This window comes from Bradyrhizobium sp. Ghvi, from assembly GCF_900115265.1.
Lineage (GTDB): Bacteria > Pseudomonadota > Alphaproteobacteria > Rhizobiales > Xanthobacteraceae > Bradyrhizobium.
Genome location: NZ_FOVU01000002.1, coordinates 223,820 through 280,150, shown reverse-complemented (window position 1 = coordinate 280,150; position 56,331 = coordinate 223,820). Strand labels below are relative to the sequence as shown.

Below are 56,331 nucleotides of genomic sequence, written 5' to 3'. Positions count from 1 at the left end.
GACCTCAACCCTTACGGCACGCAGGACGCGCTGGGCGGCACGAAATACTGGGGCGCGTCGCTGGAATTGCAGATGCCGTTCTGGTTCCTGCCGAAGGAAGTGGGTCTGAAGGGCGCGGTCTATGCCGACGCCGGCGGTCTGTATGACTATCGGGGCCCGACGACCTGGGCGCTGACCGGCGAAACCACGACGACTAAGAACTCGAACTGTATCCCGTCGACCGTCAATCCGAGCTCCACCGGAACCTGTACCGGCCTCGTCTACGACGACAGCAAGGTGATCCGCTCGTCGGTCGGTGTCGGTCTGATCTGGGCCTCGCCGTTCGGTCCGCTGCGCTTCGACTACGCAGTGCCGCTCACCAAGGGCAAGTATGACCGCGTGCAGGAATTCCGGTTCGGTGGCGGTACCTCGTTCTAATTCGATCAGCAGGGCATGATCCGGCCGCCCGGGAGTTCCTTCTAGGAATTCCTTGGGGCCGGTCGCCAAAAAGATCGTGCTCAACCCATGAGATAAGGCATGATGCGGCTTGGCCGCTTCATGCCGAAGCCGGACCGCGACGGGGTGGAATGGCGCAGCCGACCTTCTTCAAAAGACCGCCTGAAACAACGCTGGCTGACATCGCCGCGCTGACCAAGGCGCAACTGGCCGACCCCAGCAAGGGCGGTCATGTCATCACGGGCCTCGCTTCGCTCGACGAAGCCGGCCCGATGCATTTGGCGTTCTTCGACAACCTCAAATATGCCGATGAGCTGAAAGCGACCAAGGCCGGCGCCTGCCTGGTCAGCCCCCGCTTCGAGGCCCAGGTGCCGGCGCATGTGGCGGTGCTGCGGGCGGCGCAGCCGTTCCGTGCCTTCGTCGGGCTCGCGCGGGAATGGCACGCCGATGCGCTACGCCCACAATCCTGGTTCGGCAATGACGGCATCGCGCCGTCGGCCATCATCGACCCCTCGGCGCGGTTGGAGGACGACGTGATCGTCGAGCCGCTGACGGTCATCGGCCCTGACGTCGAGATCGGCAGCGGCACCGTGATCGGCGCTGGCGTGGTCCTTGGTCCCGGCGTCAAGATCGGCCGGGACTGCAACGTCGGCGCCCGCAGCGCCATCCAGTGTGCGCTGATCGGAAACAACGTGCTGATCCATCCCGGTTGCTCGATCGGCCAGGACGGCTACGGCTTCATCTTCTTCGGTCCCGAGGGCCATCTGAAGGTGCCCCAGACTGGGCGCGTGCTGATCCAGAACAATGTGGAAGTCGGCGCCGGCACCACCATCGACCGCGGCTCCTTGCGCGACACCGTGATCGGAGAGGGCACCAAAATCGATAACCAGGTCCAGATCGGCCACAATGTGACGATTGGCCGGAACTGCCTGCTGGCGGCCCAGATCGGGCTCGCGGGCAGCCTGACCATCGGCGACAACGTGGCGCTGGGGGCGAAGGTTGGCATCAACAATCACCTCAAGATCGGCGACGGGGCCCAGGTGACCGCGATGAGCGGCGTCAAGGACGACATCCCGCCAAACGGACGGTGGGGCGGTTTTTTTGCCAAGCCGACCAAACAATGGTTCAAGGAAATCATCGCGGTGGAGCGCCTGGTGCGCGACAGCAAGGCCGATCCGAAGGACGAGGGACGGGAATGACGGCGGAATCACCTGTAAAATTCGAGCTGGTGGATATCAATGCGATCCTCCAGACGCTGCCGCACCGCTTTCCGATGCTGCTGATCGACCGGGTGATCAACATCCGGGCCGATTACAGCGGCATTGGTATCAAGAACGTCACCTTCAACGAGCCGGCCTTCCAGGGCCATTTCCCGGAACGTCCGGTCTATCCTGGCGTCATGATGATCGAGGCGATGGCGCAAACCGCCGGTGTGATCGGCATCAAGTCGGTCGAGGGCACCGAGAAGCCGCGGGCGGTGTATTTCCTCACCATCGACAAGTGCAAGTTCCGCAAACCCGTGCTTCCCGGCGATACCATCGAGTATCACATGCGCTCGCTCGGCCGCCGCAAGGCCATGTGGTGGTTTCACGGTGACGCCAAGGTCAACGGCCAGGTCGTCGCCGAAGCCGATGTCGGGGCGATGCTGACGGACTGAGGGACGCGAATGGCGAGTAGCGAGTGGGGAATGGCGAAGCAGGCACTTCCATTCGCCACTCCCTACTCGCTATTCGCCTCGGTCTGAAACACGCCGAGATCATACGTCACTGGACAGATCGGGCGCAGTCGCCTAACCAGCGGAAAACCGAGCAAGTTCAACACATAGTCAGACCTTGTTGATAAGTAAGATCGCTTGATGAGTAAGATCGACCCCACCGCGCGGGTGGAAGACGGCGCCGTGATCGGCGAGGGTACCGAGATCGGGCCCTTTTGTATCATCGGTCGCAACGTCCGGATCGGGGCCAATTGCAAGCTGATCGGCCAGGTCACCATCATCGGCCACACCACGGTCGGCGACGGCTGCGTGATCTCGCCATTCGTGGTGCTCGGCGGCGCCCCGCAGGATCTGAGCTACAAGGGCGAGCCGACCACGCTCGAGATCGGCTCCGGCAACATCATCCGCGAAGGCGCGACCATGAATGTCGGCACAGTCAAGGGCGGCGGGAAGACGCGCGTCGGCAACGACGGCTATTTCATGAACAACAGCCATGTCGGCCATGACTGCATCGTCGGCAACAACGCGATCTTCGCGACCTCGGCGACGCTCGGCGGCCATTGCGAGATCGGCGAGGCCGTCTATATCGGCGGGCTGTCCGCCGTGCACCAGTTCACCCGCATCGGTTCCTATGTGATGGTCGGCGGCCTCTCGGGCGTGCGCGACGACATCATCCCGTATGGGCTCGCCAACGGCCAGTATGCGGTGCTGGAGAGCCTCAACCTGATCGGCATGAAGCGGCGCAAGTTCACCAAGCAGCGGCTCGCCACCGTGCGCGGCTTCTACCAGAAGCTCTTCCATGGCGCCGGCACGTTCGCCGAACGGCTGGAGGCGGTGCGGCCGCTTGCAAGCGAAGATCCCGCGATCGCCGAAATCCTCGGCTTCATCGGCAAGGGCAAGCGGCCGCTTTGTCTTCCCACCATCGAGAAGTGATGCTGCGATGGCCGCGGACATGACATCGGCGGCTCCTGCGATTTCATCACCGATCGGCGTGGTCGCGGGCGGCGGCGCCATGCCGTTCGCAGTTGCCGAGTCGCTTGCCGCGCGCGGGATCACGCCGGTGTTGTTCCCGCTGCGAGGCGCCTGCGATCCGCTGCAGGTCGAAAAATTCCGCCATCGCTGGATCTCGGTCGGCCAGCTCGGCCGCGCCATGCGGCTGTTCCGCGAGGAGGGCTGCCGCGACCTGATCTTCATCGGCACCTTGGTGCGACCCTCGCTTACCGAGATCCGCTTCGACATCAAGACGCTGCGGCTGCTCGGCAATGTCGTCCGCGCCTTTCGTGGCGGCGATGATCATCTGCTGTCCGGCGTCGGACGGCTCCTCGAGCAGGATGGCTTTCGCATGGTCGGAATCAAGGACGTCGCGCCCGACCTGCTGATGCCGGAAGGCTGCATCACTCGCGCCTGGCCTGCCGACAAGGCCAAGGGCGACATCGAACGCGGGCGCGCGGTGCTCGCCGCGCTCGGGCCGTTCGACATCGGTCAGGCCGCGGTGGTGATCGACGGCCATGTTGTGGCGGTCGAGGATATCGAGGGCACCGATGCGCTGCTGGCGCGGGTCGCGCGGCTGCGCGAGGAGGGCCGCATCCGCGCCGCCACGGGACGGGGCGTGCTGGTGAAGGCGCCCAAGAGCGGCCAGGACCTGCGCTTCGACTTGCCGACGATCGGCCCGCGCACGATCGAGGGCGCCGCCAAGGCCGGCCTTGCCGGCGTTGCTGTCGTCGCCGGCAACACCATCGCCGCCGAGCCGCAGGCAATGATCGCGCTCGCCGACGCCAAATATCTCTTCGTCGTCGGTTTGCCCGCATGATGCAGATGCGCGATCCCATCAGGAAGATCTTTCTGCTCGCCACCGAGGAATCCGGCGACCGGCTCGGCTCGGCGCTGATGAAGGTGCTGCGCCAGCGCCTTGGCGACGGCGTGCAGTTCGTAGGCGTCGGCGGCCGCACCATGGCGCGCGAGGGGCTCGAGACGCTGTTTCCGATCGAGGAGCTGTCGATCGTCGGCTTCGCGGGGGTGCTGCAGCAGCTGCCGAAGATCCTGCGGCTGCTCCGCGAGACCGCGGACGCCGTGACGGATGCCGCACCGGATGCGCTCGTCATCATCGACAGCCCCGACTTCACCCATCGCGTCGCCCGCCGCGTCCGCGCGAAGAATCCTGATATCCCCATTATCGACTACGTCTCGCCCTCGGTCTGGGCCTGGCGGCCGGGCCGGGCGCGCGCCATGCTCGGCTATGTCGATCACGTGCTCGGTCTGCTGCCGTTCGAACCGGAGGAATATCGCAAGCTGAAAGGGCCGCCTTGCAGCTATGTCGGCCATCCCCTGATCGAACAATTGTCCTCGCTGCGACCTGATGCGGACGAACAAAAGCGCCGCGACAGCGAGCCGCCGGTTCTGCTGGTGCTGCCGGGCAGTCGTCGCAGCGAGATCCGGCATCATCTCGGGCTGTTCGGCGCGGCGCTCGGACGATTGCGAGCGCAGGGCGTCGCATTCGAATTGATGCTGCCGACCATGCCGCATCTGGAGGCCACCGTCCGCGAGGGCGTAGCGAGCTGGCCGGTCAAGCCGCAGATCGTGGTTGGCGAAGCCGAGAAGCGCGCCGCCTTCCGGATCGCGCGCGCGGCGCTGGCGAAGTCCGGCACCGTGACGCTGGAGCTGGCCCTGTCGGGCGTCCCGATGGTGACTGCCTATCGCGTCGGGGCGATGGAGGCCTTCATCCTTCGCCGCGCGATCCAGGTGTCCTCGGTGATCCTTGCCAATCTCGTGATCGGCAAGGACGTGATCCCTGAATTTTTGCAGGAGGACTGCACGCCGGAGAAGCTCGCCGGCGCGCTGTCCGAGGTGCTGGCGGACACGCCGATGCGCCGGCAGCAGGTCGAAGCCTTCGCGCAGCTCGACACCATCATGTCGACCGGCAACAAATCGCCGAGCGTGCTTGCCGCCGACATCGTGCTGGCGACGATGCGGAAGCAACGCGCGAGCTAGGCCAGGCCGCCGTCCACCCTGAAGCACTGGCACGTGATGCGCTGGCTCGCATCTGAGGCGAGGTACAGCGCCATGTCAGCAATATCCTCCGGCGTCACCGCATCGGGAATGGCCTGGCGGCTGCGCATTTCGGCAATCTGCCGCTCGTCCGGATACCACAGCTTTCGCTGGCGCTCGGTGATCACCATCCCCGGTGCAATCGCGTTGACGCGAATGCGGTCTGCACCGAACTTGCGCCCCAGCGAGTTGGTGAAGCCGACGATCGCTGCCTTGGCCGCGGCGTAGACCGGCAGGGCCGGCGCGCCGCGCATCCAGGCCACCGAGGACATGTTGATGATCGAGCCGCCGCCGCGCGCCTGCATCTGCGGCACCACGGCTTGCGCCGCAAAGAAGACGTGCTTGAGATTGACGCCGATCGTCCAGTCGAAGTCCGCAGGCGTCACGTCCGCAAGCACCTGACGCTGGTCATTGGCGGCATTGTTGACGAGGACCGCGGCGTCACCGAGTGATCCCCGCACCTTTGCCAGCGCGGCTCGCAGGGCGTCGATGTCCAGGAGATCGCAGGGCACGAACAGCGGTGCGGCACCGGAAGCTTTCGCCACCTCCTGCGCCAGTGCTTCGCCGGCCTGCGTGTCGATATCGAGGAAGGCGACGCGCGACCCCTGGGCGGCGAAGGCGCGGACGAAGGCGGCACCGATGCCGCTGGCGCCTCCGGTGATCAGCACCACGCGGTCCGCGAGGCCGGCATAGCTTGTCTTGGTCATGCGATCAGTCGCTCCGTCTCGGGGTCGAACAGGCAAATTCGGCGGGTATCGAGTGCGAAGGAGGCGGTAGCACCCGGCGCGGGCCGGATGTCCGGCGAGATCCGCGCCTGCGCCGGCTCGCCGCCAAGTCGCAACAGGACGATGGTCTCCGCGCCCGTAGGCTCGACCAGCTCGACCGGCGCGGTGACGATGACCGGCGCGCCCATGGCGCCCGAGAACACGCGGTCCCCCTCGGCGATGCATTCCGGCCTGATCCCGAGCACCACCTCGCGGCCGATATAGGGCGCGGCCGCCTCATAGCCTTGCAGGCGGAGGCGGACCTCGTCCGGCCGGCCTGCGCCGATCACCACCACAGGTCCGCTGCTGTCGGCCTCGAGCCGGGCCGGCATCGTGTTCATCGGCGGCGAGCCCATGAAGCGGGCGACGAACAGATTGGCCGGATAGCGGTAGACCGTATCAGGATCGGCGAACTGTTGCACCACGCCGCGATGCATCACGGCGATGCGGGTCGCCATCGTCATCGCCTCGATCTGATCGTGGGTGACGTAGATGATGGTGGCACCAATGCGCTGGTGTAGCCGCTTGATCTCCATCCGCATCTCGACGCGCAGTTTGGCGTCGAGATTGGAGAGCGGCTCATCGAACAGGAAGAGCAGCGGATCGCGCACCAGCGCCCGCCCCATCGCGACACGCTGGCGCTGACCGCCAGACAGTTGTGAGGGCTTGCGGGCGAGCAGCGGCTCGATCTGGAGCAGTTTGGCGACATTCGCCACCGCCTTGTCCTGCTCCAGCCTTGGGACGCCGCGGCATTCCATGCCGAAGGTGATGTTCTGGCGCACCGTCATCGAGGGATAGAGCGCATAGGACTGGAACACCATGGCGATGTCGCGGTCCTTGGGCGGGACGTCATTGACGATCCGGCCGCCGATCTCGACCGTGCCGTCGCTCGCGCGATCGAGCCCGGCGACGATGTTGAGCAGCGTGGACTTGCCGCAGCCGGACGGTCCGACCAGCACGGTGAACTCGCCGCTCTCGATGTCGAGGTCGATGCCCTTGAGCACCTCCAGATTGGCATAGCGCTTGGACAGCGCGCGAATGCTCAGGGCTGTCATGAAAGATCCATCATTTCACAGCCCCGGCAGTGAGGCCGCGTACAAAATACCTGCCGCCAAAGAGATAGATCAGCAGTGTGGGCAGTGCCGCGATGATCACCGCAGCACTCTGTACGCCGTGATGCGGGATATCGGCGACCGCGGCAGACAGCGCGATGAGCGCGGCCGTCACGGGCTGCTGCTGGCCGGTCGTGAAGGTCACGCCATAGAGGAATTCGTTCCAGATATGCGTGAACTGCCAGATCACGGTGACGATCAGGATCGGCGAGGAAAGCGGCAGGATGATGCGCCAGAAAATGCGAAAGAACCCGGCGCCATCAACGCGTGCGGCCCGGATCAATTCGTGGGGAATGGCGATATAGTAGTTTCGGCAGAACAGAACAGTGAAGGAGAGGCCCTGGATCGTGTGGATCAGCACGAGACCCGTCAACGTGTTGATCAGCCCGATGTCCCTCAGCACGATGGTCCAGGGCAAGAGACGCATCTGCTGGGGCAGAAAAAGGCCAAGGGTGACGATGCCGTAGACCCAAACATCGCCGCGAAAACGCCAGAGCGACACGGCATAACCGGCGACAGCACCGAGCAGGGTCGAGAAGATCGTCGCCGGGATGGTGATGAGCGCCGAGTTCAACATGTAGGGCCGAATACCGGCGCAGGTCTCCGCGACGCAGAAGCCGCTCCAGGCGAGGGCGTAATTGCCCCAGGCCAGGTGCTGCGGCCAGCCGATCATCGAACTCTGCGCGATCTCCTCATCGGTCCGGAGCGAGTTGAGCACGACGACAACCAGCGGGGCGAGGTAGGCGGCCGCGAACAATGTCACGACGAGATAGATCAGAGCCCGGCTTGGGGCGAAGCCTTGGTCACGCATGCGCAGACTGCCGTCGCCGGAGATAACGCCATGCTGCATAGGGCAGCAGCACCGCAAGAAGGATGAGCAACATCAGCACCGCCGCCGCCGCGCCCCGGCCGAGCTGACTGCGCTGGAACATCAGATCGTAGACGACGAGGGCCGGCAGCTGCGTCGCGATCCCTGGCCCGCCATTGGTGAGTGCGCGGACCAGGTCGAATGCCGAGATCGCGAACTGCAACTGGACAACGACGACTGTGATGGTGATCGGCCAAAGCGTCGGCAGAACGACGCGCCAATAGGTTCTGACAGGTCCGGCGCCGTCGATCTGCGCGGCCTTGATGATGTCGGCGTCGACGGAGCGAAGACCGGCCAAGAACAGGGCCATGGCGAAGCCCGAAGATTGCCAGATTGCTGCAATCACGATCGTCCAGATCGCCATGTCGCGGTCGACCAGCCAATCGAACTTGAAAGTTATCCAGCCGAGATCGTGGACGAGCTTCTCGATTCCGATGCCGGGATTGAGCAACCAGCTCCAAACCGTGCCCGTCACGACGAACGACACCGCCAGCGGATAAAGAAAGATGGTTCGCAGCACGTTCTCGCCGCGAATGCGCTGATCGAGCAGGATCGCGAGCAGGAGGCCGGTGACCAGGCTGAACAGCACGAAAGCGGTGCCGAACAGCAGCAGATTGTCGAAGGCGATCTGCCAGTTCCGCGACGCGAGGACCGCAGTGTAGTTGCGCAGGCCCACCCAGCCCGTAACCGGAACAAGGGTGGAGGGCGTAAACGAAATCCAGATCGTCCAGATCGAAAACGTAATGAGGTGCGCTGCTGATAACAGCAGCGGCACCCAGATCATTAGAAACTCGGGCAGCCGGCGCAACATCTCGGAGGTCGCCGACTGGCCCGGCCGTGTTGCAGTCGAGACGACGTCGGTCAACGCGCGCCCTCGACGGCGTCGGCGAGGCGGCTGACCGCCTGCTCCGGCTTGATCGATTTGTTCTTCACATACTCGGTGATGACGTCGATCATCGCAGCCGTGAGGCCGTTTTCCTGGGCCATATTGTGCGCGAGGCTCAGGACGGCCTGATTGTTGCCCACGGCATTCTTCAGTGCGGCCGCCGTCGTCCGTTGACCATCCGACCAGCCCTCGCCGGACAGATCGACATCGGTACGCACGGGGATCGATCCCGTGATCTGCGAGTACATGGTCTGGATCGTCGGATCCATCACGAGCTGCGCCATCAACATCTGGCCGGCCTGGAGGTCGGCTTCCTTGCGCTGCCAGAAGATGAAGGCATCGGCATTCAACAGGAACACCGGCTTGCCATTGTCGCTGGGACCCGGAACGATGACGTAGTCGTCGAATTTGAAACCGGCGTTTTTCAACACGCCCTGCGCCCAGCCGCCCATGATCAACATGCCCATGTCGCCGTCGACGAAGCGCTTCAGATTGGTGGCATAGGGCTGTGCGCCAACATTGGGGTCACACCAGTCGGCGATCTTGCGCGTCTGCGCGAAGGCTGCCTTGATCTCCGGTCCTTCCAGGGCCTTCTTGTCGAGATTCATGATGGCTGCGCGATATGCCGTCGGGCTGATGCCGGCGAAGGAGGCCTCGAATTTTTGCCCGTCATCGGGACGGGTGCCGCCGTTGGCGAGGGGATAAGTCATTCCGGCCGACTTCATCTTCTCGGCGAGGGCATTGAAGTCGGCCCAGGTGACCGGCGGCTTATCGGCCTTGGCTTTGTCCATCGCGCGTTTGGAGAGAAATAGCATGTTGGTGCTGTAGATCTGCAACGGCAGCGCGATCCACTTGCCCGCCGGCTTGTGCAATTTTGCAAGATCCGGCGCGACGACTTTCTCGTAACCGGCAGCCGCGACCGCGGCGTCGAGATCGACCGTCGGGGCAATCTTCGACCAGGCCGCAATCTCGGGGCCCTTGAGTTGCGAGCAGGCCGGCGGATCGCCGGCGATGATCTGAGCGCGCAGCTTGTTCATCATCTCGGTGGTGAAGCCGGGAACGGGCGAGTGCTGCCAGACGCCGCCCTTCTCCTCGAACTTCTTGCCGAGCGCGGTGATCGCCGCGCCGTCGCTGCCTGCGGACCATTGCGAGATTACGGTCAGGCGTGGCTTGACCGCGCCTTGCGCGCGGGCAAAGGCCGGTAGCGCGAGCGCGGCAGCAGATCCAGCGAGCAGACGGCGCCTTGTTGTCGTGATCGGCATGGCAAGTTCCTCCCGGTGTGAAAGTTTTGGCGCAAGCGCAGCATTCAGGCCATTTCAGGCGGCCTCCGTCGATGCGGCAGGCATGCCGCCGCTTCTGGCCAGGCAGAACGCGGCGAAGGCGAGCGCTGCCTGCGGATCGTTGCCATTCGAGGGCGGCACGAAGGCGAGGGACACCTGCGCCGATTTGCGGCCACCCAGAAGACACGCATCGATCCCGTCGATGACGGCCCTTCGGTCGTTTTCCGCTAGAAGCGAGGGCCAGCCGCTGATGACGACGCCACGGCAAGGCTTCACGTTCAGCGTGTTGCCGATGGCGAGGCCAAGCCTGAACAGCCGCTGACGCAATTCCCGGCGCACCCGCGATGTGAGGGGGATCGTGGTCACCCATTCACTGCCGAGCTGGACCAGCTCGGCTTCGGTGGTGCACAGAAGCTCGGCCAATGCCGGCAACGACGTATAGGCTTCGACGCAGCCGTGGTGACCGCAGCGGCAACGCGGGCCGCCGGGCTCGAACACCATATGGCCGAGCTCAACCGGCTGCAGAGCATCGCCCTCGCTTGGATCATCCATCCAGGTTCCCGCGACGCCCTGGCCGACAAAGACGAACAGATGTGCGTCGCTGAAGGGATAGTTGTCCGTGCGACAACGATGGAAAGTGGCGTGGGCAACCACTGAATTGGTGAAAGCGACAGGGACTTCCGGGAACAATTCGGCGAACATCTCGCCGATCCGTTCGACGTCACAGGGAATGATCGGGTTGCCTGATACGCTCAGCCGCCCCAAGCCCGGAATGGTGACACCGATCTGTGCGAGCCGGATGCGCCGCTGCCGCGTTGACTCGCGCAGCAAGGTCGACGCTTCGCGAAACACCCGGCCAACCGACTCGGGTGTCGGCTGTTTCGGTAACGGCACGCGCTCGCTGTAGTGCAGTTCTCCCGCCAGGCCGCCGACACCGACGCTGAGGTGCTGGCTGGTCAGCTCGAGGCCCGCAAGCGCGATGGCGCCATCAAGCGAGACGAGGCCCGTCGGACCGCCGACGTAAGGCGCAGGGCGCCTGATTTCCTCGATCAGGCCTTCGGCTTTCAGGTCAAACAGGATGCGCGACAGGCTTGCTTCAGACAGGCGCACGGCTTTTGCCAGCGGCGGGCGGAACGAGCCGCCGGACTGAAGCAAATGCGTCAAAATGGCAGCGCGCGTCTGCCGCCGACTTCTCGGCTGCTCCGGCATTTCCATCCCTGTTTTCATTCTTACTTAGTGTAAGAATTTGCGCGCGGAGCGTCTTGCCTGTCAAGCGTCTGCGGACATGATGCGTCGACTTGTTGTTGTGCGTGGCAGCAAGGCCAGACAGCGTAACACCGCGTCAGGACAGGCGCGTGACGTCGACGAGGATCCGCTTGCGATTGTTCGGGTCGACCAGGACGGGCAACTCGCATCCAGTGGCGGTACGATGTTTGCGGCGGCTTGAGCTGCTGAATGACATGCGCGTGACCGCTTCCCAGCCCGTTCCGCCGTCGGGATCGCTCACGCGGACCGTGATGTCCCATGTTCCGCCCGGTGCACTGCTCGGCCCTGCCTCGGACGCGGTCAGGACCGTCGCGGTGGTCGGGACCAGACCGAGGGCTGCGGCACCGCCCGCGAGCGCGATCTCCGTCTGCTGGGGTGTGAGGCCGTTGACCAGCGACGACGATGCTGCGGCGTGCTCCACCTCGCGCCAGACTAACGGCCGGCGGTCGCCGGCGCCTGCCTCCTGCTCGCCGCGCAATTGCGCCGCAAGCTTTTCGGCGGCTTCCGGCCCGGTCGATACCAAGTCCCACTCGATCCTGAAACGCGTGGGATCAGCGAGGTCCACGGTCACGGGAAGCATCATCCCTGGGTGCGGCCATTTCCGTTTGGGCACGTCATGCCCGCTGTACTGCACGGCCGTCGCGGCGAGACGTTCGGCGGTGATGACCCCATCAATCTCGCACCGAGGGTAGAGAACCATCTCGCCGCCCGCATCAGGGAAGGGCGAGCAGGCCACGACCTCCAGCCATCCATCCACCGGGTTCGTGATCCGCATCCGCCGCCCCGTGCTCTACTTATTCGTCTTCGTATCTCGGCAAACAAAAACGGCGCCATCGTGAGATGGCGCCGTCTTCAGAGCCGTTTTGGCCAAAGCCTTACTTGCGATCCTTGATCGCGACGTAGTCGCGGCGGGGGACGCCGGTGTAGAGCTGGCGCGGACGGCCGATCTTCTGCTGCGGGTCCTCGATCATCTCGCTCCACTGGCTGATCCACCCGACGGTGCGGGCGACCGCGAACAGCACGGTGAACATGGAGACCGGGAAGCCCATCGCCTTCAGCGTGATGCCCGAATAGAAGTCGACGTTCGGGTAGAGCTTGCGGTCGATGAAATACTGATCGCTGAGCGCGATCTTCTCGAGCTCCAGCGCCACCTTCAGCATCGGATCGTCGCCATGGCCCATTTCCTTGAGCACGGCGTGACACATCTTCTGCATGATCTTGGCGCGCGGATCGTAGTTCTTGTAGACGCGGTGGCCGAAGCCCATCAGGCGGACTTCAGAGTTCTTGTCCTTCACCTTGGCGATGAACTCGGGGATCTTGTCGACCGTGCCGATCTGATAGAGCATGTTCAGCGCGGCCTCGTTGGCGCCGCCATGTGCCGGGCCCCAGAGGCAGGCGATGCCGGCCGCGATGCACGCGAACGGGTTGGCGCCCGAGGAGCCGGCAATGCGCACGGTCGAGGTCGAGGCGTTCTGCTCGTGGTCGGCGTGCAGGATGAAGATCTTCTCCAGCGCGTCGGCCAGGACCGGGCTGACCTTGTAGTCCTCGCAAGGAACCGCAAAGCACATGTTGAGGAAGTTCTCGGCGAAGCCGAGCGAGTTCTTCGGATACACGAAAGGCTGGCCGACGGTGTACTTGTAGGCCATCGCGGCCAGCGTCGGGATCTTCGCGATCATGCGCATGGAGGCGATCATGCGCTGCTTCGGATCGTTGATGTCGGTGGAGTCGTGATAGAACGCGGCGAGTGCGCCGACAGCGGCCACCATGATCGCCATCGGATGGGCGTCGCGGCGGAAGCCCTGGAAGAACCGGGCCATCTGCTCGTGCACCATCGTGTGATGGGTCACGCGGTAATCGAAATCCTTCTTCTGCGCGGCGGTCGGCAGATTCCCGTAGAGCAGGAGATAGCAGGTCTCCAGGAAGTCGCCGTGCTCGGCGAGCTGCTCGATCGGATAGCCGCGGTATTCGAGCACGCCCGCGTCACCATCGATATAGGTGATCTTCGATTGGCAGCTCGCGGTCGAGGTGAAGCCGGGATCGTAGGTGAACAGGCCGGACTGGCCGTAGAGCTTGCCGATATCGACGACATCGGGCCCGACGCTGCCGCTGAGGATCGGGAGATCGTAATTCTTGTTTCCGACCGTTAGCGTCGCGGTCTTTGGGCTGTCTTTTGCGTCCATCAGAGGTCCCCGATGTATGGTGAAACGGGCCGGAGCCGGAGTCCCCCAAGGCAGAAGATGGGGCAGGCCGGATGTTCCAGAATGTACGGCAAGATGGGTATATTATTGCTGTGTGCGCTGCAAGATGGCCACTCGCATAGCCTACTTACGTCGTAGCCTGATCCTTGAGCCGGCCCAGGCTTTCCTGGCGTCCCAGCACGTCCAAAACCTCAAATATACCAGGTGACGTCGTGCGTCCTGTCAGTGCCGCTCGCAAAGGCTGGGCGACCGCGCCGAGCTTGAGGCTATTTTCCTCGGCAAAAGCGCGTAGCGCGGCTTCCGTCGAGGCGCTGCTCCAGCTCTCGACATTCTCCAGCGCGGAATGCAGTTGGCCGATCAGCTTGCGGTTCTCGGGCGTCAGCAGCGCTGCCGCCTTGGGATCGAGTTGCAGCGGGCGGTCGGCGAAAATGAAATAGGCGCCGTCGATCAGCTCGAGCAGTGTCTTGGCGCGCTCTTTCAGGGCCGGCATGGCCTTGAGAAGCTGGGCCCGGGTGTTGTCGTTTAACTTGGCCTTAATCTCGTCGCGGGCGGGCACGACATGATCCAGCACGTCCTCGAACATTTTCACGAGCGATTGATCGTCGGCGTGGCGGATGTAATGGCCGTTGAGGTTTTCCAGCTTGGCAAAATCGAACCGGGCGGCGGCGCGGCCGACGCTGGCAAGGTCGAATGCGGCGATCATCTCCTCGGTCGAGAATATCTCCTGGTCGCCATGGCTCCAGCCGAGGCGGACGAGGTAGTTGCGTAGCGCAGACGGGAGGTATCCCATGGCGCGGTAGGCATCGACGCCGAGCGCGCCATGCCGCTTGGAGAGCTTCGAGCCATCAGGGCCGTGGATCAGGGGAATGTGGGACATGCTCGGCAACGCCCAGCCCATCGCATCATAGATCTGCTTCTGGCGGGCGGCGTTGATCAGATGGTCGTCACCGCGGATGACGTGGGTGACGCCCATATCGTGGTCGTCCACGACCACGGCGAGCATGTAGGTCGGATTGCCGTCACCACGCAAAAGCACGAGATCGTCGAGGTTCTCGTTCTGCCAGACCACGCGCCCCTGCACCTGGTCCTCGATCACGGTTTCGCCGGTCTGCGGCGCGCGCAGGCGGATGGTCGGCTTGACGTCGGGTGGAGCCGTCGCCGGATCGCGGTCGCGCCACATGCCGTCGTAGAGACGGGTGCGGCCCTCCGCGCGCGCCTTCTCGCGCATGGCAGCGAGCTCGTCTGCCGTGGCGTAGCAGCGGTACGCCTTGCCGTCGGCAAGCAGCTGCTCGGCCACCTCGCGGTGGCGCGCGGCGCGGCTGAACTGGTAGATGACCTCGCCATCCCAGCCGAGCTCCAGCCACCTCAAGCCGTCGAGAATGGCGCCGATCGCGGCCTCGGTGGAGCGCTCACGGTCGGTGTCCTCGATCCGCAGCAGCATCTTGCCGCCGTGCTTCTTCGCATAGAGCCAGTTGAACAGCGCCGTGCGGGCGCCTCCGATATGGAGGAAGCCGGTCGGAGAGGGCGCGAAGCGCGTGACGATTTGTGTGGTCATTCGATAGCGAGCAAGAGGGGTAAAGCTGTGGGGCGACCGTGTATCATAGGGATGGGAGATTTTGCCAATGCTAATCCAGGTCGTTCATAGCCATCCCGTTACCGACAGCTACAATCATGCGCTGTTCCAAACCATCGTCGAGACGCTCGGGCGCCGGCATGAGGTCATCGCGACCGATCTTTACCGCGAGGGCTTTTCCCCCGCGATGACCGCAGCGGAGAGGCGCAGCTATTATCAGAGCCCCTACGCGGACGAAGCGGTGGCAGACCTCGTCAAGCAATTGCGGCACGCCGACGGCATCATCTTCTGCTTTCCGCATTGGTGGTTCTCGATGCCCGCCATGCTCAAGGGTTATTTCGACCGGGTCTGGGCGCCCGGAACGGCATTTGCTCACGATCTGGAAGGCGGGCGCATCCGGCCGTTGCTGACCAATATCCGCCTGTTTGGCGTCGTAACGAGCTATGGCTCGCCGTGGTGGCTGACCCGGATCGTCATGCAGGACCCTGGTCGCAAGGTGCTGTTTCGGGCGCTGAAACCGATGTGTGGGCCTCGTGTTCGCTCGTTCTACTTGGCGCATTACGACATGGATCGCTCCACGTCGGCGTCCAGAACTGCCTTTCTCGCGCGCGTGCGGGCCAGGATCGCCGAAGTTTGATCGGGAGCCCGGCATGGGGCTTGGCCTGACGGCACGAATTTGGCAGAAGAACCGCTGATTTCCCTACAGGATTTTAGGATGAGCACAGAACCGGTGGCGACTGAGGTTGGGCGCGATTTCATTCGTGACATCATCCAGGCCGATCTCGATCAGGGCAAACACAAGGAGATCGTGACCCGGTTCCCGCCGGAGCCGAACGGGTACCTGCATATCGGCCATGCCAAGTCGATTGCTCTCAATTTCGGCATCGCGCAGGAGTTTCCGGGCCGCTGCCACTTGCGGTTCGACGACACCAACCCCGTCAAGGAAGAGCAGGAATATATCGATTCCATTCAGGCCGACGTGCACTGGCTCGGCTACGATTGGGGCAAGAACCTGTTCTATGCCTCCGACTATTTCGATCGACTGTACGAATGGGCGGAGCAGCTGATCCGCGACGGGCTCGCTTACGTCGACGACCAGTCTCAGGAAGAGATCCGCACGTCTCGCGGCACGCTGACCGAGCCCGGCAAGAACTCGCCGTTCCGCGGCCGCAGCGTGGACGAGAATCTCGACCTGTTCCGCCGCATGAAGGCGGGCGAATTCCCGAACGGCGCGCGGGTGCTGCGGGCCAAGATCGACATGTCCGCGGGCAACATCAATCTGCGCGATCCGGTGCTGTACCGCATCCTGCATGCGCATCATCCGCGCACCGGCACCAAGTGGAGCATCTATCCCAGCTACGATTATGCCCACGGCCAGTCGGACGCGATCGAAGGCATCACGCATTCGATCTGCACGCTGGAGTTCGAGGATCACCGGCCGCTCTATGACTGGTTCATCGAGAAGCTGCCGGTGCCGTCCAAGCCGCACCAGTACGAGATGGCGCGGCTCAATTTGACTTACACGCTGCTGTCCAAGCGCGTGCTGACCCAGCTCGTTCGCGACGGCCATGTGGCCGGCTGGGACGATCCGCGCATGCCGACCATCGCGGGCATGCGCCGCCGCGGCGTGCCGCCGGCTGCCTTGCGCGAATTCGTCAGGCGCATCGGCGTCGCCAAGGCCAACAGCGTGGTCGATGTCGGCATGCTGGAGTTCTGCATCCGCGAGGAGCTGAACCGCACGGCGCAGCGACGCATGGCCGTCTTGAAGCCGCTCAAGGTCGTGATCGAGAACTATCCTGAAGGGCAGACGGAGGAGCTCGAGGCGATCAACCATCCCGATGATCCCTCCGCCGGCACGCGCAAGATCACGTTCGGCCGCGAGCTCTATATCGAGCAGGACGACTTCATGGAGAATCCGCCCAAGAAGTTCTTCCGCCTGTCGCCGGGCAACGAGGTGCGGCTGCGCTACGCCTATTTCGTCAAATGCACCGGCGTGATCAAGAACGACAAAGGCGAGGTGGTGGAATTGCGCTGCACCTATGATCCCGCGACCAAGGGCGGCAACGCGCCCGACGGCCGCAAGGTCAAGGCGACCATGCATTGGCTGCCGGCAGCAACGTCCGTGCCCGCGGAGATCCGCGTCTACAACCAGCTGTTCGCCAATCCGAGCCCGGACGCCTCGAACTTCGCGGCCGACCTCAATCCGAACTCGCTGGAGATACTCTCCGACGCGCGGGTCGAGGCCTCGGTTGCCGAGAGCAATTCAACCGAGCCGATGCAGTTCGAGCGCCAGGGCTATTTCGTGCGCGACAAGGACTCGACGCTCGCCAAGCCGGTGTTCTCACGCACCATCGGCTTGCGCGATACGTTCGCCAAGGAAGTCGCCAAGGGGTGAGAGACGACAATGAGCAGTGAGGCCGGCGCCATCGTTTCCGCAATCATCGCGAAATGGTGCGCCGGCTTCGCAACGCTCGACGCCGCCGCGCTGTCATCGCTCTACGCCAAGAACGCGTTCTTCTTCGGCTCCAATCCAAGACTCTATCGGGGCAGGGACGGCGTCGCCGACTATTTCAACGGCCTGCCGCGCTGGCGCAAGCCTAGCGCGGCGTTCTCCGAGGTGGAGGCGGCGCAAGCGGGGCCGGACGTGATCAACATGGGCGCAATCATCAATTTCGATTTTGCCGGCGAGCGCCCCGATCTCGTCGTGAAGATGAGTTGGGTCCTCATGCGCGAGGACGGTGACTGGAAGATCGTCAATCACCACGCCTCGGCGAAGGAACCACTGATCTGACGCACGGTATCGTCATTCCCGAGATCGAAACGAACCCGCGGCCCCCGCGTTGAAGTGGGTCCCAACCAGGAAGCCCACCATGCAGAACATCGCGGAGCATATGGAAGTCATCGGCGCTGATGGCGTCCATGTCGGCACAGTCGACAAGGTCGAGGGTAACCGCATCAAGCTGACCAAGAAGGACAGCGGCGAGGGCAGTCACAAGGGCCACCACCATTTCATCGACAAGGGCCTCGTTGCCGGTGTCGAGGGCAACAAGGTCCGGCTATCGGCCAAGGCGGATGTGGCCGTGACGATGGAAGAGGAAAAGTAGGGCTGGGGCCCCTTCGTTCCTGATCCGTACCGCTATTCGGCGACCTGCACGTTCCGGTAGCCTCTGCGCCCGTCTGATATCGCAGGGGTTGCTAAGGAATGGCGGAGCCGGGCCGGGCGCGGCGTGCCTCACAAGGGATCGCCGGCACTTGGCCGGCGGGGCCGAGCACGTCGGCCGGCGGCTTCGCGCCGGCGGGCTTTGGCGTGTGGCCCGCGATCGTCGGGACGCTGCGGGAATGGGCCAGGGCTGAAGCCGGCGCCGGACGGCTATTCCCCTGGGTGCCCATCGCGTTCGGCTCCGGCATCGCACTCTACTTTGCCGCCGATCATGAGCCCGTGCTGTGGATCGTCGCCACCACGGCAGTGGCGCTGGCGTTTGGTGCGGTCCTTTTGCGGCGGAGCCGACTGTTTGCATCCGCGATTCTGATCGCGGCGGTCGCGGCCGGCTTTGCCATGGCGACCTGGAAGACGGCACGCATCGCGCATACGGTGCTGGCAAAGCCGCTTTATTCGGTGTCCCTGTCGGGCTTCGTCGAGACCCGCGACATTCGCGAACGCACCGACCGTTTCGTGCTGCGGGTCACGGCGATGGAGGCACAGCGCAGCGACGTGAAGCTCGATCGCGTCCGCCTCTCCGTGCGCAAGGGGACGGCGCCCGATGTCGGCAGTTTCGTGCAGCTGAAGGCCCGGCTGATGCCGCCGCTCGCGCCGCTGCGGCCCGGCAGCTACGACTTCTCGCGCGACATGTTCTTCCAGGGCATCGGCGCGTCCGGCTTTGCGATGGGGGCGATCACTGTGAGCGCGCCTCGCGATGCCGGCGGCTGGGGCTTGCGTTATTCCGCTTTCATGCAGGGCCTGCGCGATGCGATCGATGCGCGCATCCGCGCCACGCTCGATGGCGACAACAGGGCGATCGCCACCGCGCTCCTGACCGGTCGCCGCGATGCGATCACCACGCCCGTCAACGACGCGATGTTCATCTCCGGGCTGGGCCACGTCCTCTCGATCTCCGGCTACCACATGGCCGTCGTCGCCGGTGTCGTGTTCTTCACCGTTCGCGCGCTGCTGGCGCTGATCCCGGGCCTGGCTGTCGGCTTTCCGATAAAGAAATGGTCGGCCGCCGCGGCGCTGGGCGCGTCCGCATTCTATTTGCTGCTCTCGGGCGCGGAGGTCGCAACGCAACGATCGTTTTTCATGACCGCGGTGGTGCTGATCGCGGTGGTGGTGGATCGTCGCGCGATCACGTTCCGCACCTTGGCGGTGTCGGCGCTGATCGTGCTCGCGGTTGCACCGGAGGCGCTGGTGCATCCGAGTTTTCAAATGTCGTTCGCGGCGACGCTTGGGCTGGTGGCGCTGGTGCAGATCGGCATGCCGAACCTGTTCGCATCTCCCGATCATTCGACGACCGCGCGGATCGCGCTGTGGGGCGGTCGCGAGATCGCGATGCTGTTCATGGCCTCGATGATCGCGGGGCTCGCGACCACGCCTTATGCCGCCTTCCACTTCCACCGCGTCACGCCTTATGGCGTGCTCGCCAATCTCGGTGCCATGCCGGTGGTCTCCGCGTTGGTGATGCCGGCCGGGTTATTGGGATTGCTCGCCGCACCGTTCGGACTGGACGGTGTGTTCTGGTGGTTGATGGGGATTGGCATCGACTGGATGATCGTGGTCACGCGCTGGGTGGCTGCGCTGCCCGGCGCGGTCGGCCATGTTGGCGCCTTCGGTACTGCGCCGCTGGTCGCTGCGAGCCTCGGCCTCATCCTGATGGGCCTGCTGCGCACGCCGCTGCGCTGGTCGGGCGCGCTCGTGCTGCTGGCGGCGACCGTCTGGGGTCTGTCGGTTCGGCAGCCCGACATTCTCATTGCCGGTAACGGACAAAACGTCGCGGTGCGGGGCAGGGACGGGCAGCTGCATCTGATCAGGACGAACAAGGACGCTTTCCTGCTCAAGGAGTGGCTCGCGGCGGATGCCGACTCTCGCGATGCCGGCAGTGCCACGCTCGGTGACGGGGTGTCGTGCGACGACGCCGGTTGCGTTGCACCGCTCGCCGATGGCCGCATGGTTGCGCTGGCACTGCACATCGACGCGCTGGCTGACGATTGCAGCCGGGCCGCGCTGGTGGTGACATCAAGGCCTGCGCCGCCGGATTGCGCAGCGATGGTGGTCGATCGGGCGCGTCTCGCACACCAGGGCGCGCTGGCGCTGACGCAGCGCGGCGACGGTTTTGCGATTCAGTCGGTGAAGGCGAGGGGCGCAAACCGCCCCTGGTCGCCGGCAGCAGCCGGCGAAGGAGATTTCGAGCTGACCCTCATGCCAAGGTCGGTGGCGCCACGCGCTCGGGACGCAACTCCGTCGGAGGCTGACCTTCAGGCCGAGGACTAAAACCGGTCTTTCAGCCGATCGGCAGACGCGGCGGCGTCGGACGACTGTCGGCGATGATCTGCGGCTTGTGCTCGCGCTCGCCGAGCGGCTGGGTCACGGGCAGTTGCAGCACGGTCGCGCGTTGGCCTTCGACGAGCTGGGTCACCAGGACATACTTGCCATCGGGAAATTCGATCGCGTCGTGATGACGATCGGGAACGTGCGGATCGATCTTGCCGAACTTGCCGACACGCGAGTTGACGGTGCGCGTCCAGATCCACCTGTTGTCGTAGCGGACGTTGTCGGCGAAGGCGAGCTCCGTTCCCGGCAGCAGGCAGACCGCAACCGACATGTCGGCTTCGGAGGCGAAGCCGCGTGTCGAGGTGCCGCGGAACGTTGTCGTGACGATGGTCTCGCCAACTTCTGCGGGACGCGTCGCGACGGCATGCAGGCTATAGTCACACATCGGGTGCTCCTCTATCAGGATAGCAACCCATGCCTCTGTCCTGAGGCATAGGCCTCTATCAGAGTGTAAGCCCGTGAGGCTCTGCTTGGTTGTAGGCAAATCTGCGGCTTGGGTCAGCCGGCCATAATCACAATATCTTTCCCGAACCTCTAGGAACAAAGGCCGCTCCGGCGCATTCGGCAGACCTTCTGCAGCAATCTCCGGCCGGTGCCGGCCAGCCCGAATGAGGCCTCGCTTCGTTGCGGCCTGCCGGGGAGTTGGCGCCGAGAGGTGGCCGGATAATCTGTGTGCAAACCAGAAAGACTATCCAGCCGGGAGCGGACCGCTCCATCAGTTGATCGTGCGTGAGCGCCTAAAGTGCTACGCGCTTTGGTCCATTATTGGAGCATGATCTCCGCGCAAACACGTTCCGCGTTTGTCGCGAGGGAAAACGGCTGTGCAGTTTGCGCTCGCGCGGCTCTCCGGGTTCGGATCGTGCTCAGTACTTCCGGTACAGCCCGATCAGCTTGCCCTGGATCTTCACCCGGTTGGGCGGGAGGATGCGCACCTCATAGGCGGCATTCGCCGGCTCCAGGGCGATCGAGGCGCCGCGGCGGCGGAAGCGCTTCAAGGTTGCTTCCTCGTCGTCGATCAGGGCGACCACGATATCTCCGGTGTCGCAGCTCTCGTTGCGCTGGATCAGCGCCATGTCGCCGTCGAGAATGCCGGCATCGACCATCGAATCGCCGCGCACTTCGAGCGCGTAGTGCTCGCCAGCGCCGAGCATGTCCGGCGGGACGCTGATGGTGTGGCTGCGGGTCTGCAGCGCCTCGATCGGTGTACCAGCCGCGATCCGGCCCATCACCGGCACTGCGACAGGGCGCTCGCCCTCGTCGGCGGGCGGGCTCGATGTCGCGCGTACCTTGCCGAGATTGCCCTCGATCACGCTCGGCGTGAAGCCGCGGCGGTTACCGGCGGCGGCCTGGAGCTCGGGCAGCTTGATCACTTCGATCGCACGGGCGCGGTTCGGCAGACGACGGATGAAGCCACGCTCCTCGAGCGCGGTGATCAGGCGGTGGATGCCCGACTTCGAGCGCAGATCGAGCGCGTCCTTCATCTCGTCGAAGGAGGGCGGCACGCCGCTTTCCTTCAGTCGCTCGCTGATGAACCGCAGGAGCTCGTATTGTTTGCGCGTTAACATCTCGACCAAAATCCCCCTGACGATGTCGTTCGATTCCGAGACGCTGAATTCAGCAATAAGCTGCTGCATCCTCGAAACAAATCATGAACGGACACTATATGTTCGATACATGTTCCGCAACTGCTTAATTTACCGTGAACGCGACAAAGTCCGCGGAACGGTTGCGAACGCTGTGCTCAGACGGGCAGTCGCAGCACCTCGCAAGGCGCTCCCGCTTCGGCCTTCGGCGCGAACGGCGGACGCACGAGAAGTACCTGTGCCGCAGCGAGATTCGCAAGCAACGAGGAGTCCTGGTGATTGACCGGAAGGGCGATGAGCGTGCCATCATCACGCACATCGAGGCGCGCGCGGAGATAGTCCTCGCGCTGGTCGTTGGCGCCGACATCGCGGCCGAGCACCGCGCGTTCGCGGCGGTGGTGAACCATCGAATGGCCTGAGAGCGCGCGAATCAGCGGCACCATGAACAGGAAGCCGCACACGTAGGATGACACGGGATTGCCGGGCAGGCCGATCACCCGCATCGGTCCGAGCCGCCCGTGCATCATCGGCTTGCCCGGCCGCATCGCGATCTTCCAGAACGCCATCGATGTGCCCTCGTCCCGGAGCGCCTGCTGCACCAGATCGTGGTCGCCGACCGAGGCGCCGCCGGTTGTGATCAGGATGTCGGCGCCGGACTCGCGCGCGCGGCGGATGCCCGCGGTGGTGGCTTCGAGCGTGTCGGCGGCGACGCCGAGGTCGATGGTGTCGGCGCCCTCGCTGCGCGCGAGCGCGTGCAGGGCATAGCCGTTGGAATAGACGATCTGGCCATGACCGGGCGTGGTGCCCGGCATCACCAGCTCGTCGCCAGTGGCGAGAATCGCGACCGTCGGACGGCGGCGAACGGGAAGCTGCGGGTGGTTCATTCCGGCGGCGAGCGCGAGGCCGCGATCGGTCAGTCTGGTCCCTTGGCGGAGCAGCACGTCGCCTTCGTGAAAGTCGATGCCTGCGGGGCGAATGTGCCGGCCGCGAATCGCAGCCTCTTTGATCGTGACGCGGTTACCTTCGGCAGCCGTGTCCTCCTGGATCACGACGGCATCCGCGCCATCGGGAACGACGCCACCGGTGAAGATTCGTACCGCTTCGCCCGCGCCGACAGTTCCCGCGAAGGGCCGGCCAGCCGCGACTTCGCCGATGACAGTGAGCTGCGCGTCGATCTTTGCGGCATCGGCGGCGCGGATGGCGTAGCCATCCATCGCCGACATGGCCTGCGGTGGCTGCGTCCGCCGCGCCGCGACATCGCGCGCGAGCACCCGATGGAACGCCCGATCAAGGGCAACCATTTCCTCCGGCAGCGGCTCCGCTGCCGAAAGGACGGCAGCAAGCGCATCGGAAACCGGCATGAGGGCCACGGGCGAAAGCTCCTGCTAGGGCAACGCAATGATCAGGTTGCGGCAAGCGTTCTAGCCGAGAGCGTGCATTGAGGCAAAATGGATAACCGGCGCCGAGGTGGGCTACTTCTGCATCAACAGCCGCACCAGCTCAGCCTGCAGGCTGACGCCGGTCTGTCAAACACTCGAACGCCAGCCGAAGGCGAGCGGTATAGTGCTCTCCCCCCATTCGCTGCCCACGGGGGTCACCTGCACAAGCAGCGGCATGTGGGGTCGGGGCGGCAGGGATCACGACTGGACCGGATCCCCGTCCGGCGTCACGTCGGGTGCGTGAGGACCCTGATCTCTGTCGGGCATCGGATCGGCCTGCGCCTTCAAATCGGCGGCCTTACTGATCAGCTTTGCGGAAAGGTCAGAATCCGAGGTGGTTCTGGCGTACTTCATCAGCAGGGACGCCTGCCTGGTAAGATAGGTTTTGCCTAGCACGTCGATAGTCCGATGTAGAATTCCCAACCGACTCATGAGTCCTGACGCCGACATTCGTTCCGGGAACTCTGCACAAAAATGCACAAAGTGTGCCGGTTCCTCAATTTCAGCGAAACTGGTGCCTGACGGCACCGGGAGGTGCCACCGTCAGCGGTCAGATCCCCAGCGCCTTCAGCGCAATGCCGACATCGTGGGGCGAGGTCACATGCACCGCGGCAAGGCCGCGGGCCCGCGCGCCTTCGATGTTCTCGGCGAGGTCATCGAAGAACACGATCCGGTTTGCCGGTATACCCATTGCGGCGACGACATGATCGAAGGCTTCCGCATCCGGCTTGCGCAGGCCGATGCTGGAGGACAGATATAGCTCGCGGAAATGGCCGAGCAGGTCGGCATATTCCTTCGAGAAATGCTCCACATGCGGTCGGTTGGTATTTGAGAACGCATAGAGCGGCATTCGTTTCGCCGCGCGCGGCAGCAACTCCGCGATGTCGGGCATTTCGCCGGCGAAGATCGCATTCCACCCCTCGAGAAACTGAGCATCCGAAATGCTGATGCCGAGTGATGCGCGCAGCGAGGCGAAATAGTCCTCGTCGCTGAGCTTGCCCACCTCGTGCAACCTGTAGGCTTCGCTGTCGCGCACATAGCGGGCGACGATGGCTTCGGGCTTGCACCCGGCATGTCCCGCCCAGCAGGCGATCGCCTTGGAGAAATCGATGTCGAGCACCACGCGCCCGAGATCGAACAGAAGCGCGTCCGCGCTGCCGGGAGAAAGCGATGTCATTGTGTCCTTCTCGTTAGTACCGGTAAGGTTCGTGATCGAACAGCGGGAACGCGCTGAACACGCTCGGCGCATTGGTTGACATGGCCGGGTGCAGGCAGGATTTGTTGACCTCGGCGAATGAGGTGGCGCCCAACAGACCGAGGCAGCGCAACACCTCGTCCTCGAGCAGTTCCAGCATCCGCCTCACACCGGTTTCGCCGGCCGCCGCGAGCGCCCAGCATTGCAGCCGGCCGATGCCGACGAGGTCGGCGCCCGCCGCGATCGCCTTGACGATGTCGGTGCCGCGGCAGAAGCCGCCATCGACCATGATCTTGGCGCGGCCCTTCACGGCGTCGACGATCTCAGGCAGCACATGCATGGCGCCGCGGCCGTGGTCGAGCTGGCGTCCGCCATGGTTGGAGACGTAGATCCACTCGACGCCGTGATCGACCGCGATCTGCGCATCTTCCGCAGTGGCAATGCCCTTGAGGATCAGCGGAATCCTGAACTTGTCCTTGACCATCTTCACGGTCCGCCACTCCAGGCCCTTCTGGTAGTCGCCTCCGGTGGCGCGCAGGCGGCTTTCGCGAACGTAGCGTTTGGCAATGTCACGCTCGCGACGGCTGTAATGGGCGGTGTCGACGGTCAGGCAGAAGGCGGCATAATTGGCCTTCTCGGCGCGGCTGACGACGTCGGCAACGAACGCGTCATCGCCGCGGACATAGAGCTGATACATCCGCAGCGCATCGGGGGCGGCTTCGGCGGTCTTTTCCAGGCCGGGCTCGGAAACCGAGCTGAGCATATGCGACGCTCCGAAAGTGCCGGCAGCGCGGGCTACGCTTGCCGCGCCATCAGGATCGAAGATTTCCAGTGCGCCGACGGGCGCGAGCACCACGGGAAGGCGCATTTTGCGGCCGAACTGCTCGACCGAGCCGTCGACCCTGCGTACATCACGCAGCACACGCGGACGGAAAGCGATCTCGTCCAGCGCCATGCGGTTGCGGCGCATCGTGGTCTCGGTCTCGGCGGCGCCGACGATGTAGTCCCAGGCATTCTGGTTGAGGTTGGAACGTGCCTTCCGGATGAATTCGTGCAGGTTCTGGAACGGCTCGTTGCTGGCGCCGAGCTCGACGTTCCGTTCCGGCCGGAGTGCTTCGTTCATTGTTATCCTCCCGAGAATTTGAAGCCTTACGCCATCGCCTATCCCGTCCGGCGCTCCAAAACCATCCTAAAATCGCATTAGACGCGAGGCGTCGTCCGGCCGACCGGTTTCCCGCCCTGAAGGGGCCGGTCTTCCGAACGTTGCCAAATGTTTAGGTCAAGGCGAAGGGATTTCGACGGGGTAGGCGCCCGCGTGGCGGGCCGGCCTTGAAGAAACCAGAATGATATTGTGAGAACCGGGCTGGATCGCCATTTGCATGGCGGCTGCCAAGCCTCAAAAAAACCGCTAAGCGAAAAGGCCACCCATTCCATGCGGAAAACCCTGCTGTTCCCTCTGGGCGCGCTCACCGGAGCATGCCTGACCCTCCTCGTATCAGGTCCGCAGGGCGGACTATGGGCGGCACGGGCGGCGGCAGGCGCGGACGATGCCTATTCCAAGCTCAATCTTTTTGGGGAGGTCTTCGAGCGGGTGAAGGCGAGCTATGTCGAGAAGCCCGACAATGCCAAGCTGATCGAAGGGGCGATCACTGGCATGGTTACCTCGCTCGATCCGCATTCGCGCTACATGAACGACAAGGCCTGGTCCGAGATGCAGGAGACCACCGCCGGTGAGTTCGGCGGGCTCGGCATCGAGGTCACCATGGAGGAGGGTCTGGTCAAGGTTGTCTCGCCGATCGACGATACGCCGGCGTCCAAGGCCGGCATCATGTCCGGTGACCTCATCAGCAAGATCGACGGCGATGCCGTGCAGGGCATGACGCTCGAACAGGCCGTCAACAAGATGAAGGGGCCGGTCGATACCCAGACCAAGCTCACCATCGTGCGCAAGGGCGCCGATGCCCCGCTCGAAGTCGCGATCAAGCGCGAGATCATCCATGTCCGCCCGGTGCGCTTCCACGTCGAGAACGGCGACATCGGCTACATCCGCATTACCTCCTTCAACGAGCAGACCACGGATGGCCTGAAGAAGGCGATCGCCTCGATCTCCAAGGACGTCCCGCAGGACAAGCTCGTCGGCTACGTGGTGGACCTGCGCAACAATCCGGGCGGTTTGCTCGACCAGGCGGTGTCGGTGTCGAGCGCGTTCTTGCAGCGCGGTGAGGTCGTCTCGACCCGCGGCCGCAATCCGGAAGAGACTCAGCGCTTCACCGCGCATGGCGGCGATCTCATCAAGGGCAAGCCGCTGGTCGTCCTGATCAACGGCGGCTCGGCCTCGGCCTCGGAAATCGTGTCCGGTGCGCTGCATGACCACAAGCGCGCGACCCTGATCGGCACGCGCTCGTTCGGCAAGGGCTCGGTGCAGACCATCATTCCGCTCGGCACCGGCAACGGCGCGCTGGCGCTGACTACGGCGCGCTACTACACCCCATCGGGCCGCTCGATCCAGGCCCAGGGCATCGCGCCTGATATCGAGATCCTCCAGGACGTTCCGCCCGAGCTGAAGGGTCGCGTCGATACTATGGCGGAGTCGCAGATGCGCGGTCATCTGCAGGCCGCCGATGGCAAGGAGCAGACGGGCTCCCAGTCCTACGTTCCGCCGGAAGAGAAGAACGACAAGGCGTTGCACGCGGCCTACGACTTCCTGCATGGCGTCACCGTCAATGCGGCGGCCGCGAAGCCGGCGCCGAAGACAACGGTGCCGAACTAGATCCATCGGTTGTCGCGACCTCCAGACGTTGATCGCCCGGGAGCGGATGACCGCTCCCGGGCGAATTCATTTCACTGGAGCAGCGCGGGGCGTGGCCTCTCTTGTGAAGTCCTAACCCGCCTCGCGGCGCCTAGCTTCGCTGCCGCCGCGCTGCGCGAGGCGGCTGCGGTGGAGGGCGAACAGCTCCACGACCTTGTCGGCCGTTTTCGCGGCGCTGAACAGATAGCCTTGCATTTCGGTGCAGCCGAGCGCGCGCAGCAGCCGCTGCTGCTCCTCGGTCTCGACGCCTTCGGCCGTGGTCGCCATGCGGCGCGCGCTGGCGAGATTCACCACGGCCTGCACGATGCTGGCAGAGCCGTCAGGGCCGGCGATGTCCTCGACGAAGCAGCGGTCAATCTTGATCTTGTCGAACGGGAAGCGGTGCAAATAGCTCAGAGAGGAATAGCCGGTGCCGAAATCGTCGAGTGCGATGCGGACGCCGATGGCGCGGAGCTCGTGCAGGATCGCAAGCGCGGTGTCGTCGTCGCGGATCAGCACCGCCTCGGTGATCTCGAGCTCGAGCCGGCTCGCCGGCAGGTTGGAGGCGGCCAGCGCCGCCATGATCTTCAACGCCAGCGTGCCGCTTTTGAACTGCACCGGCGAGACGTTGACGGCAAGGCGGATGTCGTCGGGCCAGCCAGCCGCATCGCGGCAGGCGGTCGCCAGCACCCATTCGCCGATCTCGTTGATCAGCCCGGTATCCTCCGCGATGGGGATGAACTCGGCGGGCGAGACCATGCCGCGCTCGGGGTGACGCCAGCGCACCAAGGCCTCGCAACCGGTGATGCGGTCGTCCTTCAGGCTCAGGCAGGGCTGGTAGAAGACTTCGAGCTCGCCACAAGCGATGGCGTGGCGAAGATCGATTTCCAGCTGGCGCCGCTCGCGCACCTTGGCGTCCATCTCCGGCTCGAAGAAGCGATAGGTGCGGCGGCCGGCGGATTTGGCGGCGTACATCGCCATGTCGGCATTCTTCAGGAGCTGGTCCAGCGCGGTGCCGTGTCCGGGCGCCAGCGCGATGCCGATGCTGGCGTCGGTGGTGAGGTGATGGCCCATGCAGTCGAACGGTGCCCGGATCGAGGCGAAGACCCGTGCAACGAGCTCGATGACCTGGTCCTGTGAGGACACGGCGCTCTGCACGATGGCGAATTCGTCGCCGCCGAGCCGTGCCACGAAGTCGGTCGGGCCGGCGCAGCTGCGGAGGCTCTCGGCCACCGATTTCAACAGCTCGTCGCCGACGAGATGGCCGAGCGCGTCGTTGACGCCCTTGAATTCGTCGATGTCGATGTAGTGTACCGCGAGCTCTTCGCCATCGGCGATGGCGGCGAGCTCCCCGCGCAGATGTTCGTGGAACATGGTGCGGTTCGGCAAGTCGGTCAGCGCGTCGTAGTGGGCGAGGTGGGTGATGCGTTCCTCGATGCGACGGCGTTCGGTGATATCCTCATGCGTCGCGACCCAGCCACCATCGGCCAGCGGTTCGTTGACGATCTGGATCGAGCGGCCGTCGGCGGTATCGACCACCATGGAGTTGCGGACGTGGATGTCGCGCAGCACGAGGGCGACATACTGGTCGACGTCGCCCGTGAACGAGCCGGTTTGCTTTCGGTGCGCGATGACTTCGCGGAAGCTGCAGCCCGGCTTCACGACTTCGGGCGCCAACCCGTACATCTCAATATAGCGCTGGTTGCACACCACGAGCTGCTGCGAAGCGTCGACCAGCAATAGGCCCTGGGTCATATTGTTGACGGCGCGATCGAGGCGCTGCTTCTCCAGCGTCAGCCGCTCCCGTGACATGCGGTGCTGCTCCAGGAGCTTGCGCACGATCGCGATCAGCACGCTGGCGATGGCGAGCGCGGAAGCGCCGGCGGTCGAAATCAGGATGCCGATCTGCTCGCGCCAGTCCGTCAGGGCCGCCGCGCGCGTCATCGTGGCCATCATCAGGATCGGAAAATGGGGCAGGGCGCGCGCGGAGATCAGCCGGTCTTCGCCGTCGACGGGGCTGATAAAACGGCCGGCGAAGTGGTCGAGGCCGAAAACCCTCTGCTGCTCGAACGAGCCGCTCTTGAAGTTCCGACCCATCAATTCGCTGGAATGGGGATAACGAGCGAGCAGCGTTCCATCCCGGTGCAGCATCGAGATCGTCCCGCCTTCGCCGAGCACGACGGACGCGAAGAACTTCTCGAACCCGGCGGGCTCGATGCCACGCCCGACGGCGCCGATGAATTCGCCGTTCGGTCCGACGATCTTGCGAACGATCAGAATGGTCCATTGGCCGGAGATCCGGCTATAGAGCGGTTCGATCAGGACGTCGGGGGCCTGAGGGTCGTATTTGAAGGTACGAAAATAGGCGCGATCGGCAACGTTCACTTTCGGAGACGGCCATGCCATGGACGAATTGATCACGTTGCCTTGGTCGTCGATGACGTTGACCCCGCCAATATAGGGCAGCGCCTCGATCTTCGAGCGCAGCATCCGGTGAATGTCCTGGCCGGCGAGGCGCTTTCGGTAGTCGTCTGCATCGGCGACGCCGATGGCCCGCACGTGATCGACGAAATCCCTCTGGATGACAGCGAAATCCTGCAATTGCTGATCGAAATGATGGGCGAGCAGCAGCACGGTGTTTTCCAGCTCGCGACCGGAGTTGCGCAGCGCGCGCTCGCGGAAATTCTGCGCCATCAACACGGCGCCGACGGCGATGGCCGCGATCAGGAGTATGCCGCCCACCACGAGCCAGCGGATAGGTCCGCTGCGCACGAAGGCGTGGTCAAGCAGGCGACTGCCGTATCCCGTCATCATGTCGATCGTTGCCGTGCACACGTCAGGGTCATCAAGCGATCCCTGTAACATCCGTCGGTTTACGGGACCGATGTGGAGGCGACGTTAGGAAGTACGGTTAACGCGACCTGAACCCCGGCACGCAAATGCGCTGGACGCGCATGGCGCACCGACCCCGCAATGCGGGTGGCGCTGCGGGAATCGACCGGCACGTCGAAGTGGGAGATCAGGCGCGGTAGTGGCCGGACTTGCCGCCGAGCTTCTCGATGAGATGGATGCCTTCGATGCGCACGCCGCGCTCCACCGCCTTGATCATGTCGTAGATGGTGAGGCATGCAACCGAGACCGCCGTCAGCGCCTCCATCTCGACGCCGGTGGGCCCGGTCACCTTGACACTGGCGCGGACGACGCAACCCGGCAGCGTCGCATCGGGTTCGATGTCGACCGTGACCTTCGACAGCGCCAGGGGATGACAGAGCGGGATCAGCTCCGAGGTGCGTTTCGCCGCCATGATGCCGGCGATGCGCGCGGTGCCGAGCACGTCGCCCTTCTTGGCATTGCCTGACATGATCAGGTCCAACGTCGCCTTCTCCATGACGATGCGCCCTTCGGCGACGGCGAGCCGTTCGGTCGCGGCCTTGTCGGAGACGTCGACCATCCGCGCCTCGCCAGAGGCGCCGATATGGGTGAGGGCAGGGCTCGCCTTCTTCGAAGGCTTGGACGTCGCCGGCTTTCGCGCCATATCAGCGCGTGCCCGTGGCGCGGACCTTGCTCTCCCGCGCGAGCAGCGTGCGCGTGGCGGCGGTCACGTCGGCCTGCCGCATCAGGCTCTCGCCGACCAGAAAGGTCGACATGCCGACGCGCTCGAGCCTTGCAAGGTCGGCAGGCGTGAAGATGCCGCTCTCCCCGACCATCAATCGCTCCTGCGGGATCAGGGGCGCCAAGATCTCGCTGGTCGCAAGCGTGGTCTCGAAGGTGCGCAGATTGCGGTTGTTGACCCCGATCATCGGCGAGCGCAGCTTCAGTGCCCGGTCGAGCTCGGCGCGATCGTGGATCTCGATCAGCACGTCCATGCCGTAGGAGAGTGCGGCGTCCTCGAGGTCCTTGGCGGTCGCGTCGTCGAGCGCGGCCATGATGATGAGAATGCAGTCGGCCCCGTGCGCGCGCGCCTCGACGACCTGATAAGTGTCGAACAGAAAATCCTTGCGCAAAACGGGGAGCGAGGTCGCCGCGCGCGCCGCCACCATGAAGTCGAGATGGCCCTGGAACGAGGGCGTATCGGTCAGCACCGACAAGCAAGCCGCGCCGCCCGCCTCGTAAGCCTGGGCAAGCACCGGAGGATCGAAATCTTCGCGGATCAGACCCTTGGATGGGGAGGCCTTCTTCACCTCGGCGATCAACGCGTAATCGCCATTGGCGTGCTTGGCCTTGATCGCGCGCACGAAGCCGCGGGGCGCGCCTTGCGCCTTGGCCCTGGCTTCGACGGCGGAGAGGGGCTGCGCGCGCTTGGCCGCCGCGATCTCCTCGCGCTTGTAGGCTTCGATCTTGCTCAGGATATCGGACATGACACGCTCAGCTGTTCGAGACAGCGATCAGATGCTTCAACCGCGCGTTCGCCGCGCCGCTGTCCAGCGATTTCGCGCCGATCGCGACGCCCTCCTTGAGGTCCTTGGCGCGGCCGGCGACGATCAGTGCGGCGGCGGCGTTGAGCAGCGCGACATCACGATAGGGACTCGGCTTGCCGTCGAGCACGTTTTGCAGGGCGATCGCATTGGCATCGGCATCGCCGCCCTTGAGGGCGCCGGGCTCGCAGCGCGACAGGCCGGCCTCCTCGGGCGTCACCTCGAAAGTCTTGATGTCGCCATTGTGGAGTGCGGAGACGAAGGTTGGGCCGGTGAGGGTGATCTCGTCGAGCCCGTCGGAGCCGTGCACCACCCAGGCGGATTCGGAGCCCAGATTCTTCAGCACCTGAGCCAGCGGCTGCACCCATTGCCTTGAGAAGACGCCGACCATCTGGCGCTTCACGCCTGCAGGGTTGGTCAGAGGCCCGAGCAAATTGAAGATCGTGCGGGTGGCGAGCTCGACCCGGGTCGGGCCGACATTCTTCATGGCCGGATGATGCGCGGGCGCGAACATGAAGCCGATGCCGCATTCGCGCACGCAGCGGCCGACCTGCTCGGGCTTGAGGTCAAGCTTCACGCCAAGGGAAGCCAGCACGTCGGCGGTGCCCGAGCGCGACGATAGCGCGCGGTTGCCGTGCTTGGCGACGGGAAGGCCGGTGCCGGCGACGATGAACGCGGCGCAGGTCGAGACGTTGACGGAGCCGGAGCCGTCGCCGCCGGTGCCGACGATGTCGACGGCATCGGCGGGCGCGTCGACAGTGAGCATCTTCGAGCGCATCGCCGTCACCGCGCCGGTGATCTCCTCCACGGTCTCGCCGCGCACCCGTAGCGCCATCAGCAAGCCGCCCATCTGCGAGGGCGTGGCCTCGCCGGACATCAGGGCGTCGAAGGCGGAAGCGGCTTCCTCACGCGACAGGCTGGCGCCCGTCGCAACTTTCCCAATAATCGATTTCAGGTCGTCCATCGCGTGCTTTCAACTCACTGGTTCGCGCCGGTCACTTGCGCGAAGGCGGCCTGATTAATGGTGGTCCCGATCTCGGTTTCAAGCTTGTTGACGTAGGAGGCGACCTGCTCATCCGTCAGCGACCGGTCGATGCCCTCCTTCAGCTTCTTGAAGGCGTCGGAGGCGGTATCGACCTTGGGATCGACGATGTCGGTGACGCGGTAGACGATCACTTCAGTACCACCGGTCACGGGCGCCTGTCCGACGCCGTCCTTGGCGGTTCGGAAAGCGGCCGCCACGATGTTCGCGGGTACGCCGGCCGGGGTATCGTCGCGCTTGAAGCCGCTGGCGGTCTCGACCTTGGCGTTGATCGCAGCGGCTTCGTCGGCGAGCTTGCCGCCTGCTTCGAGCTTCTGCACCATCTCGGTCGCCTTGGTCTTGAGCTTGGCGGCAATCTGGTCCTGGCGCCAGCGCGCCTCGACCTGGTCGCGGACCTCGTCGAGATTGCGGTCGCGCGACGGCGTGATGGCGAGCACGTCGTACCAGACATAGCCGCCCTTGTAGGAGATCGGGTCGTTGTCGACGCCGACGTCGCTGTTGAAGGCTTGCGAGACCACATCGAGACCCTGCGGAATGTTATCGACGGGCTGCCCGTTCGGCGCGCGTCCGGAGCGGTCGACGGCATCGATCGTCACGGCGGTGAGCCCGAGCTTCTGGGCGGCCTCGGCGACGCTGGTGCCGGCGCCGCGTTCGTCCTCCATCTTGTCGCGGAGCTCGCCGACCTTGGTGCGCGCGCGGCCGGCGGCGATCTCGCGCTTGATGGCGGGGGCGAGGGTTGCGTAGTTCGCTTCGGCCCCCGGCTCGATCTTGTCGACCTTGACGATCGAGACGCCAATCGGGCCCTGGATCGGTTGGCTGATTTCGCCTGCGGGAAGCGCGAAGGCGGCATTGCCGACCGCGGGTTCAAGCGAAGATTTCGTCACGAGCCCAAGATTGACGTCCGAGGGGCTCAGTCCACGTTCCTTGCCGAGGTCCTCGAAGGAGACCCCGCCGACCAGGCGCTCGCGGGCAGCCTGCGCCTCGGCCATGTTCGGGAAAACGATCTGCTCGATCTGGCGCTTCTCCGGCGTGCCGAGCTGGTCCTTGCGCTGGTCGAATACTTTTTTCGCCTCCTCGTCGGAGACATCGGTCCATTTGGCGATGTCCTCCGGCGAGATCATTGCGAACACGATCTTGCGGTATTCGGGCGCGCGGAACTGGACCTTGTGGTCCTCGAAATAGGCGGCGAGCGCCTCAGGCGAGGGGGCCTCGATCTGGCCTGCCTGCGCGGCGTCGAGCCGGACGAACTCGATCGAGCGCTGCTCGTTCTGGAAACGCGTCGCCACCTCGAGCATGACCTTCGGCGGCTCGAGCCCGGCACCGATCGTGCCGGTGATCTGCCGGCGCAGCGCCACCTTGCGCTGCTCGGCGACGTAACGCTGCTCGGTATAGCCGAAATTGCGGATCAGGCCCTGGAAGCGGTTCGCATCGAACTTGCCGTCGACGCCCTTGAAATTCGGATCGTTCATGATGAGCTGGCGGATCTGGTCATCGGACTCGCCGAGACCAAGCTGGCGCGCGTTTTCGTCCAGCGCAGCTTCCGCGATCGTCTGCTGCAACACCTGGCGGTCAAGGCCGAACGCCCGCGCCTGGTCGGGCGTGAGCGGGCGGCCGAACTGGCGGCCGATTTGCTGGATGCGGTCGGTGTAGGTCTGGCGGAACTCGTTCAGCGAAATCTCGGTGTGGCCGACCTTGGCCAGTGTGGACTGCCCGAAGCCCCGGAAAATGTCGGCGATGCCCCAAATGCCGAAGCTGATGATCAGCACGCCCATCACGACGGCCATGATGGTCTTGCCGACCCAGTTTGATGAGGCCTTGCGCATTCCTCGAAGCATTTGGTCCAACTTGTTTGGCAGGAGGGGAACGGGAGCGCGTCTTAATGCAGATTCCGCAAAAGCGCGTCACCAAATTGATATGCCATCATAAAGTGGCGGCTTTCGCCCCGCAACCTCGCCTCGGGTCGTCCCTCGAAGGTGCGGTTAAAGCGCTCCTGGTCTCTGGAACTGCTGCTGTACCTCTGCTAGCGCATGCACAAACCTCAATTTGCTGGAAACTGACATGACCGATGCCCTCCGACCGCTGATCGCCGGCAACTGGAAAATGAATGGCCTGATGGCCGCGGCCGCCGAATTCGACGCCATGCTCAATGGTGCGGAAGGGGTATCAGGCAAGGCCGATCTGCTGGTCTGCCCGCCGGCGACCCTGATCGCGGCTTTTGCTGACAGAGCGCGCGGTAAGAAGGTCGCTGTAGGGGCCCAGGATTGCCATCCCAAGGCGTCCGGCGCCCATACCGGTGATATCGCGGCCGAAATGCTGGTTGACGCGGGGGCAACCGCCATCATCGTCGGTCATTCCGAGCGTCGCGCCGATCACGGCGAGGGCGATGCCCTGATCCGGCAGAAGGCGGAGGCCGCCTGGCGCGCGGGGGCGATCGCGATCGTCTGTATCGGCGAGACCCAAGGCCAGCGCGACGCCGGCCAGACCTTGGATATCGTCCGCGGCCAGCTCGACGGCTCGCTTCCGGACGGCTCGACGGCCGCCAATCTGGTCGTGGCCTATGAGCCGGTCTGGGCCATCGGCACGGGCCTCACGCCCACGGCCAAAGATGTCGAGCAGATTCATGGCTTTATCCGGGAACTCCTGACCTCCAGGTTCAAGACGGAGGGGGGCAAGATGCGGATCCTCTACGGCGGCTCGGTCAAGCCGTCGAATGCGGCCGAGCTGATGGCGGTCAAAAACGTCAACGGCGCGCTGGTTGGCGGTGCCAGCCTTAAAGCGGCCGATTTCCTTGCGATTGCGAAGGGGTGTCCCTAGCTAACCCAAAGCTTTGATCCGTGGCCGATCGGGGGTGGCAATGCCCCTTCCGATCGTGTAACACCGCGCAACTTCAGGAAAACCCGCGAAGCGCGATCGGCCGCCGTCAGGCGCCGCCCGCTTGTGACGGAAGGATACTATGCAGACCGTTGTCATCGTCATCCACCTCATGATCGTTGCCGTCATGATCGGTGCCGTCCTGCTCCAGAAGTCGGAAGGCGGTGGCCTCGGCATGGGCGGAGGTGCAGGCTTCATGTCGAGCCGCGGCACTGCGAATCTTCTGTCGCGGACCACGGCGGTCCTCGCTGCCGGTTTCTTCCTGACCAGCCTGTTCCTGTCCTGGTATGCCGGCTACAACCGCGCGCCGTCCTCGATCATCCAGCCGGCGTCGCAGACCCAGCCGGCTGGCGGTGGGCCGATCACCCCGCCGACCTCGGGCGGTATTCTCGACACGCTGAAGAAGGCGGACGAACAGCAGCAGCAGGCCCCGGCAGCGCCGAGCGGCCCGCAGGTGCCTCGCTCGCAATAAAGCAGGGGGGCCATGCAGGACGGCGGCTAGCGTCCTGCATCAACAATCCCCATCAAGGCACTGTCACCACTCTTCGTTTTGGCTCACCCACAGGCCCGCAGATTCTTTGGGGCGGAATACGAATCGCTTTGGCGAATCGGGTTCGAGGGATTAGAGGTTAAGTCCCATGGCGCGGTACATATTCATCACCGGCGGCGTGGTTTCTTCGCTCGGCAAGGGTCTGGCTTCAGCGGCACTCGGTGCCCTGCTGCAGGCCCGGGGCTACAAGGTCCGCCTCCGCAAGCTCGACCCCTATCTCAATCTCGATCCCGGAACGATGTCGCCGTATCAGCACGGCGAAGTGTTCGTGACCGATGACGGCGCGGAGACTGATCTCGATCTCGGTCACTACGAGCGCTTCACCGGGCGTCCTGCGACGAAGCAGGACAACATCACGACAGGGCGCATCTACCAGGACATCATCTCCAAGGAACGCCGTGGCGACTATCTCGGCGCGACCATCCAGGTGGTGCCGCACGTCACCAACGCGATCAAGGAATTCGTCCTTTCCGGCAATGACGAGTACGACTTCGTGCTGGTCGAGATCGGCGGCACTGTCGGCGACATCGAAGGCCTGCCGTTCTTCGAGGCGATTCGCCAGCTGAAGAACGAGCTGCCGCGCGATCACGCCATCTACATTCACCTCACGCTGCTGCCGTACATCCCGAGCGCCGGCGAACTGAAGACCAAGCCGACGCAGCATTCGGTGAAGGAGCTGCGCTCGATCGGCATCCAGCCCGACATTCTGCTCTGCCGCACCGATCGCGAGATTCCCAAGGAAGAGCGGCGCAAGCTCGGCCTGTTCTGTAACGTGCGCGAGAGCGCTGTGATCGAGGCGCGCGACGCCGATAGCATCTACGCAGTGCCTGAAGCCTATCACGCGGCAGGCTTGGACGATGAAGTGCTCGCCGCCTTCGGTATCGAATCGCGCATTCCGCCAGTGCTCAAGAGCTGGCACCAGATCAACGAACGCATCCGTAATCCGGAGGGCGATGTCACCATCGCCATCGTCGGCAAGTATACCGGCATGAAGGATGCGTATAAGTCGCTGATCGAGGCGCTCTCGCATGGCGGCATCGCCAACAAGGTGAAGGTCAATCTCGACTGGATCGAGAGCGAGATCTTCGAGAAGGAAGATCCGGCGCCATTCCTCGAGCACGTCAACGGCATCCTGGTGCCCGGTGGATTCGGCCAGCGTGGTGCGGAAGGCAAGATCAAGGCCGCGCAGTTCGCGCGCGAGCGCGACGTGCCGTATTTCGGCATCTGCTTCGGCATGCAGATGGCTGTCATCGAGGCCGCCCGAAACCTCGTCGGGATCGAGGAGGCCAACTCGACCGAGTTCGGCCCGACCAAGGAGCCCTTGGTCGGCCTGATGACGGAATGGCTGCGTGGCAACGAGCTCGAGAGGCGCTCGCAGGCCGGCGATCTCGGCGGCACCATGCGGCTTGGCGCTTATCCCGCCACGCTCAACCGCGGCAGCCGCGTCTCACAGGTCTATGGCGGCGCGACCGAGATTTCCGAGCGCCACCGCCATCGCTACGAGGTCAACACCGCCTATAAGGATCGCCTGGAGCAGCACGGCCTGAAGTTCTCCGGCCTCTCGCCCGACGGCGTGCTGCCTGAGATCGTCGAATACGAGGATCACCCCTGGTTCATCGGCGTCCAGTTCCACCCCGAGCTGAAGTCGCGGCCGTTCGAGCCGCACCCGCTGTTCGCTTCGTTTATCGAGGCGGCGGCGAAGCAGAGCCGGCTAGTCTGATCCTTCAAGGCGCTACCGTGAAGTCGTGTTCGCGATGCGCCGCCTCGCGACCAAGCTGAGCCGAAACGTCGCGCGCCAGCGATCCCGCAATCAGCGTCATCTGTGGCCGTCGCGTCAGCTTGTAGACGGCTGCCGGCGGCACGTTCAGGAAGGCGCGATCCACCAGCGTGGCGCGCAGGCCCAGACGGTCGAGCACCGGCCGCGGAATCGGACAGCTCATGCCGTAGGTGAACTGGTAGAAGGCGCCGCCGGGGCGAACGTAGCCGAATGCGCCGCTGAGGATCGAAATGACCTTCCGCGTCGACATGTTGAGCAGCGGCAAGCCGCTCACGACCGCGCCGACGGGGGCGCCGACATAGAGCGGCTCCGTGGCAAGCCGCGCCGCGTCCATCCACAACACGCGCGCGCCGGGAAAGCGCATCTGCAGGAGCTTCATGAAATCCGACCCGTACTCGATCAGCGTGAGGTCCTGGGGCTTCACGCCGCGCTTCAGCAGCTTGTAGGTGAACGCGCCGGTGCCGGGGCCGAGCTCGAGGATCGGACCGGTTTTCTCGCTGATCTCGCGCGTGATGAGATCGGCGAGCGCCGCGCCCGATGGGGCGATAGCGCCGACCCGACGCGGCGAAGACATCCAGGATACGAAGAAGGAGAGGAAATCGTTGGGCATGCGCACTCCGGCATCTCGATTGCGCCTCTTGGGGGCAGAGGTGAGGCGGAGGCACTGTTGCCGGAGTGCATTGCGACAGCATTGCGCAACGAGCAGTGAAGGCGGATTGAATCAATTCTGCCGATTTGCCGGCAGCGTCATTCTGAAGCAGGTGCCGCCGTCGGCGCTGTCGGTGACCGCGACCTGGCCGCCATGCAGGAGCACGATCTCGCGCACCATGTTGAGACCGAGGCCGGCCCCGCGATCCAGTGGCGAGAGTCGATAGAACGGCTCGAAGATCTGCTCGCGTTGATCGGCGGGAATGCCGGCACCTTCGTCGGTGACCTCGATGCAGGCGGGCTTGCTCACGCGAATGCCGATCGTGCCGCGGCGAGGGCCGTGCTGGATCGCGTTCTGCACGAGATTGGTCAACGCGCGTTCCAGCGCCGCTGCATCGCCGACCGTCTCGACCGGCGTTGCCGGCGCATCGAGCGCCAGCTCGTAGCCGGCGGCAATCGCCAGCGGCGCGAGATCGGCGGCCGCGCGCTGAGCGACCGCGACGAGATCGACGCGCGCAAAGGGAGAGCCGCAGCGGTCGAGCCGCTGGATGTCGAGCAATTGCTCGGCGAGCGTTGCGAGCCGTGCGGCATCCTCCAGCAGCCGGGTCTTGTCCGGTCCTTGCGCAAGTGATTCCAGCCGCGTGTTCAGGATCGCGATCGGCGTGCGCAATTCGTGCGCGGCATCCGCGACGAAACGCTTGTGCCTGATATAGCCCTGGTCGAGCCGCGCCAGCGCGTCGTTGACGGCGGTGACCAGCGGCACGACTTCCAGCGGAACTTGCTCTACGGACAACCGAGCTCCGCGCTGATGCATGTCGATGCGGCGCGCCTGGTCCGCGGTCGCATCCACCCCCCGGAAGGCACGCCGCACGATCATCGGTGTCGCGATGAGAGTCGCTGTTCCCATCACCAGCAGGCCGGGCAGGGCGATGCCGAGAAGGGCCAACGAGGTCATGAGCAGCGCCTTGCCGCCGGTGAGCCGTCCCTGCGTCGCCGTGATGATCTGCACGTTGCCGGCATCGGTATCGACGCGCTTCATCCGCGCCGCCGGCTTGCGCGGGTCGTCCGCGAACATTTGCCAGCCGAGCCGCGCCTGGCTGATCTGGTCGAGACCGCCGCCGATCGCGGCGAATTCGGCCGGCACGGCGCCCTCTTTGAGCGACTGTCCTTGCCGGTCGCGGACCAGGAACCACAGGTCCGGTGTTTCGGTCCGCAATTGCTTGAGGTCGGGCGTCGAGCGCAGGGTCAGGCCGCCTCCCGCATCGCGCGCGAGCGCGTGCTGCAGGACATCGATCACGCGATCCTCGTCGCGCTCCGCCAGCGCGAAGCCCGAAGCGGAAAGTGCACCGACGACCACGACAACCAGCGCCACCAACAGCGCAGCCTGCAGCGCGAGCAGACGCCAGCTCAATCGCGAGCGCAGGTAATAGGGATCGTCGTGCTTGCTCATGTCAGCTTCTTCAGGAGATAGCCGACGCCGCGAATACCGTGGATCTCCACGCCGGCATCGGCATCAGCGAGCTTGCGGCGCAGCCGCGAGACGTGCGTGTCCAGTGCGTTGGACTGAATCTCGTCATCGAAATTGTAGACGGCCTCTTCCAGCGCCGAACGGAGCACCGTGCGGCCCATGCGCCGGATCAGGGCTTCGAGCACCAGCAGTTCGCGCCGCGGCAGCTCGAACGGCTGGCCATCGATGCTGGCCTCGCGATGACTGAGGTCGAAGGCAATGCGGCCGGCGCGGATGATCTCTGTGGACAGGCCCGCGGGCCGGCGCAGCACCGCACGTAGCCGTGCCAGCAGCTCCTCGACCGCGAACGGCTTGGCCAGATAGTCGTCGGCGCCGCTGTCGAGTCCGGCGATGCGGTCGGCGAGTTCGCCACGCGCGGTCAGGACGATGATCGGCACGCCGTCGGCGCGGGCCCGCAGCCTCGGGATCAGCGTGAGGCCGTCGCCGTCGGGAAGCTGACGGTCGAGCAGCACGGCGGCATGCACGGCGGCGGAGATTGCTTCTTCCGCGTCCGCAAGGGTGGGCGCGTGATCCACCACCATGTCGTAGCGCTTGAGCGCCGAGGCCAGCGCACCGGCCATCTCCGCCTCATCCTCGACAAGCAAAATCCGCATGATCCAGCACTTGAGCCGCAACTGAGCCTTTCTAGCGGCCCGATCATTGCGGCAGCATTGCGGGAACTTGGATGCGGCGCGTTGCCCGGGAGCTTTCCAGCCATGCGCGAAACGCCACCGGGGGCGGCCGGTAGGGCTCAAGACAGCATCATGGCGGGATCGTTATAACGGCCGAACCTGTTCAGGGAGGAAGCAAGAATGATCTACGAAATGCGCCAGTATCGTTGCGTCCCGGGCCGCCTGCCGGCGCTGCTGAAGCGCTTCGAGACCGCCACGCTGAAGATCTGGGAGAAGCACGGCATCAAGCAGGCCGGATTCTTCACCACGCTGATCGGTGAATCGAACCAGGAGCTGACCTATTTTCTGGCCTGGGAGTCGCTTGCCGATCGCGAGGCGAAGTGGGGCAAGTTCGTGACCGACCCGGACTGGGCGAAAGCACGCGCCGAGAGTGAGGCCGACGGCCAGATCGTGGCCAACATCGTCAGCCAGATCCTGGCGCCGACCGCCTTCTCGGCGGTCAAGTAGCAGTTCTGCAGGACAGGCTGCAGCGCAACCCTGATATTCTAGCGGTCCGGGCCGAATGGGGTTGATCCCACCCATTCGGCCGCTATGGTTCGCGCCGAAACAGGGATTTTGCGCCTTGAGCACCACTCAATCTGCAGCACCGGTCGTCACCGTCGGCACGGTCAAATTCGGCAATGATCTGCCGATCTCGATCATCGCCGGGCCGTGCCAGCTCGAGAGCCGTCAGCATGCGCTGGAGGTGGCCTCCGCGCTGAAGGAGATTGCCGCGCGGCTGAAGATCGGCCTCGTCTACAAGACCTCGTTCGACAAGGCCAACCGCACCAGCGCGTCGGCAGCGCGCGGTCTCGGGCTCGCGCAGTCGCTGCCCATTTTTGCCGAGATCCGGTCCTCGCTGGGCCTGCCTGTTCTGACCGACGTGCACGATGCCGCACAATGCGCCGAGGTGGCGCAAGCCGTCGACGTCTTGCAAATCCCGGCCTTCCTATGCCGGCAGACCGATCTGCTGCTGGCCGCGGCCGCAACCGGCAAGGTCGTCAACGTCAAGAAGGGCCAGTTTCTCGCTCCCTGGGACATGACCAATGTCGTCGCCAAGATCACCAGCGCGAGCAATCCGAACGTGCTCGTCACCGAGCGTGGCGTCTCGTTCGGCTACAACACGCTGGTTTCCGACATGCGCGCCCTGCCGATCATGGCGCGCACGACAGGCGCACCCGTGATCTTCGATGCCACCCATTCGGTGCAGCAGCCGGGCGGGAAGGGAGCTTCCTCCGGCGGCGAGCGCGAGTTCGTTCCGGTGCTCGCGCGCGCCGCCGTGGCTGTCGGTGTTGCCGGGCTCTTCATCGAAACTCATCCGGATCCGGATCGTGCGCCCTCCGACGGGCCCAACATGGTGCCGTTGCATCAGTTCGAAGGGCTGATCGCTAAGCTGATGGCGTTCGACGCGGTGACCAAAAGCATCACGCGCTGATGCACCAGCCTCTGACCAGGCCGCCCCAAGAGCAAAAGTTTCCGCCCGCGATCAACATCATCGCGCTCGCCGGATTCTCGGCGGCCTTGTCGACGCGGGCGCTCGATCCCGTGCTGCCGCATGTCGCCGAGGATTTTTCGATCAGCATCGCCACGGCTGCGAGCATCGCGGCCGGCTTTGCCCTGATCTATGCGCTGGTGCAGCCGGCGATCGGCGCGGCCGCCGATCTGTTCGGCAAGGCGCGGTTGATGACGCTATGCCTGGCGCTGCTCGGCGTCGCCTGCATTCTCGGCGCGCTCGCGAGCACGTTCTCGGCGCTGTTCGCGACCCGCATCCTGGCGGGTATTGCCTCCGGCGGCGTATTTCCCGTCGCGCTCGGCCTCACCGCCGACCTCGTCGCACCCGCCAAGCGGCAGGTCGCGATCGGGCGCACGATGGCGGGATCGATGACGGGCAACCTGCTCGGCGCGTCCGCGAGCGGGATCATCGGCGATTTCATCGGCTGGCGCGGCGTGCTCGTGATCCTTGGCGCGCTCGGCCTGATTGCGGCCGTCGCGGTCGCCGCAGGCTTTCGCGGCGCCGCGCTGACTCCGGCGCCGAAGTCCGACCTGAAGACCTTGCGGCAGGGCTACCGCACCATCTTCGGCAATCCCAACACGCGCTATTGCTACTCGGCCGTGTTCGTCGAGGGCTGCTGCGTGTTCGGCCTGTTTCCGTTCATCGCGGCGTTCCTGTTCGATCTCGGCGAAAAATCATTGTCGATCGCAGGCATCGTGATCGCGGGTTTTGCAGTCGGCGGCTTGCTCTATACCTTCACCGTGTCGCGCATGCTGCCGCGGCTCGGCGTCAAAGGCATGATGATCGCCGGCGGCAGCATCGTGGCGCTACAGCTCGCGCTGCTGGCCTTCGGTCCGGGCTGGAAGCTGCAATTCCTCAGCTTGCTGGCGATGGGCTGGGGCTTCTACATGATCCATGGCTGCTTGCAGGTGTTCGCCAGCGAGCTGTCGATCGGGGCGCGGGCGACGGCGATGTCACTGCACTCGTTCTTTTTCTTCATGGGGCAAACGGTGGGACCGCTGGCCTATGGCCTTGGCCTCCAGCACGGCGGCAAGGTGCCGACGATGCTTGCGAGCGCGACGATCATGGCGGTGCTGGGCCTCGTTTGCGCCTGGTCGCTCAGGCCGCGCGCACCGTCCGACGCGCAGGTCTGATTGCGCCGGTCTGACGCTACCCGCTGGCTGCCTTTGCGGTTTGCAGCACCCATTTGACAAACGAGGTCACGCGGTGATCTCTGGCCATCGGTGCGGGCCAGCGCACAATCTGGGTCTTGCTCGAGAGCAAATCCCACGAGGGTGGAAGCACCCGAACAAGCCTTCCATCTTTCAGCGCGTCTTGAACGAGCAACGAACGTGCAAGCACGACGCCGTTTCCGGCGAGCGCGGCGGCTATTGCCGTGGCGATCGTTGCGAAGCGGACTTCCGCAGAGGGCGGGCGGCCGAAACCCAGTCGTTCAAACCATGTTGTCCATGACCACTCGGCACCACTGTCCTCGCCGGCTCGGCCCTTGTGCAAGAGCGGCAAAGATCTCAGCAGAGTTGGGTCGTACTTTGACCGGCGATGTGGCAGCAGCCGCGGATGGCAGACCGGAAAAACATGCTCGCGGCAAAGCAGGCGCTGGGTGGACGTTGCCCTGAAACCCGAGACTTGATGCCATCGCACGACAACGTCGAGGCCGGTCGATGGCGCATGTGCGTCACCCTCCAGAATGGTCACTTCCACCGGAATGCCGGGATTGGCTTTTGCAAAGTCGGGCAGACGGCGCACCACCCAATAGTCGGCAAGTGCTGCGCCGACGCCGACCTTGAGAATCGATGACGGCGCGGCGGCGCGACATAGCGCACGAAGCTCGCCCATCCTGTCGAGCACGCCCGCGAGCCCGTTCGACAGGGCCGTACCGGCGGCCGTGGCGCTTACGCCGCTCGGCTGTCGGATGAGCAAGGGCGCACCTACGAAGTCTTCGAGCTTGCGTAGACGGTGGCTGACGGCGCTCTGAGTGAGTCCGAGTTCGATCGCAGCGCGAGTTACGCTCGCGTGTCGCAGGGTGGTCTCGAAGGCGATCAAGCCGTCGAAGGGAGGAAATGAGCGCATCGCATCAGCATGAATGATTTTCATGATGATGTGAACCCTTTGCATTGGCAAGGAGAGCGCTTCGCGGGCCATATCGGGACAGCTCTTCTTGATCGGAAATTCCATGATACATACAGAGCGCGACGTACAGTCGCGCAGTCTTCGCTACGGACTACTACCTGCATCGGTCCTCGGCATGGCGGCGTTCCTGACGCAATTCGACGTCACCGCCGTCGTCGTCGCGATGCCGGCCCTCGCGGCCGAGCTTGGTTTCGGTGTTGCGGGCAGTGCCTGGGTGATGGATGCCTACAGCTTGGCGTTTACGGGGGCTTTGCTCGCTGCCGGCACGCTGGCCGACAGGTACGGGCGGCGTCGCGCTTTGCTTGCGGGCAATCTCGTGTTCCTGGTCGGCTCGATCGCCTGCGGTGTCGCGACAACAGCCCCGCTGCTGTGGGCTGCTCGCGCCGTGCAAGGCGTCGGCGCGGCGTTTGTCATAACGGGGGGCATTGCGCTGCTTGCGAGCATGTACGTCAAGCCCGAGGAGCGCGCTCGCGCATTTGGGCTCATGGGCGTGCTCTCGGGTATTGCCATGGCGCTCGGCCCGACGGTGGGAGGACTCCTGTCGGATTGGATCGGATGGCGATACATCTTCTTCGTCAACATCCCGCTCTGCCTGCTTGTTCTTTTGGTCGTTCCGCTGCTGGTCGCGGAATCGCAAAGTCGCGAGCGTCGGACGCTGGATTGGAGCGGTATCGCTATCCTCACACTTGCCCTTGGCAGCGCAATCGAAAGCCTTTTGACCGGACCATCGGCCCACATGCGCATCGCGATCGGTTTTGGTGCAAGTGCGTGTCTGCTGGCCATCTTCAGATTGCAGCAGTCGCGGCGGCCTGTGCCGATCTTTGATCCGGCCGTGTTTGGTCGGCCGGTCATGGTCTGCGTTTCGTCGCTGTTGCTTGCGGTCTCCCTTGGGTACTGGGCTGTGCTCGTCTACCTGCCGATGTTCCTCAAGGCCGCATTCGGCTGGACAGGTTCGTTGGTCGGGATTGCACTCCTTCCTGCAACGTTGCCGATGCTCTTCGTGCCGCCCTATGGCGCCCGGCTGGTGGCGCGTTGGGGCTGGCGCCGGCTGTTTGCGACGGCGATGCTAGCGACGGTGGTAGGCAATCTCATTCTGGCCTCAGCGGGGGGCGGTTTGTTTGGAGACGCCCGGGCCGCACTTGCGGCGGTAGTATTTGGGATGGTTCTAGTCGGGCTTGGCGCGGCGTTGGCGCATCCCCAATTGTCGGGCGCCGTCGTCGCATTGTTGCCTCCGGCCCAGGCCGGACTTGCCTCAGCTGTTACAGTCGTCATGCGCCAGGCCGGATTCGCTCTCGGCATAGCAGCACTCGGCACAACGCTCTCGGACGAAGGGACCGCGGCAAGCTATGCCCGGCCATGGCTTGTTGCGGCGCTCGCCGCCGCCGGCGGTCTGATTGCTGCTTGGAGGCTGCCGCCAAAAGCCGGAGAGAAAGGCAGCCTGTAGGATGTCGAGCCGGGTAGGAACTACCCCCGGCCGCGATACGGCGCGACGCCTTGCTCGGGCACCCAGAGGCCCTTCGGCACGCTTCCCGTCTGCCAGAACACGTCGATCGGGATGCCGCCGCGTGGATACCAATAGCCGCCTATGCGCAACCATTTCGGCTTGATCTCGCTCGCGATGCGCTTGCCGATCATCACGGTGCAGTCCTCGTGAAAGGCGCCGTGGTTGCGGAAGCTCGCGATGTAGAGTTTCAGCGATTTCGACTCCAGCAGCCACTCTCCGGGCGCGTAGTCGATCATCAGATGGGCGAAATCGGGTTGTCCGGTGACCGGGCAGAGCGAGGTGAATTCCGGTACGGTGAACCGGACCAGATAATCGGTTCCGGCTTGCGGATTCGGCACGCGGTCGAGCTTGGCCTTCTCGGGCGCATCAGGCCATTCCACGGCACGGCCAAGCTGCAAGGAAGCCGAGTTGGCAGGTGAGTTGTTCGATTTGCTTGACTTTTTCGACATGAGGCAGCCTCCGAGCGGCCCTCTTAGCCAATCATGCTGCGGCCGTCACCCGGCCTTTTCCGCTTCGACGCATTGCGGTAGAAGCACCGGCAACTGCCCCACCTTATGCTTTCCGAAAAGAGGCCCCCATGACCGCCATCATCGACATCATCGGACGCGAAATCCTCGATAGCCGCGGCAATCCCACCGTCGAGGTTGACGTCGTGCTGGAAGATGGTGCGCTTGGCCGCGCCGCTGTGCCGTCTGGCGCCTCCACCGGTGCCCATGAGGCGGTCGAGCTGCGCGACGGCGACAAGGCCCGTTATCTCGGCAAGGGCGTCACCAAGGCGGTCGGCGCCGTCAACGGCGAGATTTTCGAGGCGCTGAGCGGTCTCGATGTCGAGCAGCAGGCCCAGATCGACCAGGTCATGATCGATCTCGACGGCACGGCGAACAAGAGCCGGCTCGGCGCCAACGCGATTCTCGGTGTCTCGCTGGCCTGCGCCAAGGCGGCCGCGAACTCCCTCGACATGCCGCTCTATCGTTATGTCGGCGGCACCTCGGCGCGGCTCCTACCGGTGCCGATGATGAACATCATCAATGGTGGCGTGCATGCCGACAACCCGATCGATTTCCAGGAGTTCATGATCCTTCCCGTCGGCGCGTCCTCGTTCGCAGAGGGCCTGCGCTATGGCGCAGAAGTGTTCCACACGCTGAAGTCGGAGCTGAAGAAGGCCGGCCACAACACCAATGTCGGCGACGAGGGCGGCTTCGCGCCGAACCTGCCGTCGGCGGACGCCGCCCTCGAGTTCGTCATGAATGCGATCGGCAAGGCCGGCTTCAAGGCAGGGACCGACATCGTGCTCGGCCTCGACTGCGCCTCGACCGAGTTCTTCAAGGACGGCAAGTACGTCTATGAAGGCGAGGGTAAGACCCGTTCGATCTCCGAGCAGGCCAAATATCTCGCCGACCTCGTCTCGCGCTATCCGATCGTCACCATCGAGGACGGCATGTCGGAGGACGACATGGATGGCTGGAAGGAGCTCACCGATCTGATCGGCAAGAAGTGCCAGCTTGTCGGCGACGATCTGTTCGTCACCAACGTCAAGCGCCTCGCCGAAGGCATCAAGGCCGGCCGCGCCAACTCTATCCTGATCAAGGTCAACCAGATCGGCACGCTGACCGAGACGCTGGCCGCGGTCGAGATGGCCCACAAGGCCGGCTACACCTCCGTCATGTCCCATCGCTCGGGTGAGACCGAGGATTCCACCATCGCCGACCTCGCGGTCGCAACGAACTGCGGTCAGATCAAGACCGGCTCCCTTGCGCGGTCCGATCGCACCGCCAAATACAACCAGCTCCTGCGCATCGAGCAGCAGCTCGGCAAGCAGGCGCTCTACGGCGGCAAGGCGGCAGTGAAGGCGCTGGCATAAGCCAGCGCCTTAGAACACAGGGGAGGATCGACATGAGCGACGGCATGACCGGACTGCAACTGCGTTCGCTGATCAAGTCGAGCGGAGAGCTCGAGATCTCGCTTGTCGACGTGCCGACCCCCGAGCCCGCGGACGACGAGGTCGTCGTCCGCATCGAGGCGGCGCCGATCAACCCGTCAGACCTCGGCCTGCTGGTCGGCGCAGCCGACTTGAGCACGGCGAAGGCGTTCGGGACCAGGGATGCCCCCGTCATCACCGCGAAGGTGCCCGACGGTGCGATGCGCGCGATGGGCGCGCGGCTCGACCAGTCCCTGCCAGTCGGCAACGAGGGCGCGGGCGTCGTCATCAGGACCGGCTCGTCCGACGCTGCGAAGGCGCTGATGGGCAAAACGGTCGCGATGATCGGCGGCGCGATGTATGCGCAGTACCGCACCCTGAAGGCGAGGGACTGCCAACCGTTGCCCGAGGGCACGACGGCGGCGGAAGGCGCGTCGTGGTTCGTCAATCCGCTCACAGCGCTCGGCATGACCGAGACGATGCGGCGCGAAGGTCACAAGGCGCTGGTGCACACCGCCGCCGCCTCCAATCTCGGCCAGATGCTGAACAAGATCTGCATCAAGGACGGCATCGCGCTGGTCAACATCGTGCGCAGCAAGGAGCAGGCTGACATCCTGCACAAGATCGGCGCCAAATATGTCGTCGATTCCAGCGTGCCTGGTTTCCTCGACGATCTCACCAATGCGCTGGTCGAGACCGGCGCCACCATCGCTTTCGATGCGATCGGCGGTGGCAAGCTTGCCGGCGACATCCTCAACTGCATGGAAATCGCGATCAACAAGACCGCGAAGGAATACAGCCGCTATGGCTCCAGCGTGCACAAACAGGTCTACGTCTACGGCGCGCTCGATGTTCGTCCGATAGAACTGCCGCGCGGCTTCGGCATGGCCTGGGGCGTCGGCGGCTGGCTGCTCACCCCGTTCCTGCAGAAGATCGGACCTGCCGATATCGGACGGCTGCGCCAGCGCGTCGTGAGCGAATTGAAGACCACCTTTGCCAGCCACTACACCAAGGTGGTGTCGCTTCAGGAAGCGCTCGATCCCGCCAATATCGCGGTGTACGCCAAACGTGCCACCGGCGAAAAATTCCTCATCAACCCAAATAAATCTTCGTGATCTGCGACCGCAGGCACCCAAAAGAGGTCTTGCCTTCTGAGCGAGGCGGCAGATTATTCCGCCGCAGTTGAAAGCGGAAAAACCGCAACGCGCTCAGAAGGGGACATCTCCATGACCGATCTCAATCGTCGTCACCTGCTTGCAGGCGCCGCCGCCATCGGCGCGGCCGCCGTCACCGGATTGCGACCAAGCGCGACCAATGCCGCGGTGTCGCAGGCCGGCGCTCAGGCACCGGGTTTCTATCGCTACAAGGTGGGCAGCTTCGAGTGTACCTCGATCAATGACGGTGCGCGCAGCTTCCCGATGCCGGACAAGTTCGTCGTCAACATTCCGAAGGAGGAGGCGCTCGCGGCGGCCGACGCCGCCTACATGCCCAAGGGCATGGTCACGGTGCCGTTCAATCCGCAGCTGATCAACACCGGCTCCAAGCTCGTGCTGATCGACACAGGCAACGGCGTCGCCAACCTGGAGCCCAGCAAGGGCGCGGTCGGCCGCACCTTGCAAAACCTGCAGGCCGCCGGCGTCGATCCGAAGAACATCGATGTCGTGCTGCTGTCGCATCTGCATCCGGACCACACCAACGGCATCCGTTTGGCCGACGGTTCGATGGCCTTCCCCAATGCCGAGATCATGGTCCCGGCCAAGGATTGGGAGTTCTGGGCCAGCGAGGAGAACGCGGGCAAGGCCTCCGGCGACCTGATGAAGAACTACTTCGCCAACGTGAAGAAGACCTTCGCGGGCATCGAGTCCAAGGTGACGAAGTACGAATGGGGCAAGGAGGTCGTATCAGGCATCACCTCGATCGCGACACCGGGCCATACGCCCGGTCACACCTCATTCGCGGTGGCCTCGGGCGACAAGAAGGTCCTGATCCAGTCCGACGTCACCAACATTCCGGAGTTCTTCCTGCGCAACCCGGATTGGCACGTTATGTTCGACACCGATGCGGCGATGGCGCAGCAGACCCGCCACAAATTCTACGACATGGCGGCAGCGGAAAAGGCGACCGTGGTGGGCTTCCATTTCACCTTCCCCTCGGTCGGCCATGTCGAGAAGGACGGTGCCAAATATCGTCTGATCCCGTCGGCCTGGAATCCGACGATCTAATCCAAGTTATGCATTTTTTGCGAAAGATCGGGCCGCCGCTTGGCGGCCCGATTGTTTGGATGACCATCTGGTTTCGAGAAACTCAGCGTTTCCAAATCGCTCCAGTTCATGCACTTGCATCCAATGCCCCGGATGGCTTAAGTGCCACCGGGCACTTCTTCCTCAAGGTTTCAAGGACATCCCATGGCCTACAATATCGTCGTGATCGCCGGCAGCCTGCGCAAGGACAGCTTCTCGCTGAAGATCGCCAACGCGCTTGCCAAGCTCGCACCGACATCGCTCAAGCTCGAGGTCATCACCCCGGCGGGCATCTCCTTCTTCAACCAGGACCTCGAGGGCGCCCCGCCCGCCGACTGGCTGGCCTTCCGCGAGAAGCTGCAGAAGTGCGACGGCATTATCTTCGTCACGCCCGAGTATAATCGCGCCATTCCCGGCGTGCTGAAAAACGCCATCGACGTCGCCTCGCGGCCCTATGGCAAAAGCTCGCTCAACGGCAAGCCGGTTGGCATCATCTCCAACTCGCCGGGGCCGCTCGGTGGCGTCAGCGCCGCCAAGACGCTCCAGAACATCCTGCCGGGCATCTCCGGCCCGATCATGCAGCAGCCCGAGACCTATCTGAATGCGGTCGGCGACGCCTTCGATGCCGAGGGCAAGCTGACCAAGGACTCGCTGAAGAGCGTGCTCCAGGCCTATCTCGACGCTTTCGCCGCGCACGTCGCCAAGCACCACGGCTGAGCCGCTCACTCCGTCATTCCGGGGCGATGCGAAGCGTCGAGCCCGGAATCCATGTCCCGACGGAGGTTGTGGCCTGATGGATTCCGGGTTCGCGCTACGCGCGCCCCGGAATGACACCGAGCTGGATGGGCGATTAGCACTCCCTTAACCAAGCTGGCCCATCTTGCCAAAATGGTCTCGCGCGCCCGCCTCAAATCGATCCTGACCGGCCTTGCCCTCTATGCGATGGCGGCCGCCATCGTCGGCTATTTCGGCGTCAACGCCTATACCGGCAAATACGGCCTCAACGCCCGCCAGGAGCTCGACCAGGAGATCATCGCGCTGACCAGCGAGCTCGCCCAGCTCAAGCGTGAGCGCGCCCGCAGCGAGCAGCGCGTCTCGCTGCTGCGCACCGAAAAGATCGACCCTGACATGCTCGACGAGCGGGCCCGATTCCAGCTCGACTACGTCAACCCGCACGATCTCGTTCGGATGATCCCGCAGAACTAGCGCGTCCGCGCCGTTCGAATCCCGATCAGGCCGCCACCTATTCCGAAGGTCGTAGATCCGCGACCGGACCGCGCCTTGACGGCGGTGCGGCGAGGGGGGCATTGCTGTCCGGGCGCGATGCCGCCGGGGGTTGACGAAGATCAATCCGGTTGTGCAGGCGCCGACTAGACTGCTTCCGGGAGGAAACGGTGATGGATGGGTTAATGCCCCGGCATCACGCGGCTCGTGTCGAAGCCGCTATTGCATCAGGCCAGGCGGCTCGGTCCGCGCTCGTGGCTTCGTGGCGCCGTTCCTCCCGATTGCATCATCTCGATCCCGCCGGCCGCAGCGAGCCGCTGCGGCTGAACGACACCGAACTGCGACAGGCGCGCGAGCGCGTCGCGCCACTGCTGGCCGCCGCGCAAGGCGCCATGGACCGGCTCTACCAGGCGGTCGGCGCGAGCGGTTGTTGCGTGCTGCTTGCCGACGGCGAGGGGGTTCCGGTCGATCGCCGTGGCACATCGGCCGACGATTCGACGTTTCAGTCCTGGGGCCTGTGGACCGGCGCGCTATGGAGCGAGGAGCACGAGGGCACCAACGGCATCGGCACCTGCGTCGTCGAGCAGCGTCCACTGACGATCGATCGCGACCAGCATTTCTTCACCCGCAACACCCTGCTGAGCTGCACGGCCGTTCCGATCTACGACCATGAGGCGGCCTTTGCCGGTGTGCTCGACGTCTCCTCCTGCCGTGCCGACCGCACCGACGCGTTCTCCAGCCTGATCGCGCTGGCGGCCGGTGAAGCCGCCAGGCGCATCGAGGCCGACCTGTTTCGCCGCGCCTTCGCCCACGCCCGCATCGTGCTCACGCCAGGACCGGACGGCCAGTCCATCGGTCTCGTCGCGGTCGACGCGGACGATCTCGTGATCGGAGCCACCCGATCCGCGAGGGCAAGTCTCGGGATTGCGCCGGGCCGTCCAATGCAGCCGATGCCCGCAGCCGACTTGCTTGGCGGCGCACCCGGGCATGACCATCTCGATGGCGGTCAGCGCGCGGTATTGCAGCGTGCGCTGCTGCGCGCCGGCGGCAACGTGTCCGCCGCCGCCAAGGCTCTCGGCGTCAGCCGCGCCACGCTGCACCGGAAGCTGAAGCGGTTCGACCTGAAGCACTAGGCGCTGCCGCTTCCCCCGCCGTCATTGCGCTGCGGGTACAAACTCACGTCGAGTGCCCCGGACGCAACGCAGCACGTCGCCCTTCGCGACGTCGTGCGTTGCAGAGCCGGGGCCCATGCCGCGCATCCTCCCGCGTAGCTTTTGGGTCCCGGCTCTGCGCAGCAACGCCAAACGCGTTGCAGCGCGTCCGGGACATGAGAGGACTCAGCCCACGACTGTCGCAGTTCTGCGACAGGTCCGCTCAGCCATCGCCTCCACCGGGGCTGACAGAAATCGCCTCCCGCGAGATCGTTGCCGCAAGTCGCGACCACGCGACGAATTTGCGCAAACAGCAACATCGGGAGTGAACATGAACAAGGTTGAATTCCTCAATCTCACGAAGAATCCGTTCGCCGCAAGCTATGACAATTTCATCGGTGGCAAATGGGTAGCCCCGCGCGCGGGCAAGTACTTCGACAACGCCTCGCCCGTGACCGGGCAGGTCGTCTGCAAGATCGCCCGCTCCGACGCGCAGGACGTCGAAGCTGCGCTCGACGCTGCGCATGCGGCCAAGGACGCCTGGGGTCGCACCAGCGTCGTCGAACGCGCAATCATCCTCAACAGGATCGCCGATCGCATGGAAGAGAATCTCGAGCGGCTCGCCATCGCCGAGACCTGGGACAATGGTAAGCCGATCCGCGAAACCCGCGCCGCCGACTTGCCGCTGGCGATCGACCACTTCCGCTACTTCGCAGGCGCCATTCGCGGGCAGGAAGGCAATCTCTCCGAGATCGATCAGGACACCGTCGCCTATCATTTCCATGAGCCGCTCGGGGTCGTGGGCCAGATCATCCCCTGGAACTTCCCGCTGCTGATGGCCTGCTGGAAGCTCGCCCCCGCGATCGCCGCCGGCAATTGTGTGGTGCTCAAGCCCGCCGAGCAGACGCCGGCTTCGATTCTGGTCTGGGCCGAGCTGGTCGGCGATCTCTTGCCGCCGGGCGTGGTCAACATCGTCAACGGCTTTGGCCTCGAGGCCGGCAAGCCGCTCGCCTCCAGCCCCCGCATCTCCAAGATCGCCTTCACCGGCGAGACCACGACGGGCCGGCTGATCATGCAATATGCCAGCCAGAATCTGATCCCGGTCACCCTCGAACTCGGCGGCAAGTCGCCGAACATCTTCTTCAAGGACGTGGTGGCCGAGGACGACGATTTCCTGGACAAGGCGATCGAAGGCTTCGTCATGTTCGCGCTCAACCAGGGCGAGGTCTGCACCTGTCCGAGCCGGGCGCTGGTGCACGAGTCCATCTACGATCGCTTCATGGAGCGCGCGCTCAAGCGCGTGGCTGCCATCGTTCAGGGTGATCCGCGCGATGCTGCGACCATGATCGGCGCACAGGCCTCCAGCGAGCAGTTGGAGAAAATTCTTTCCTATATCGACATCGGCAGGCAAGAAGGTGCCAAGGTCCTGGCCGGCGGTGCGCGCGCGAACCTCTCCGGCGATCTCGCCGGCGGCTTCTACATCCAGCCGACGGTGTTCCACGGCAACAACAAGATGAGGATATTCCAGGAGGAGATCTTCGGACCCGTCGTGTCGGTCACGACCTTCAAGACCGACGAGGAGGCGCTGTCGATCGCCAATGACACGCTCTACGGTCTCGGTGCCGGCATCTGGAGCCGTGACGCCAACCGCTGCTACCGCTTCGGCCGGGCCATCCAGGCCGGCCGCGTGTGGACCAACTGCTACCACGCCTATCCCGCGCACGCGGCGTTCGGCGGCTACAAGCAGTCAGGCATCGGTCGCGAGACCCACAAGATGATGCTCGATCACTATCAGCAGACCAAGAACCTCCTGGTCAGCTACAGCCCGAAGAAGCTCGGCTTCTTCTGATCGGGCAGTCCGCGCAGGGCAGCGCAATCCTCCCTTTGCGCTGCCCTGTGTCGGTGAGATGGCAGTCATGAACCACAAGGTCAGCGCCACCGAGGCTGCGCTCGAGCTCCTGGCCGAGATCTGCAGAGATCACGGCCCGGTGCTGTTTCATCAGTCTGGAGGCTGTTGCGACGGCTCATCGCCTATGTGCTACCCGGCCGGTGAGTTCGTCGTCGGCGAGACCGACGTGCTGCTCGGCCATGTCGGCGGCATGCCGGTCTATATCAGCGGACCGCAGTACGAGGTCTGGAAGCACACCGATCTCATCATTGACGTCGTTCCCGGGCGCGGCGGGATGTTCTCATTGGACAACGGAACGGAGAGGAGGTTCTTGACTAGGTCACGAATTTGTTCGCGCGACGGCTGAGGTTAGGTTTGTTGCCCGATCGGCGCCAAAGATTTTGCAATATTTCGATCACGCTGCAGTGCGGCATAATGAAAGTCGTGCCATGTCGCTGCGGTGCTTTCACACACGATTGAGTTGGGTTAGAGAGGGCTTAGTTTTCTCTGACCCGGAATTCTCATGGCCGCACCCAAGAAAGCCGCCGCAACCAGCCCACACGACAAAACCGACGGCGGTTCGCCCCCGGAATTCACGCGCGAGCAGGAGCTGAAGGCGCTCCGCGACATGCTCCTCATCCGGCGATTCGAGGAAAAAGCCGGCCAGCTCTACGGCATGGGTGCGATCGGCGGCTTCTGCCATCTCTATATCGGGCAGGAGGCCGTGGTCGTCGGCATGCAGATGGCCCTGAAAGAGGGCGATCAGGTCATCACCGGTTATCGCGATCACGGCCACATGCTTGCCACCGGCATGGACGCCAATGGCGTCATGGCCGAGCTCACGGGACGCCGCGGCGGCTATTCCAAGGGCAAGGGCGGCTCCATGCACATGTTCAGCAAGGAGAAGCACTTCTACGGCGGTCACGGCATCGTCGGCGCGCAGGTCTCGCTCGGCACGGGCCTCGCTTTCGCCAACAATTATCGCAGCAATGGCAATGTCAGCGTCACCTATTTCGGTGATGGCGCGGCCAACCAGGGCCAGGTCTATGAGAGCTTCAATATGGCGGAGCTCTGGAAGCTGCCGGTGATCTACGTCATCGAGAACAACCGCTACGCCATGGGCACGTCGGTCTCGCGTGCTTCGGCGCAGCAGGATTTCTCCAAGCGCGGCGTTTCCTTCAACATCCCCGGCAAGCAGGTCGACGGCATGGACGTCCGCGCCGTCAAGGCTGCAGGCGAGGAGGCGGCGGCCTGGTGCCGCGCCGGCAAGGGTCCCTACATCCTGGAGATGCAGACCTATCGCTATCGCGGTCACTCGATGTCCGACCCGGCAAAATACCGCACGCGCGAGGAGGTCGAGAAGGTCCGCCATGACCAGGATCCGATCGAGCAGGTGCGCAATCGCCTGCTCGCGGCCAAGGTCAGCGAGGCCGACCTCAAGGCGATCGATGCCGAGGTGCGTGATATCGTCAACGCCTCCGCCGATTTTGCCCAGCACGATCCCGAGCCGGATGCTGCCGAGCTCTGGACCGACGTTTACCGCTAAACGCGCGCAAGCTTTCTTTTGGAGTCGATATGCCAATTCAAGTGC

54 protein-coding genes (2 of these 54 only partly in view) are annotated in these 56,331 nt (G+C 64.3%); 29 read left to right on the top strand and 25 right to left on the bottom strand.

The genetic code is table 11. From position 1 onward, the window contains the following. The 6 genes from bamA to lpxB all read left to right on the top strand — a co-directional run. Positions 1-417: the 3' end of an outer membrane protein assembly factor BamA gene (gene bamA / locus BM374_RS08040; RefSeq protein ID WP_092290776.1), read on the top strand. It extends 2,142 nt beyond the left edge of the window; only the last 417 of its 2,559 coding nucleotides appear in the window; the start codon falls outside the window, past its left edge; the stop codon is at positions 415-417. A 149-nt stretch (positions 418-566) separates the two neighbouring features. Further along, positions 567-1,634 (top strand): UDP-3-O-(3-hydroxymyristoyl)glucosamine N-acyltransferase, encoded by a 1,068-nt coding sequence (lpxD, locus tag BM374_RS08035; RefSeq protein ID WP_092290774.1) that lies wholly within the window; start codon positions 567-569, stop codon positions 1,632-1,634. Then, positions 1,631-2,092 carry a 3-hydroxyacyl-ACP dehydratase FabZ gene (gene fabZ / locus BM374_RS08030; RefSeq protein WP_024341283.1) on the top strand — a complete coding sequence of 154 codons (462 nt, stop codon included), beginning with the start codon at positions 1,631-1,633 and terminating at the stop codon, positions 2,090-2,092. The genes lpxD and fabZ overlap by 4 nt, the downstream gene beginning before the upstream one ends. A 198-nt stretch (positions 2,093-2,290) precedes the next feature. Next, a complete protein-coding gene (lpxA, locus tag BM374_RS08025) occupies positions 2,291-3,082 on the top strand; it encodes an acyl-ACP--UDP-N-acetylglucosamine O-acyltransferase (protein ID WP_092290772.1) in 792 nt (263 codons plus the stop codon). Positions 3,083-3,101: 19 nt separating this feature from the next. After that, positions 3,102-3,959: an LpxI family protein gene (locus BM374_RS08020; RefSeq protein WP_177248225.1), complete on the top strand. Its 858-nt coding sequence runs from the start codon at positions 3,102-3,104 to the stop codon at positions 3,957-3,959. Next, the gene (gene lpxB, locus BM374_RS08015; RefSeq protein WP_092290768.1) at positions 3,956-5,137 is read left to right on the top strand and encodes a lipid-A-disaccharide synthase; all 1,182 of its coding nucleotides are present in this window, start codon (positions 3,956-3,958) and stop codon (positions 5,135-5,137) included. Before BM374_RS08020 ends, lpxB begins: the two co-directional genes overlap by 4 nt. On the opposite strand, the gene BM374_RS08010 is transcribed toward lpxB, so the two are convergent. From BM374_RS08010 to gltX, 9 genes are all read right to left on the bottom strand, one after another. After that, the gene (locus BM374_RS08010; protein ID WP_092290766.1) at positions 5,134-5,901 is read right to left on the bottom strand and encodes an SDR family NAD(P)-dependent oxidoreductase; all 768 of its coding nucleotides are present in this window, start codon (positions 5,899-5,901) and stop codon (positions 5,134-5,136) included. The two genes, lpxB and BM374_RS08010, sit on opposite strands and share 4 nt — an antisense overlap. Then, positions 5,898-7,013: an ABC transporter ATP-binding protein gene (locus BM374_RS08005; protein WP_092290764.1), complete on the bottom strand. Its 1,116-nt coding sequence runs from the start codon at positions 7,011-7,013 to the stop codon at positions 5,898-5,900. Before BM374_RS08005 ends, BM374_RS08010 begins: the two co-directional genes overlap by 4 nt. 10 nt (positions 7,014-7,023) lie before the next feature. Then, a complete protein-coding gene (locus BM374_RS08000) occupies positions 7,024-7,881 on the bottom strand; it encodes a carbohydrate ABC transporter permease (protein WP_177248169.1) in 858 nt (285 codons plus the stop codon). Then, a complete protein-coding gene (locus tag BM374_RS07995) occupies positions 7,874-8,749 on the bottom strand; it encodes a carbohydrate ABC transporter permease (protein ID WP_092291850.1) in 876 nt (291 codons plus the stop codon). Before BM374_RS07995 ends, BM374_RS08000 begins: the two co-directional genes overlap by 8 nt. Before the next feature lie 50 nt (positions 8,750-8,799). After that, positions 8,800-10,086, bottom strand: coding sequence for an ABC transporter substrate-binding protein (locus tag BM374_RS07990; RefSeq protein ID WP_092290760.1), 1,287 nt, complete (start codon positions 10,084-10,086; stop codon positions 8,800-8,802). 54 nt (positions 10,087-10,140) lie between these two features. Beyond that, positions 10,141-11,319 (bottom strand): ROK family transcriptional regulator, encoded by a 1,179-nt coding sequence (locus BM374_RS07985; RefSeq protein ID WP_177248168.1) that lies wholly within the window; start codon positions 11,317-11,319, stop codon positions 10,141-10,143. Between the two features lie 127 nt (positions 11,320-11,446). Further along, entirely contained in the window at positions 11,447-12,145 is a 699-nt protein-coding gene (locus BM374_RS07980; RefSeq protein ID WP_244552546.1) for a hypothetical protein, read from the bottom strand. A gap of 100 nt (positions 12,146-12,245) precedes the next feature. After that, positions 12,246-13,550, bottom strand: coding sequence for a citrate synthase (gltA, locus tag BM374_RS07975; protein ID WP_092290757.1), 1,305 nt, complete (start codon positions 13,548-13,550; stop codon positions 12,246-12,248). 145 nt (positions 13,551-13,695) lie between these two features. Further along, the gene (gene gltX, locus BM374_RS07970; RefSeq protein WP_092290755.1) at positions 13,696-15,123 is read right to left on the bottom strand and encodes a glutamate--tRNA ligase; all 1,428 of its coding nucleotides are present in this window, start codon (positions 15,121-15,123) and stop codon (positions 13,696-13,698) included. 67 nt (positions 15,124-15,190) lie between these two features. Between gltX and BM374_RS07965 the strand changes: the two genes are divergently transcribed. From BM374_RS07965 to BM374_RS07945, 5 genes are all read left to right on the top strand, one after another. Further along, positions 15,191-15,778, top strand: a complete 588-nt coding sequence (locus BM374_RS07965; protein WP_092290753.1) for an NAD(P)H-dependent oxidoreductase — start codon at positions 15,191-15,193, stop codon at positions 15,776-15,778. A gap of 78 nt (positions 15,779-15,856) precedes the next feature. Continuing rightward, entirely contained in the window at positions 15,857-17,536 is a 1,680-nt protein-coding gene (locus BM374_RS07960; protein WP_092290751.1) for a glutamine--tRNA ligase/YqeY domain fusion protein, read from the top strand. Between the two features lie 9 nt (positions 17,537-17,545). Beyond that, on the top strand, positions 17,546-17,932 hold the full coding sequence (locus tag BM374_RS07955) for a YybH family protein (RefSeq protein WP_092290749.1): 387 nt from the start codon (positions 17,546-17,548) through the stop codon (positions 17,930-17,932). 79 nt (positions 17,933-18,011) lie between these two features. Continuing rightward, positions 18,012-18,245 carry a DUF2171 domain-containing protein gene (locus tag BM374_RS07950; protein WP_015685840.1) on the top strand — a complete coding sequence of 78 codons (234 nt, stop codon included), beginning with the start codon at positions 18,012-18,014 and terminating at the stop codon, positions 18,243-18,245. A 98-nt stretch (positions 18,246-18,343) separates the two neighbouring features. After that, complete coding sequence (locus BM374_RS07945; protein WP_092290747.1) at positions 18,344-20,626, top strand: ComEC/Rec2 family competence protein; 2,283 nt, start codon at positions 18,344-18,346, stop codon at positions 20,624-20,626. A gap of 10 nt (positions 20,627-20,636) precedes the next feature. On the opposite strand, the gene BM374_RS38475 is transcribed toward BM374_RS07945, so the two are convergent. From BM374_RS38475 to BM374_RS07915, 6 genes are all read right to left on the bottom strand, one after another. Next, entirely contained in the window at positions 20,637-21,071 is a 435-nt protein-coding gene (locus BM374_RS38475) for a hypothetical protein (protein ID WP_128966473.1), read from the bottom strand. Between the two features lie 478 nt (positions 21,072-21,549). Then, entirely contained in the window at positions 21,550-22,251 is a 702-nt protein-coding gene (gene lexA, locus BM374_RS07935; protein WP_092291848.1) for a transcriptional repressor LexA, read from the bottom strand. A 176-nt stretch (positions 22,252-22,427) separates the two neighbouring features. Next, positions 22,428-23,639, bottom strand: coding sequence for a molybdopterin molybdotransferase MoeA (locus BM374_RS07930; protein ID WP_092290745.1), 1,212 nt, complete (start codon positions 23,637-23,639; stop codon positions 22,428-22,430). Positions 23,640-23,906: 267 nt separating this feature from the next. Further along, positions 23,907-24,062, bottom strand: a complete 156-nt coding sequence (locus BM374_RS07925) for a hypothetical protein (protein ID WP_244552545.1) — start codon at positions 24,060-24,062, stop codon at positions 23,907-23,909. Between the two features lie 196 nt (positions 24,063-24,258). Continuing rightward, entirely contained in the window at positions 24,259-24,885 is a 627-nt protein-coding gene (locus BM374_RS07920) for an HAD family hydrolase (protein ID WP_092290743.1), read from the bottom strand. Positions 24,886-24,898: 13 nt separating this feature from the next. Beyond that, the gene (locus BM374_RS07915; protein ID WP_092290741.1) at positions 24,899-26,026 is read right to left on the bottom strand and encodes an alpha-hydroxy acid oxidase; all 1,128 of its coding nucleotides are present in this window, start codon (positions 26,024-26,026) and stop codon (positions 24,899-24,901) included. A gap of 309 nt (positions 26,027-26,335) precedes the next feature. Here BM374_RS07915 and BM374_RS07910 point away from each other — a divergent pair, with 309 nt between their 5' ends. Continuing rightward, entirely contained in the window at positions 26,336-27,673 is a 1,338-nt protein-coding gene (locus tag BM374_RS07910; protein ID WP_092290739.1) for a S41 family peptidase, read from the top strand. 111 nt (positions 27,674-27,784) lie between these two features. On the opposite strand, the gene BM374_RS07905 is transcribed toward BM374_RS07910, so the two are convergent. The 5 genes from BM374_RS07905 to BM374_RS07885 form a co-directional block, all read right to left on the bottom strand. Next, a complete protein-coding gene (locus tag BM374_RS07905) occupies positions 27,785-30,505 on the bottom strand; it encodes a bifunctional diguanylate cyclase/phosphodiesterase (protein WP_177248223.1) in 2,721 nt (906 codons plus the stop codon). Between the two features lie 205 nt (positions 30,506-30,710). After that, positions 30,711-31,226, bottom strand: coding sequence for a cyclic pyranopterin monophosphate synthase MoaC (gene moaC / locus BM374_RS07900; protein WP_092290735.1), 516 nt, complete (start codon positions 31,224-31,226; stop codon positions 30,711-30,713). Position 31,227: 1 nt separating this feature from the next. Continuing rightward, the gene (trpC, locus tag BM374_RS07895) at positions 31,228-32,049 is read right to left on the bottom strand and encodes an indole-3-glycerol phosphate synthase TrpC (RefSeq protein ID WP_092290733.1); all 822 of its coding nucleotides are present in this window, start codon (positions 32,047-32,049) and stop codon (positions 31,228-31,230) included. A 7-nt stretch (positions 32,050-32,056) separates the two neighbouring features. Beyond that, positions 32,057-33,070, bottom strand: coding sequence for an anthranilate phosphoribosyltransferase (gene trpD / locus BM374_RS07890; RefSeq protein ID WP_092290731.1), 1,014 nt, complete (start codon positions 33,068-33,070; stop codon positions 32,057-32,059). A gap of 14 nt (positions 33,071-33,084) precedes the next feature. After that, the gene (locus BM374_RS07885) at positions 33,085-34,983 is read right to left on the bottom strand and encodes a SurA N-terminal domain-containing protein (RefSeq protein WP_092290729.1); all 1,899 of its coding nucleotides are present in this window, start codon (positions 34,981-34,983) and stop codon (positions 33,085-33,087) included. 223 nt (positions 34,984-35,206) lie between these two features. Between BM374_RS07885 and tpiA the strand changes: the two genes are divergently transcribed. The 3 genes from tpiA to pyrG all read left to right on the top strand — a co-directional run bounded on the left by tpiA (position 35,207) and on the right by pyrG (position 38,289). Then, the gene (tpiA, locus tag BM374_RS07880) at positions 35,207-35,962 is read left to right on the top strand and encodes a triose-phosphate isomerase (protein WP_092290726.1); all 756 of its coding nucleotides are present in this window, start codon (positions 35,207-35,209) and stop codon (positions 35,960-35,962) included. 139 nt (positions 35,963-36,101) lie between these two features. Then, positions 36,102-36,491, top strand: a complete 390-nt coding sequence (gene secG, locus BM374_RS07875; protein ID WP_092290724.1) for a preprotein translocase subunit SecG — start codon at positions 36,102-36,104, stop codon at positions 36,489-36,491. A gap of 166 nt (positions 36,492-36,657) precedes the next feature. Further along, positions 36,658-38,289 (top strand): CTP synthase, encoded by a 1,632-nt coding sequence (gene pyrG / locus BM374_RS07870; protein WP_092290722.1) that lies wholly within the window; start codon positions 36,658-36,660, stop codon positions 38,287-38,289. Positions 38,290-38,293: 4 nt separating this feature from the next. Here the strand turns inward: pyrG and BM374_RS07865 are convergent, their stop codons facing one another. The 3 genes from BM374_RS07865 to BM374_RS07855 form a co-directional block, all read right to left on the bottom strand. Beyond that, positions 38,294-38,956, bottom strand: a complete 663-nt coding sequence (locus BM374_RS07865; protein ID WP_244552544.1) for a class I SAM-dependent methyltransferase — start codon at positions 38,954-38,956, stop codon at positions 38,294-38,296. A gap of 111 nt (positions 38,957-39,067) precedes the next feature. Beyond that, a complete protein-coding gene (locus BM374_RS07860; protein ID WP_092290718.1) occupies positions 39,068-40,444 on the bottom strand; it encodes a sensor histidine kinase in 1,377 nt (458 codons plus the stop codon). After that, positions 40,441-41,115, bottom strand: coding sequence for a response regulator (locus BM374_RS07855; RefSeq protein ID WP_092291844.1), 675 nt, complete (start codon positions 41,113-41,115; stop codon positions 40,441-40,443). Before BM374_RS07855 ends, BM374_RS07860 begins: the two co-directional genes overlap by 4 nt. A gap of 198 nt (positions 41,116-41,313) precedes the next feature. On the opposite strand from BM374_RS07855, the gene BM374_RS07850 reads away from it, so the two are divergent. The 3 genes from BM374_RS07850 to BM374_RS07840 all read left to right on the top strand — a co-directional run bounded on the left by BM374_RS07850 (position 41,314) and on the right by BM374_RS07840 (position 43,818). Continuing rightward, positions 41,314-41,640, top strand: coding sequence for an NIPSNAP family protein (locus BM374_RS07850; protein WP_092290716.1), 327 nt, complete (start codon positions 41,314-41,316; stop codon positions 41,638-41,640). A gap of 115 nt (positions 41,641-41,755) precedes the next feature. After that, a complete protein-coding gene (kdsA, locus tag BM374_RS07845; RefSeq protein WP_092290714.1) occupies positions 41,756-42,607 on the top strand; it encodes a 3-deoxy-8-phosphooctulonate synthase in 852 nt (283 codons plus the stop codon). Continuing rightward, a complete protein-coding gene (locus tag BM374_RS07840; RefSeq protein WP_092290712.1) occupies positions 42,607-43,818 on the top strand; it encodes an MFS transporter in 1,212 nt (403 codons plus the stop codon). Before kdsA ends, BM374_RS07840 begins: the two co-directional genes overlap by 1 nt. A 16-nt stretch (positions 43,819-43,834) precedes the next feature. On the opposite strand, the gene BM374_RS07835 is transcribed toward BM374_RS07840, so the two are convergent. Further along, positions 43,835-44,860: a LysR substrate-binding domain-containing protein gene (locus BM374_RS07835; protein ID WP_244552543.1), complete on the bottom strand. Its 1,026-nt coding sequence runs from the start codon at positions 44,858-44,860 to the stop codon at positions 43,835-43,837. Between BM374_RS07835 and BM374_RS07830 the strand changes: the two genes are divergently transcribed. Further along, on the top strand, positions 44,859-46,259 hold the full coding sequence (locus BM374_RS07830; protein WP_092290710.1) for an MFS transporter: 1,401 nt from the start codon (positions 44,859-44,861) through the stop codon (positions 46,257-46,259). The genes BM374_RS07835 and BM374_RS07830 overlap by 2 nt on opposite strands. Before the next feature lie 20 nt (positions 46,260-46,279). Here the strand turns inward: BM374_RS07830 and queF are convergent, their stop codons facing one another. Continuing rightward, positions 46,280-46,768, bottom strand: a complete 489-nt coding sequence (gene queF, locus BM374_RS07825) for a preQ(1) synthase (protein ID WP_092290708.1) — start codon at positions 46,766-46,768, stop codon at positions 46,280-46,282. A 128-nt stretch (positions 46,769-46,896) separates the two neighbouring features. On the opposite strand from queF, the gene eno reads away from it, so the two are divergent. The 10 genes from eno to BM374_RS07775 form a co-directional block, all read left to right on the top strand. Beyond that, on the top strand, positions 46,897-48,180 hold the full coding sequence (eno, locus tag BM374_RS07820; RefSeq protein ID WP_092290706.1) for a phosphopyruvate hydratase: 1,284 nt from the start codon (positions 46,897-46,899) through the stop codon (positions 48,178-48,180). 32 nt (positions 48,181-48,212) lie between these two features. Then, the gene (locus BM374_RS07815; RefSeq protein ID WP_092290704.1) at positions 48,213-49,352 is read left to right on the top strand and encodes a zinc-binding dehydrogenase; all 1,140 of its coding nucleotides are present in this window, start codon (positions 48,213-48,215) and stop codon (positions 49,350-49,352) included. A gap of 111 nt (positions 49,353-49,463) precedes the next feature. Next, on the top strand, positions 49,464-50,459 hold the full coding sequence (locus tag BM374_RS07810) for an MBL fold metallo-hydrolase (protein WP_092290702.1): 996 nt from the start codon (positions 49,464-49,466) through the stop codon (positions 50,457-50,459). Between the two features lie 183 nt (positions 50,460-50,642). After that, the gene (locus BM374_RS07805; RefSeq protein WP_092290700.1) at positions 50,643-51,194 is read left to right on the top strand and encodes an NADPH-dependent FMN reductase; all 552 of its coding nucleotides are present in this window, start codon (positions 50,643-50,645) and stop codon (positions 51,192-51,194) included. Positions 51,195-51,365: 171 nt separating this feature from the next. After that, a complete protein-coding gene (locus BM374_RS07800) occupies positions 51,366-51,683 on the top strand; it encodes an FtsB family cell division protein (protein WP_027529774.1) in 318 nt (105 codons plus the stop codon). Between the two features lie 191 nt (positions 51,684-51,874). Next, positions 51,875-52,834 carry a helix-turn-helix domain-containing protein gene (locus BM374_RS07795; protein WP_177248167.1) on the top strand — a complete coding sequence of 320 codons (960 nt, stop codon included), beginning with the start codon at positions 51,875-51,877 and terminating at the stop codon, positions 52,832-52,834. Positions 52,835-53,183: 349 nt separating this feature from the next. Further along, positions 53,184-54,701, top strand: a complete 1,518-nt coding sequence (gene adh / locus BM374_RS07790; protein WP_092290696.1) for an aldehyde dehydrogenase — start codon at positions 53,184-53,186, stop codon at positions 54,699-54,701. Positions 54,702-54,768: 67 nt separating this feature from the next. Then, positions 54,769-55,107: a DUF779 domain-containing protein gene (locus BM374_RS07785; RefSeq protein ID WP_092291840.1), complete on the top strand. Its 339-nt coding sequence runs from the start codon at positions 54,769-54,771 to the stop codon at positions 55,105-55,107. A 156-nt stretch (positions 55,108-55,263) separates the two neighbouring features. Beyond that, positions 55,264-56,286, top strand: coding sequence for a pyruvate dehydrogenase (acetyl-transferring) E1 component subunit alpha (gene pdhA / locus BM374_RS07780; RefSeq protein WP_092290694.1), 1,023 nt, complete (start codon positions 55,264-55,266; stop codon positions 56,284-56,286). 29 nt (positions 56,287-56,315) lie between these two features. Next, a protein-coding gene (locus BM374_RS07775) for a pyruvate dehydrogenase complex E1 component subunit beta (protein ID WP_092290692.1) crosses the window boundary here: on the top strand, positions 56,316-56,331 show its 5' end (the start). Its footprint extends 1,367 nt past the window's final position; only the first 16 of its 1,383 coding nucleotides appear in the window; its start codon is at positions 56,316-56,318; its stop codon lies off the right edge, out of view.

Coding starts and splice junctions, on each gene's coding strand:
- lpxD (WP_092290774.1), top strand. CDS start 567: ATGGCGCAGCCGACCTTCTTCAAAAGACCGCCTGAAACAACGCTGGCT.
- fabZ (WP_024341283.1), top strand. CDS start 1,631: ATGACGGCGGAATCACCTGTAAAATTCGAGCTGGTGGATATCAATGCG.
- lpxA (WP_092290772.1), top strand. CDS start 2,291: ATGAGTAAGATCGACCCCACCGCGCGGGTGGAAGACGGCGCCGTGATC.
- BM374_RS08020 (WP_177248225.1), top strand. CDS start 3,102: ATGACATCGGCGGCTCCTGCGATTTCATCACCGATCGGCGTGGTCGCG.
- lpxB (WP_092290768.1), top strand. CDS start 3,956: ATGATGCAGATGCGCGATCCCATCAGGAAGATCTTTCTGCTCGCCACC.
- BM374_RS08010 (WP_092290766.1), bottom strand. CDS start 5,901: ATGACCAAGACAAGCTATGCCGGCCTCGCGGACCGCGTGGTGCTGATC.
- BM374_RS08005 (WP_092290764.1), bottom strand. CDS start 7,013: ATGACAGCCCTGAGCATTCGCGCGCTGTCCAAGCGCTATGCCAATCTG.
- BM374_RS08000 (WP_177248169.1), bottom strand. CDS start 7,881: ATGCGTGACCAAGGCTTCGCCCCAAGCCGGGCTCTGATCTATCTCGTC.
- BM374_RS07995 (WP_092291850.1), bottom strand. CDS start 8,749: ATGTTGCGCCGGCTGCCCGAGTTTCTAATGATCTGGGTGCCGCTGCTG.
- BM374_RS07990 (WP_092290760.1), bottom strand. CDS start 10,086: ATGCCGATCACGACAACAAGGCGCCGTCTGCTCGCTGGATCTGCTGCC.
- BM374_RS07985 (WP_177248168.1), bottom strand. CDS start 11,319: ATGGAAATGCCGGAGCAGCCGAGAAGTCGGCGGCAGACGCGCGCTGCC.
- BM374_RS07980 (WP_244552546.1), bottom strand. CDS start 12,145: ATGCGGATCACGAACCCGGTGGATGGATGGCTGGAGGTCGTGGCCTGC.
- gltA (WP_092290757.1), bottom strand. CDS start 13,550: ATGGACGCAAAAGACAGCCCAAAGACCGCGACGCTAACGGTCGGAAAC.
- gltX (WP_092290755.1), bottom strand. CDS start 15,123: ATGACCACACAAATCGTCACGCGCTTCGCGCCCTCTCCGACCGGCTTC.
- BM374_RS07965 (WP_092290753.1), top strand. CDS start 15,191: ATGCTAATCCAGGTCGTTCATAGCCATCCCGTTACCGACAGCTACAAT.
- BM374_RS07960 (WP_092290751.1), top strand. CDS start 15,857: ATGAGCACAGAACCGGTGGCGACTGAGGTTGGGCGCGATTTCATTCGT.
- BM374_RS07955 (WP_092290749.1), top strand. CDS start 17,546: ATGAGCAGTGAGGCCGGCGCCATCGTTTCCGCAATCATCGCGAAATGG.
- BM374_RS07950 (WP_015685840.1), top strand. CDS start 18,012: ATGCAGAACATCGCGGAGCATATGGAAGTCATCGGCGCTGATGGCGTC.
- BM374_RS07945 (WP_092290747.1), top strand. CDS start 18,344: ATGGCGGAGCCGGGCCGGGCGCGGCGTGCCTCACAAGGGATCGCCGGC.
- BM374_RS38475 (WP_128966473.1), bottom strand. CDS start 21,071: ATGTGTGACTATAGCCTGCATGCCGTCGCGACGCGTCCCGCAGAAGTT.
- lexA (WP_092291848.1), bottom strand. CDS start 22,251: ATGTTAACGCGCAAACAATACGAGCTCCTGCGGTTCATCAGCGAGCGA.
- BM374_RS07925 (WP_244552545.1), bottom strand. CDS start 24,062: ATGAAGTACGCCAGAACCACCTCGGATTCTGACCTTTCCGCAAAGCTG.
- BM374_RS07920 (WP_092290743.1), bottom strand. CDS start 24,885: ATGACATCGCTTTCTCCCGGCAGCGCGGACGCGCTTCTGTTCGATCTC.
- BM374_RS07915 (WP_092290741.1), bottom strand. CDS start 26,026: ATGAACGAAGCACTCCGGCCGGAACGGAACGTCGAGCTCGGCGCCAGC.
- BM374_RS07910 (WP_092290739.1), top strand. CDS start 26,336: ATGCGGAAAACCCTGCTGTTCCCTCTGGGCGCGCTCACCGGAGCATGC.
- BM374_RS07905 (WP_177248223.1), bottom strand. CDS start 30,505: ATGATGACGGGATACGGCAGTCGCCTGCTTGACCACGCCTTCGTGCGC.
- moaC (WP_092290735.1), bottom strand. CDS start 31,226: ATGGCGCGAAAGCCGGCGACGTCCAAGCCTTCGAAGAAGGCGAGCCCT.
- trpC (WP_092290733.1), bottom strand. CDS start 32,049: ATGTCCGATATCCTGAGCAAGATCGAAGCCTACAAGCGCGAGGAGATC.
- trpD (WP_092290731.1), bottom strand. CDS start 33,070: ATGGACGACCTGAAATCGATTATTGGGAAAGTTGCGACGGGCGCCAGC.
- BM374_RS07885 (WP_092290729.1), bottom strand. CDS start 34,983: ATGCTTCGAGGAATGCGCAAGGCCTCATCAAACTGGGTCGGCAAGACC.
- tpiA (WP_092290726.1), top strand. CDS start 35,207: ATGACCGATGCCCTCCGACCGCTGATCGCCGGCAACTGGAAAATGAAT.
- secG (WP_092290724.1), top strand. CDS start 36,102: ATGCAGACCGTTGTCATCGTCATCCACCTCATGATCGTTGCCGTCATG.
- pyrG (WP_092290722.1), top strand. CDS start 36,658: ATGGCGCGGTACATATTCATCACCGGCGGCGTGGTTTCTTCGCTCGGC.
- BM374_RS07865 (WP_244552544.1), bottom strand. CDS start 38,956: ATGCCCAACGATTTCCTCTCCTTCTTCGTATCCTGGATGTCTTCGCCG.
- BM374_RS07860 (WP_092290718.1), bottom strand. CDS start 40,444: ATGAGCAAGCACGACGATCCCTATTACCTGCGCTCGCGATTGAGCTGG.
- BM374_RS07855 (WP_092291844.1), bottom strand. CDS start 41,115: ATGCGGATTTTGCTTGTCGAGGATGAGGCGGAGATGGCCGGTGCGCTG.
- BM374_RS07850 (WP_092290716.1), top strand. CDS start 41,314: ATGATCTACGAAATGCGCCAGTATCGTTGCGTCCCGGGCCGCCTGCCG.
- BM374_RS07840 (WP_092290712.1), top strand. CDS start 42,607: ATGCACCAGCCTCTGACCAGGCCGCCCCAAGAGCAAAAGTTTCCGCCC.
- BM374_RS07830 (WP_092290710.1), top strand. CDS start 44,859: ATGATACATACAGAGCGCGACGTACAGTCGCGCAGTCTTCGCTACGGA.
- BM374_RS07835 (WP_244552543.1), bottom strand. CDS start 44,860: ATGGAATTTCCGATCAAGAAGAGCTGTCCCGATATGGCCCGCGAAGCG.
- queF (WP_092290708.1), bottom strand. CDS start 46,768: ATGTCGAAAAAGTCAAGCAAATCGAACAACTCACCTGCCAACTCGGCT.
- eno (WP_092290706.1), top strand. CDS start 46,897: ATGACCGCCATCATCGACATCATCGGACGCGAAATCCTCGATAGCCGC.
- BM374_RS07815 (WP_092290704.1), top strand. CDS start 48,213: ATGAGCGACGGCATGACCGGACTGCAACTGCGTTCGCTGATCAAGTCG.
- BM374_RS07810 (WP_092290702.1), top strand. CDS start 49,464: ATGACCGATCTCAATCGTCGTCACCTGCTTGCAGGCGCCGCCGCCATC.
- BM374_RS07805 (WP_092290700.1), top strand. CDS start 50,643: ATGGCCTACAATATCGTCGTGATCGCCGGCAGCCTGCGCAAGGACAGC.
- BM374_RS07800 (WP_027529774.1), top strand. CDS start 51,366: ATGGTCTCGCGCGCCCGCCTCAAATCGATCCTGACCGGCCTTGCCCTC.
- BM374_RS07795 (WP_177248167.1), top strand. CDS start 51,875: ATGGATGGGTTAATGCCCCGGCATCACGCGGCTCGTGTCGAAGCCGCT.
- adh (WP_092290696.1), top strand. CDS start 53,184: ATGAACAAGGTTGAATTCCTCAATCTCACGAAGAATCCGTTCGCCGCA.
- BM374_RS07785 (WP_092291840.1), top strand. CDS start 54,769: ATGAACCACAAGGTCAGCGCCACCGAGGCTGCGCTCGAGCTCCTGGCC.
- pdhA (WP_092290694.1), top strand. CDS start 55,264: ATGGCCGCACCCAAGAAAGCCGCCGCAACCAGCCCACACGACAAAACC.